We start from the raw sequence: 57671 nt of genomic DNA, 5'->3' as shown, positions 1-57671 counted from the left end.
AGCGAAACGCCCCCCCATTGGCGGACTTGTTCCGCTGAATAAATGGTCAACATGTCCGCAACCATCTGCGCAACGGACGTGTGGGGCGCACTCCCAACTTCAACAGCAGTATGTTTGGTTAGTAAATCGGCAAAACTAGCATATGTTCGTTTGGCAACAAGCGTGGTGCGCACTGACTGACCAGTCTCTAAATCTAAAAAGCAGATGGCGTCGCCGACTTGTAGTGATTGCCGTTTAGGATCATTGAGGCGAATCTCAACGGTCTTCGTGCCTGCTTGAACCAATTGCCACTGTGAATGTTGCAGTTGCATGGTGCTCATGAAGATCATCTCCCAACACTTGCCTTTTATTATACTTGAAAACAAACTAACGTGGTGGGCAAAAGTTAGGTTTATGATGCTCAAGCGAGTTGATTGAGACTGTTACGAAATAAACGTGCGCTTACAATCGCGTTATCCATCATGAGACAACGATGGTGGAACTAACAAGTAGACTACGAGCACGCCAAAAAGGCTGAGGAATCTTATCCTCAGCCTTTTGTCATGACAAATGATTAATATAATGCCCAGGCTTGCATGCCTTGTGCATGGTACAGATTAACAGCTGCGTCGATTTGTTGTTGGACAGAACCGCCGCTGATGTGGATGTTTTGGAATAACCCATATGCACCACTAGCGCCGTTCACCACGTGTGGTTGCCAGTTGGATTCACGATTGATGATGTGGTCCCAAGTGCTGGCAGACACACCCGTCCGTGATTGCATTTGACCTAAAACGTAGCTTTGAAGATTGCCGCCCGTGTAAGTTTCTGGGGCAGGGGTCGTCGCTGCGGGTTCACTGGTTTGAGCAGGTGCCGTTTCAACTGGCGCTACCGGTGCAGTCACAGCTGGTGTTTCAGCAGGTTGTGCCGGCGTCGTTGCTGGTGCTTGTTGAACCGGCGCGGAAGTTACTGGTGCTGCTGGTGTTTGTGTTGCAGTCACTGGAGCAGTTGCGCCCGGAATCCGGAGTTGTTGGCCTGGTAAAATTAAATGGCCGTGAATGTTGTTGGCCGTTTCAATTGACTCGATCGTCGTCTTGTATTCTTGTGAAATTGCCCAGACACAGTCACCCTTCTTAACGGTGTAAGTTGCGTCGGCATTTGCAGAAAGCGTTCCGGCCATCAGTAAGCCAACCGTTGCAGCGGAAGTTGTTAAGATTGTGGTTAATAATTTTTTCAAGTTGTACGCTCCTATTTTTTGAATGTATCAGTATCAAATCAGTCTTTGTTGATCAACAAAAATTAGTATAGCGGCGACTTGTTACTCGTTTGTATCGGGTATTTTAAGAAGCGATTGCGAGATTCTGAGAAAATCATGGCGATAAAATATTTCTGATTGGCATAGAATGCTGTTGCGACGGCTCAAATCATCGTCAATATATCCACGATTAATATAATAAATATGACAAAATTAACGATAAACTAATTTTGAAAACGGGGGATAGTTGCTAGGATCAGCTAATAATGCCGTCAAATCCGTGATAAAGCTGATAGTTTCACGATAATATCATTAATGGCAGTCGCTTAGTCAATGACTGAACCGTAATCGACACGGGGCGAGTGTCTTTGTCCACAGGTCGTGTGACAGCAAGCGCCTTAATTATTGCGGACTGTGGATAACTCGTGCTAGATTTCAATTAAGTTATCCACCTTTGCATGACAGCGTGCGACTGTGATCTGTTTTAGGCCACAAAAAAAGCCGGGAAAAATCCCGACTTGGATGTGTGTTTGATTTAGATTAAAGGGCCCAAGCAGCCATGCCTTGTGCTTCGTATAAAGCAACGGCGGCGTTAACTTGTTCTTCAACAGAACCACTACTAATGTGCATGTTTTGGAATAACCCATAAGCACCACTAGTACTGTTGACAACGTATGGTTGCCAGTTAGATTCACGAGTGATGATGGTGTTCCAAGTTGAAGCGGAAACGCCAGTCCGTGATTCCATTTGGCTCAAGACGTAGCTCTTTAAGTTGCTACCAGTGTAGGTAGAAGTTGATGAGCTAGTTGATGAAGACGTTGAGCTCGTGGTTGCAGTCGTGTTGCTTGATGAACTAGTTGAAGTTGAGCTAGTTGATGATGAACTAGTCGTCGAAGCACTCGTGCTGTTTGAAGATGAGCTGTTCGTGTTTGATGAGGTCGTCTTGATGGTTAATTTTTGACCAGGTAAGATGTAGTGACCCTTGATGTTGTTGGTCGTTTCAACGTTATTAATAGTTGTGTTGAATTTTTGTGCGATGGCCCATACGGAATCACCGCTCTTAACGGTGTAAGTTGAGTCGGCATTAGCATTGACCACACCGGCGAAGAATAAACCAGCGGCTGCGGCTGAGGTAGTTACGATTGTACTTACAAGTTTTTTCAAATTAAGACACTCCTATAAATTTTGTGTTTATCGATTAAATTACTTACTGACAAAAATCTTAATTGCGATGTCTGTCGCAATCAACAGAACCCAGTCTAACCCCGACGTGTTACTTGTCCGTGTCGCGAATTTTAAGAACGCAATGCAAAGATTACAGAAACCACCTATTTTGTAATGTTCGTAACCGAACTGTGACCTGGTGCCAACGGTCAAAAAATGCTGAATCGGGGTCTATGACGAGCACCATCAACTAAGTTTAGGCGTCCCTAAAATGAACAATGTTACGTTAAAATCGCTAAAAATTAGCCCGTAAAAAAACCGATTATTTTCGAAATAATCGGTCATTTGGGGTTGAATTAACGTTTTATCGGTGTTTTTAGGCATTATTCCGTGACTGGAAACGGGTCGGCTAAGCCGGATGCCTGCTTTTCAGATTTAGCTTGGGCGAGTTCTTGATTGACGAGTTCGCTCGCTTGCGGGTCGTTATATAGGTTCAATTTGTAATCGACTTCTTGCAGATTCTTCATGATCTTGGCTTGCTCAGCCAGAATAGCGTTGCGATGAGCTGTCAGTAATGCGCGGCGCTGTGGAATCGAATCGGGGCCGGCCATCACGTAATCGATATATTGGCGGATGTCGCTGATTGCCATACCGGTGTTCTTTAAACAAATAATCGTATGTAACAAGTGTAAGTCGCCGTCAGTGAAGGCCCGATAGCCCGACTGATTGCGACTGACGAACGGTAATAAGCCTTGTTTGTCATAGAATCGAAGCGTATAGGCACTCAATCCGACCTTTTCCGCAACTTCTTTGATGGTGTAAGTCAAAATAATTCCTCCAAGCGCTTGCCTTAGAGTGTTATCTAAGGTTTATTGTAGCTATATTAACAAGAAATCAATCAAAAAACAATCATTAATACGAGGTGGATCAACCATGCAAAATCAATCATTAATTTTAGTTACAGGTGCCAACGGCTTTTTAGCGAGTCACATTATTAAACAATTGTTGACGGCGGGATACGCGGTGCGCGGCACGTTGCGCTCATTAGACAAGGCCGCTGGTGTGCAACAAACTTTGGCTGGAACGCCCAATTTAGATCAACTTTCCTTTGTCGCGCTCGACTTGACCCAGGAGGCTGGCTGGAATGACGTGATGCAAGGGGTCACGACTGTCATGAGTGTGGCGGCACCGGTCTTTGTGAATCAGGGGCAAGCTTCTGCCGCAGTGGCGAACGCAGCCAAGGATGGCACGTTGCGAATCATGAAAGCCGCAACGGCCGCCGGGGTCAAACGAGTCGTAATGACGGCTAATCTAGGTGCAGTCGGGTTTAGTCGTCTAGATCATCAGCGCCCCGTAACCGAAGCCGATTGGACCAAAGTCGACCAGGCTGGGCTCTCATTATACGAGCAATCGAAGTTAGTTGCCGAGCAAGCCGGGTGGGACTACCAGCGGCAACATCCTGAAGGCCCGGAATTTACAACGGTCAATGCAGGCGCGATGCTTGGACCTTCATTAAATGGTCACGTGACCGGGAGTTATAATTTAGTCAACCGACTCTTAACGGGTCAGGCGATGCCCAATTTGGTCGTTAATGTCGTCGACGTCCGCGACGTTGCTGATTTAGAAGTTCGGGTCATGGCTGCACCGGAAGCGGCTAATCAACGCTACTTAGCGGTTGCGCCTAAGCCGGTCTCAATGGCCGCCATTCGCAGCTTGATTCAACAGCAACGGCCCCAATTAGCAGCCAAGCTGACCAAACATTTAGTGCCAGATTGGCTTGTTCACGGCTTGGCCCCATTTAATCGGCAACTCCGCGAAGCCAACTTGATGATGCGGCTCAACCATGACGTCAGCATCCAAAAGGCTGAGCAATTGGGCTGGCAACCACGTTCAGCGGATACGGCCGTCCTGGCAGCGGTGGATACTTTGATGAAGAACGGACTGAAATAGGGTGGCGCGCTCAACGGCTGACGGACAGCGATCCAGTTCGCGGGCACGTTTAAATCATGAGTCATGCAAGGTAATTCTATAATATGTCGTAACTGGTCTAATGGTGAAAATTACTGTTAGATCAGTTTTTTAGTGCGGTCATTCAAATTAGATTGGGCTAATTTTAGCAAAAGTATATATTTTTAAAGTAAAAGTGTTGATTTCTAAACCGAATTAGGCTAGTATTATTTCACGAGGAAAGCGTTTTCCAAACTAAATTGTGATTAGAACAGGAGGAGTTTAATGAATAAGGAGCGACAGATGCCCAAGGATTTTTTCTGGGGCAACTCAGTATCAAGTATGCAGACTGAGGGTGCTTGGGATGTGGATGGCAAGGGCCGCTCAGTCTATGATGTTCGACCAGCAACAGCGACAACTTCAGATTGGCACGATGCGATTGACGAATACCATCGTTACGAAGAAGATTTAGATTTAATGAAGGACTTACACCTGAACATGTACCGAATTCAAATCTCATGGTCGCGGGTCGTTCCGGACGGGGATGGCGCCTTCAATGAAGCTGGGATTGCTTTTTATGACCGGTTAGTTGACGCGATGCTGGCCCGGGGCATCACCCCAATGATTTGCCTGTATCATTTCGATATGCCGTTAGCATTGGCCGAAAATGAAAACGGGTTCATGTCGCGCCACACGGTTGATGCGTTCGTTCGCTTCGGTGAGAAGATGATTGAACACTTCGCAGATCGGGTCAAATATTGGATCGTCTTTAATGAACACAATCTGTATTTTACCGATGAAGTGTTCAACATTTCGGGATACACCAAGGGCGACCAGAGCGTGAACGACCTGTATCGAATCTTCCATCACACGATGTTGGCGCACGCACGCCTGGATGATTTTGTGCATCAAAACTATGACGACGTGAAAATCGGCGGCATGTTGGCATACACACCAGTTTATCCAGAAACGGCTAAACCAATTGACGTGATGGCGGCGCGTAAGAGTGATGAGTTCTTGAACAATAACTTGAACGACGCCTACGTTCATGGCCACTATTCACCAGAAGTCTTGCGTTACATTGACCAACACGGGATTGACTACGACTTGCAACCAGGCGACGAAGCCATCATTGCCAAAATGAAAGCGGATTTTCTAGCTTTTAGTTATTATCGTTCCACGGTCATCAATGGGGATAAGATTCCCACGGATGCCGTCCCGAACCGCTATCTCAATTATTCATTTGAGGCTAACCGCTTTTTGAAGGCGAATGAATGGGGTTGGACCATCGACCCACTTGGCTTCCGGAACCTAATCACCAAGTTGTATGACCAATATGAAGTGCCAGTCTTTCCGATTGAAAACGGCATTGGCCTGCGGGAACACTGGGATGGCCAACATATGATCGAAGATGACGCGCGGATTGCGTACCATGCCGACCATATCACGGCAATGAAGGATGCTATGTTGATTGATGGCGCTAAAGTACTCGGCTATCTTGGCTGGGGATTGATTGATATTCCAAGTTCACACGCTGATATTGAAAAACGCTACGGGGTCGTTTATGTCAACCGAACCAATCATGATCTAAAAGACTTAAAGCGGGTTCCTAAGAAGTCATACTATTGGCTTCAAGGGGTCCTAGCAAAAAATGGAGATGAATTGTAATGGAAAATAGTAGTAATGGTGCTGTTAGCAATTTCATTAACAACAAAGTTCTACCACCGATAATGAAGTTCGTTAACACCAAACCAGTTAAAGCCTTACAAGACGGGATGGTTTACGCGTTACCATTTATTATCATCGGGTCCGTATTCTTAATCTTATCCAATATTCCAATTCCAGCAGTCGCCGCAGTTGTTAAGGCGTCTGGTTGGGCCGCTTTCTTTAACCAAGCTTATACCGTGACGTTCGGAGTACTGTCACTCTGGGCCGCTGTCGGGATTGCTTATGTGTATGTCCGCAATGAAGGTTACGAACCATTACCAGCTGGTTTGACCTCCATGGCCGTATTCTTACTTTTGCAAACGCTTAACATTGCCAATCCACTTGTTGCTGCAATGGGTAAAGCCGGCACTGGGATTACGAATGCTGCCGGAAACGTTGTGATGTCGGGGAGTGCCGTTTCACAAAACATTGATAAGTTGCCAAAAGTCCTACAAGATTTCGTGCAAGCACCAGTTACTGGTGTCATCAACATTACTTGGCTGGGTGGCCAAGGGATGATTGCTGCCATTATCGTTGGGATTTTAGTTGGTTGGGCTTACTCAGCAATGATTCGTAAAGGTTGGAAGATTACCTTGCCAGAACAAGTTCCTGCAAGTGTTGCCAACCAATTCACTGCCATGATTCCTGCCGGCGTAATTTTAATCGTCGCAATGTTGATCTTCGCTGCTTTCAGTGCCCTTGGTAACACTGATATGCTGCAATTCATTTACAAAGTCCTACAAACGCCACTACAAGGGTTATCAGACTCACTTGGTGGGGCCTTAGTCATTGCATTCTTAGTCCCATTCTTCTGGTTCTTTGGGGTCCATGGTGGGTTAATCATGGGTGCCATTACCAGTGGGTTATTGATTCCGAACACGTTCGACAATGCTTCATTATATAAAGCAGGTAAGTTGACCGTTGCGCAAGGTGCCCACATTGTGACGAACGAATTTTACAATAACTTCATTAACTTAACTGGTTCTGGGATTACGATTGGTCTGGTTATCTTTACGTTATTTGCTGCTAAATCAGTCCAATTCAAGACCATTGGTAAAGTTGAATTTGTTCCGGCATTATTCAACATTAACGAACCATTCTTGTTCGGGTTACCAATCGTTATGAACCCATTCTTGGCAATTCCATTCTTCTTGACACCAGTTATTGTCGCCTTATCAACGTACTTGGTGATCTACTTTGGAATCGTACCACCACTGAATGGTTTCGCGGCACCGTGGACGACGCCAGCGATTATTTCTGGCTTCCTGATTGGTGGCTGGAAGATGGCGATTTGGCAAACGATCACGTTGGTTATGTCAACCGCAATCTACTCCCCATTTGCTAAGAAGTACGATGCTATTTTGACGAAACAAGAAGGCGAAAAGGCTGCTGCAGAAGCTGCTGCCGGCAACGCTGAAATCGAAAAGATGTAATATAGAAAGGAATTAAGTGATTATGGCTGAAAAGATTATCATGTTGGCTTGTTCTGCGGGCATGTCAACCTCACTACTGGTTTCCAAGATGGAAGCAGCTGCAAAGAAGGATGGCGTGGATTACAAGATTTTTGCGACATCCGCGGCGGATATTGACCATCAATTGAGTCAAGATCCCCATCCAGACGTCTTGTTGTTAGGACCACAAGTTCGTTATATGGCGAATGATGTGAAGAAGAAGACGGATAATGCTGGGATTCCGATGGACATCATCAATATGTCAGATTATGGCATGATGAATGGTGAAAACGTCTTACAGGCGGCGGAAAAGTTACTCGGCGATCGATAAACGGGTTTCAACCGGGGAAGTCGATGCAATCGTGAATCACCAACGTGTGCGGTGGTTGCTTTAACTCGATTGCGGCTTGTCCGAGTGATAATCAAACACTAACCAAATCCTAGATCGTTTTGGTTGTGGGTATCACATACCTATATGTTACGAGTCCTCACTGGCGGTGCTGGTGGGGATTTTTTTAGAGTGTGAGGGGCCGCGGGTTGAAGTTGAGCATTGCCTAGCTAAAGGACTGATGCGGTTTTGGCATTAGTCCATTAGCGTAGCAAGCGCAGACTTCAGCGGCCCCGAACACGTTTCGACAGTATTGCAGTGGTGGTCTTCCCAGCTGGCATCGTTGCTAGGCTAACCGGAAGTCCCAGTTCGGCTCGAACACGTTTCAGCCATATCGCAGTGGAAATGCGGTTTGTGCATTAGTCCATTAGCGTAGCAAGCGCAGACTTCAGCGGCCCCGAACACGTTTCGACAGTATTGCAGTGGTGGTCTTCCCAGTCGGCATCGTTGCTAGGCTAACCGGAAGTCCCAGTTCGGCTCGAACACGTTTCGGCCATCAATCAAACAGCGATTTAAACCAAATTAATGATAAGAAACAAAACTTTTTTACAACTTTCCCTTGACCTGAAACCCGTTCGAGCAGTTAGGATAAAGGCAATCAAAGATGGTAGCTGGCCAGCACCATAATCAAATTGGGAGGGCTTATCATGAGTTTATTTTCATTTGGTAAAAAAGTTAAATTGTACGCCCCAGTTGATGGGACGCTGGTAGATTTGTCAACGGTCGCAGCGGATGAGACCGGGTTTGCGGTTACGCCTGACCGTCATCATATTTTTAGTCCGATTACCGGGACGGTCAGTGCACTGATCCCTGAACAACGCGCGATTAAGTTGTCGACTGGCAAGCTCGACGTGTTACTCAAAATGGGGACGAATATGAGTGAAACACCTGCGACCTATGTACACGAGGGCGACCAAGTGACACCGGAAACACCATTAGCTTTCGTTGACCAAGAACAGGCTAACGAGAACAATGAGGATACGACGGTGATGGTGATTGTGGATAACGCGGCTGAACATGCTAAAGGGTTGAAATTATCCACAAGTGGACAAGTCAGTCATGATCAGGAAGTCGCAACCGTTGTGGCTAAGTAGCTTGAGCGGGTATTTCAATCGCGCTGGACATGGCCAACCAACCGTGTTTAGACGGCTTGTTCAGTATCGACGAGCCACAGTGAACAAAGCAATATTAAATGAATAAAACCTGATTTGAAGTGACGATGCGCTTCAAATCAGGTTTTATTTGGATTTCGGTTAATTGGCCGCAGATTTCGGGCCGCTTTGTTCCAACGCGGCAAGTTCAGCTTGATACGCGGCGTTGATTTTGTTCAGTTGTTGGTGAAAGTCTGCAATGAGCTTGTTCATCTGAATTTGATATTTTTCATCTAAGGAGAAGCCATTGCTGGTATTCTTCTGCGGTGTCGTCGTCTGATTCAAGTAGCGCTTATAATCATCATCCGGCTGAAGTTTCTCATATAAGTCCACGTTATCGAGTAAGCGGACGATGCGGTTATATTTACCAGTAAACGTCCGCCGCACGATTTGAATCCGATGGCGATAGACGTAGCAGCCGGCTTGAATGACTTCATCTGGTTCCGGATAGGTAGAACTGTCAGATTCAAAATGGCGTACGACAGCCGGAACGATTTGGTTAATCGCGTAGTTGATGGTCGGTGTAATCAGGGCGGTGGCAATTTTCGTTTGTTGCAACTGGTCCTGTTCAGAGTGCGCGGTTGGTGTGAACACATCACTGGATAAAACGTCGGGATTGGTAGTCGTTAGATCGACGAATTCCCACAATAAGACGTTGAATTCAGAGTGGTTGAGTCCCGTTTCTTTGAAGACCGTCGTGACGTAATCGGTCAGACTGCCGTAGCGAATGTAGTTAACCGGTACCTTAAAGAAGACAGCCAACTTTTCCATCCGTTCAGCGTTTGCCAGCGTACGTCCTTTCTCCCAATCATTGATGGTACTTTTTCCGGCTAAACCAACGGCAGATGCTAGTTCAGCCATACTTAAATTCGCGGTTATCCGGAGTTCGTGAATCCGGTGACCGACTTGTTGTTTATTAATTTGCAACGCAAGTGCCCCCCAGTTTTGACTAACTATAGTTTAACATAGGATATGAATCGCTTTCATGATTATTGCCGATTTCGTCACTGCGACTGGGCCGCAAGTGACGAAAAAAATCCCAGTCCAATTCAGACTGGGACGAACACGATTTTAATGATGGATTCGATTATCGATAGTCGACCGTTTGACTATAGATACTTCTGAACGATTGCCATCAAGGCCGCACTATTGTTGACGGGCCAACCATCAAGCTTGATGTCATACGGCTGACTGGTGCCTGGTGAAATGCGGCCAGGAATCGCAAGTTTTTGATGGTGGTCGTGAATGATCAGTAGAAACGAAGCCGTGTCGCAGAGAATCGTCACGTGCGCTGCCAACCAAGTTCCAAGTAATTGCGTCAGTGGCTGATTCACACGGGCCAGTCCAGGCGTTCCCTCATCAATGACAGCAGACCAGTAGCCGTCCAAGTTAAAATCATGTACTAAGGGTGTCAATTGTTGCATGTTGAAAGCCTCCCCCAAGGTTTAGTCGGATATTAAATCGAGTCGTGCACGTAAAGCAGCTGCTTACGACTGATTGCTCGGCAATGGGCCGATTGTGCTTTTTTTAGACTGACATCGTGTTCAGTCTAAAAAAGCTGACGCTGGTAGCTGCAGATGGCTGTCAATCGTTCGTGGCATCGGTGACTGACTAGACGCCAGCTACGACTGGTTGACCTGTCGTCTGTTCATCATTGCAACGCAAACGTGCACTCGTTATAATTGTTACTTTTAGCATACAAGTAAGCGCTTACTAATGCGAACATTAGCACTTATCCCGCTAGATTAATAAGGTCGCTTTACAGCAACGACTTTAGTCTGCACTCGGCGTATACTAGAAGTAACGATTGGTGAGGGAGTGACGAGTAGTGTTACATCGAATTGCAGTTTTGGCAGATATTCACGGAAATTTGACGGCGTTACAGGCGGTGCTAGCGGATGCCCGGCAGCAGGAGGCCACAGATTATTGGTTTTTGGGCGATTTGTTTTTGCCCGGCCCGGGAGCCCAACAGCTTTATCAAACATTAGCGGACGTTGCACCATCCGTCTGGCTACAGGGTAACTGGGAACAGGGGATTAACGCGATCATGACGGGCACCGGCCGTTTAGAAGAACCGTCAACGATTTATTTTGCCCGGCTGACGGAATACCTGGTCACCCATTTACAGTCGGCGCAGTATGAAGAATTGATTCAGCGACCGATTGCGACTCAGTTAACGCTAAACGGTTTGACGTTCCAATTAGCGCATAATCAGCCAGAACGTTCGACGGGCCACGACCTCTATCCAGCTGGTGAACAGACTAGTTTTGATCATTTAGCGGGGGATGCAGACGTTGCCGTTTATGGGCATACGCATCAACAAGTCATGCGCGTGAGTCAGCGGGGGCAATTGATCATCAATCCGGGCGCCACTGGACAACCGTACAGTCCGTACGCGAAGTTCATGGCGGATCAGCGGGCAAACTATGCGCTGTTGACGGTCACGGATGCGGGACAAATCAGTGCGGAATTTCGCAAAGTGACTTATGGCATTGAACAGGAATTGGCGCTGGCGCGAAAACAAGACTTACCTTATCTGAAATTATATGAACATCTGCGGCATACTGGCTATACGAGCACGCATGATGAGAAATTGTTGAAGCGACTGAACGACGAGTACGGCTATCAAGCAGTCGTCCAAAAGTTTTTTGGCCCCCAGCGTGACAATCAGTAGCGAGCGTCTTCGTTAACTTCTATAATAGAAGGGACAGTTGTGACAAAACGAGGAGGAATTTCATGAATTTTGCACCATCCGAGTGGTTTGGATTTAATCGCCGCGTCAAACACGATATGACGTTCACAAAAACGATCAATGGTGAGACGAGTACCAAAAAAGTGTACGCCCGGTTTAATGTGTGGGCACTATTGTTCACTTGGTTCTATGCGCTGTTCAGTGTTCGTTGTCGGACGCCATTTATCGCGCTGAAAACGGCCGTGCCGTTCTTAGGAATGGTCTTACTAAACATGGTTGTTCAGTTATTTTTCACTGAACAAATCGCATTATCAATTAATCTACTAGGCGACATTTGGTATGGGTTTATGTTTGAAACTTGGTTCCGCAACCAATTGATTGCTAATGGTTACCAGGAAGTCGCTCAATAATAACCTGATTAGGCATGGCTCAATTGTCGGGCAAACCTGCCAACTGATAAAACTGAAAAAATCGTTTCAAGAATCCAGACAGCATTTTTGAAACGATTTTTTAGTTGTATCGAAAGGTATCACGAGCTATTTTGCATGACGGTCCACTGAAGTTTCGGATTTTAGTTGCGTCTACACACAAATAATATCGTTTCTTTACAAACCTCTGTCTAAACACTTTACATTAGTTAACTATGCTTAATATTGCAGTTAGTTTTACTATAAAAAATGTGGAGTGATAATTTAGTAATGAAGCCGCGTGTTTTAACGACCTTATTCGTATGTACTGCAATTTTAACGACCACGGTGAGTCCAGCGATTGCCGCTGTGACCCCCGTGGATACGCCAAGTGAGCAAGTCGCTGTTCCGGCTGCGAACGTTACGGTGCCAACCCCGATCGTCGATTTAGGAGTGCAAAATCGGCAACTGGTAGACCATGCTGGTAAGACGCAATGGCAATTGGTGGGCCAACCGTCAGTGACCAAGACGCCAGAATTTGATGATCAAGTCTTGAATTTTGATGGCAAATCCGCGTTTTACACCACTTTCACGGATGACCAATTCCGTCAAATCCAGGGTGGTATGGCGATTGAAGCCTACTTCAAATATGACCCAGCCGCTGATGCCGGGCACGAACATGAGATTTTCTCGAGCCAACAAGGTGGTGGCCTCGGCCTGGGCGTTGAAAATAATCAAGTGATTTTCTATGCCCATGATGGTGCCGGCTACAAAACGCCTAAAGGGCTGCTGCATAAGGGCCAGTGGGTGCATGCGGTCGGTGTGATTGATAAAAATAAGACGGCGAGTCTGTATCTTGATGGCAAATTGGTGCAACAAGTGGCCATGCCGGGTGATTTGAAGCTGGCACAAAATACCAAGGATTTCGTCCTAGGTGGCGATGCCGCACCTGGCTCACACGTGCAGTCGATGATGACGGGGCAAATCAAGCAGGCCCGGTTGTATGACCAAGTACTCACTCCTGAACAAGTCAGCCAATTGAACGATCAAGCGCAACAGGGCAAGCATGCAGTAGCGCCCGTTGAACAGTCTGTAGCGACGCGTTTGGTAGGAGCGAAGCGCATTGCAGCAGGCCATACTTATGGGCTGAATGTACACGCCCGGCAACTAAAGGCAACGCCAGCGCAACCGTTGACCATCGATGTGGTTTATGATGCCAACAAGTTCGATTATGTCGGTGCTGAACGACTATTGCAAGGCAATCAGACGCAGGTACAACTCGTTCAGCCGGGACGGGTCCGCGTGACGACGACCGCTAATTTGTCGACGGCTGATTTCAAGAAATACGCTCAGACTCGACTGGCGCACCTCAATTTAAAGGCCAAAACAGCGGGTGAGACGCAAATTCAATTGGAACAAACCACCAAAAACACGACGGTTCAATTAGGACCCGCACAATCTGTTGAAGTTCAAGGAAAATACGCCCTCGATTACAATGGTGACGGTATTATTGGGGTCGGAGACGTGGCCTTAGCTTCCGCAACTGACCAAGTCGCTGCCGCCAAACAGGCTGAAATCAAGCCGTATAAACACGTGGTCGTTTTGACGACGGACGGTGGTGGTAACCCCTGGGATCCAAAGGGGATGTACTATGCGCAAGGGACCAAAACACCCGCATGGACGACTGACCCGGTCATTATGAAGAAGCGTCGCAACACGTACACGATGGATTTATTCAATAAACAGTTTGCGATGAGCACGTCTGCGCGGGCAGTTTCGCCAGCAATTTCAGCTCAAAACTACATTTCTATGCTGCATGGACGGCCATGGGACACGTTACCTAAGGAATACCAAGGCACTAACGGGTCAATGGGACAAGAATACTTTGCTGATTTTGATAAACCACAAGCGTTGTTCCCGTCCGTCTTCAAGATGCTTCAAGCTGAGAACCCAACTCGTGGCGCCGCGGCCTTTTCAGAGTGGGGCCCAATCGTGAACAGTATTGTTGAACCAGATGCAGCTGTGATGACCAAGCAGTCCGCTTCGTTGAAATCCTTTGACGATGTCGCCAACTACATCGGCTCATCTGAGTTTAAGAACACTGGTCTAGTGTACATGCAAAGTGATTACATGGATGGTCAGGGCCATAGTCGTGGCTGGTATAACGATAATTATTGGGATAAGTACGCGCAATATGACGGCTTATTCAAGCGCGTCATGGACAAGCTAGAAGCAACCGGGCACATCCATGATACGTTAGTGATTGCTAACGCGGACCACGGTGGCGCCGGGACCAACCATGGCGGCTGGGATGAATATAACCGCAGCATCTTCATGGCCCTTGGTGGCGAAACGGTGGATAGTGGTCGCCGACTACACGGCGGTAGCAACGCGGATGTGAGTGCGCTGATTTTAAACGCCTTGCAAGTACCACAAGCCCCACAAATGTTCGACAGTCAGGTCTTTGACACGTCAGCCTTCCTCAAGCAAACGGAGCTGACGAAGAAACACCGCGCGGTTGAAACACTGAAATTGAGTCGCAACGACCACGAAGCACAAGTGCAAGTAATGAATGCTCAAAAGCGGCAACTTACCGCGTTTGATTTGCAATTCGACCTCGCTGGCCGTGACGTTGCGGACGTTCAGGTTCCAACGGGTGTCAAAATTTTACGCCGAACGGTGGCTAACGGACAATTACGTTTGACCGTCAGTGCGAGTCAACCCGTGACGAATCTGGTAACGATCAAGTTAGTGCCAAGCAAGGCCAAAGCAGCCAAGACGATCATGTTAAGCCAAGCGATGGCGGCAACCGCCGATGGAACAGAAGTCTTGGTCGACCTTGACAACGATAATCCGTTAACGACGCCAGTTAAACCGGATGAAAATGGTTCAAGCGCCACTAAACCAGATGGTAACGGCAATACTGTAGTTAAACCGGACGAAAATGGTTCAAGCACCACTAAACCAGATGGTAACGGCAATACTGTAGTTAAACCGGACGAAAATGGTTCAAGCACCACTAAACCAGATGGTAACGACAATACGATAGTAAAGCCGGATGAAAATGGTTCAAGTGACACTAAACCTGATGGTAACGACAATACGATAGTAAAGCCGGATGAAAATGGTTCAAGTGGCACTAAACCTGGTGGCAACGGTAATACTGTAGTTAAACCGGACGAAAATGGTCCAAGTACCACTAAACCTGGTGGTAACGACAATACGACAGTTAAGCCTGACGGAAATGGTTCAAGTGCCACGAAGCCTGGTAACAACGGTAATACCGATGAGAAGCAACATGGCAGTGAGTCAAATACCGAAAAGCCAAATGGCAACGGCAATACCGTTGTTAAGCCAGATGACCACAAGTCAAATGCCGATAAACCCGATGGTAACGCCAATACGCCGGCTAAACCTGGCAAAGGTGGAGATGGCACGTCAACGGCCAGCACTAATAGGACGACCTTACCTGAAACGAATACTGCGACTAACGCAACGCATTCGACCACGAAGCCCCATCATGGTAGCTGGTTACCACAAACCGGTGAAGCGATTCAACGTTGGTTGGCAGTTGCAGGTAGTCTCTTACTAATGATTACCGGTGGCTTAGCCGTTTGGTGGCGGAAGCGTCACGCCTAGCGTAGATTAACAATGCCACAGTGATTTAAATTGTACGATGTCGACAAGGGCAGTTCTGAAAAACGAGAGTTCGTTTCAGAACTGCCCTTTTGTACACAAGCTAGTTAAGTAGTAGGCGGACTAAACGTCTGATTGCTAGCTATCGGAACGGGTCATGTGACTGACTAGGGGGAGACACACTCGCAAGACTAGTTGATGGTGCTTACGTGTCTCGAATTATAAAAATTGTTAGTATTTTAGTTAGATTTCGTTGCAATAAACTAACTAACGTGCTATGCTAAGTTCCAATTAAATTGACGCGTTAGGGTGTTGCCAAAGCGTAATCTCTGGTAAACTTAATGACCAATAGTCACAGTTTAAGTCTTGTTACATCACAAGACTGTTGGTGCACATGACAGTGAAGTAAGGTAGGGTGAATTAGCGTGAGTTACTTAGAATTAAAGGATATTCACAAAGCCTATTATTTAGGTAAACAAGCCTTCCCAGTTTTGAATGGGATTAATTTAACTTTCGAACGTGGCGAGTTCGTGGCAATTTTAGGTGAATCTGGTGGCGGGAAGTCAACGCTGATGAACATCATCGGTGGGCTGGACCGGCAATTTGAAGGCCAAGTCTTGCTTCAAGGGACCGCGTTGGATCATCACCAAGAAAAACAAATGGACCAGTATCGCCGAGAAACCATCGGCTATATTTATCAGTCCTATAATTTGATCAATCACTTGTCGGTTTTAGATAACGTTTTGATTTCATTGGATATGACCAAGCTCAATCGTGCTGCACGTGAACAACGGGCCAAGGAATTGTTGGCGAAGGTCGGATTGACTGATCAAATCAAGAAGTATCCGAACCAGTTGTCTGGTGGGCAGAAACAACGGGTCGCAATTGCCCGGGCACTCGCTAGTGACCCGCAAATCATTATTGCGGATGAACCGACTGGGGCGCTGGATTCTGAAAATACGGCGGATGTGCTGAAATTGTTGGACCAAATTGCAGAAGAGGGCCGGTTAGTGATTTGCGTGACCCACTCTGAGGATGTTGCCAACGCCGGGACGCGCATCGTTCGATTAGCGGATGGCCAGATTACATCGGATGACCGGATCAAAGCCGCCTATCCAGTTGACGAAAATCGGCAACAAATTCCTGCGCGCAAGTTGCCATGGTACGTACCGATGAGTACGGCGTTTAAGCACTTACGCTACACCTGGACTTGGAACCTAATCATTATTATTGGGACGGCCATTGGGCTATTTGCGGTGATGCTATTCAACGGCCTAGGCAACGGGCTCAAAGGCTATATCAACCAAGAAATCAATGATATGGTCAATCCGCGGGTCGTGACGGTCAGTCGGTATCAGAAGACGAGCCAAAACCAACGTGGTGGCGGCGCCCAAGCTAATAATCAGCAGGCCGCCGCAATGGGGGCCAGTTCGACGACCACTAGTCAACCGACCTTTAGTAGCACACAATTAGCACAGTTGAAGAAGGTTAAACACGTTCAGACGGTTCAACCAATTATTAGTGCAAGCAACGCGACGCTGTCAATTGGATCAAAAGACTATACGGCATCTACGCTGACAACTTGGACGGCTTCCAACCGGAAATCCATTATTAAAGCGGGTCATACGGCTGGTAAGAATGAAATTGTCGTTGATAAAGACACGGTTGCCAAGAAGTGGTCGTCTAAGAATTGGAAGGACTTAGTTGGTAAGAAAGTTACCGTCTCCTTCCAGACGACCAATGCCAGTGGCAAGTCAGTAACCGTCAAGCAACAGTTAACCGTTGCGGGAATCACTGAAAGCACGACTGGTGGTGCGGTCAATGCGGTTTCGTACGCTACCATGAAGGCGATGCGTTCGTCGAAAGATTTGAGCACGAAACCGACTTCTGTCGCGGTTAAAGTCGATTCTCGAAACCACAATGACGCGGTCACGAAGCAAATCAACAAGCTCAAAACTGACGGTAAGCGAACTTATCGGGCCACGAGTATTGCCAGCATGCTAGACACCGTCAACACGTACGTCAACTTAGCGACGACCATTTTGGCTGCGATTGCGGGTATCTCATTACTCGTTTCAGCGTTGATGATCATCGTGACGATGTTCATGTCCGTTAGTGCCCGTAAAAAGGAAATTGGGATTTTACGTGCACTCGGTGAAAGTCGGGGCGATATCCGCCACTTGTTCACGAGCGAATCGCTCATTATTGGGGTCATCAGTGCATTGCTCGCCACGGGGATTGCCTATGGTGTCGGAGCCGCGCTGAATAAAGTCCTCTATCAAATCGCCAGTTACAATATGATAGAAATTCATCTCGGCAATGTTGTTTCGACCTTTATCATCGCCCTAGTAATCGCGCTATTAGCGGCAATTCTACCGGCATGGCGCGCTGCTCGCTTGAATCCAATCGATGCGTTAGCCGCAGATTAGTGCTTAATGCTGACTGGGTAAGAATGTGACAAACTTGGTCGCAATATGAAACGATGCTAATGTGTCAGGGCGTATGATTGCTGGTATGGCCTGTCAACCCAGCAAAGTTTCCAAGATGCACCTTGATTAGCTCATTATTTGAAGATAACCATCAAAATTAACGTTGATCTGCTAGTCAGCAGTCAACCAGAAGACGTCCGCCATTGCGGGCTAAGCACCTGCTTAGTCTCATTGGTGGGCGTTTTTTTCGTGGTGCGGGTGTTTGATTGTGGACTGACTAGTAACTATTTACTTTTCAGTTGGGTGCAGTTTTTACTTTACATATGTCGATTTTGACATATAATGAAGTCAACAATAAAAGAGTGGGTGATGGGATGCACTATGGGATTTTAGCGATAACTTTTTTGAGCGTTAATTTGGACTTCTTCTTTATGTTGGTGTTTTTACTCAAAAAATACCGGTTATCGCAGGTTATTTGGGGTTATTTCCTGGGAAATATGATTTTACTGACAGCGAGTTTCTTTATCGGTCGGACGTTAACGTTGTTCTTGCCGGAATGGTTGCTCGGTGTGTTGGGGATTTTGCCAATCTGGCTGGCGTTCCATGACGATGATGACGAGCAAGCGGACCGTTCTGGTCGATCGCCAGTGTTGAACGTGCTGGTAACGTATTTGGCGGTATGTGCGGGCTGTAATTTATCGATTTTCTTGCCGGTCCTCGTTGGCGAGAGCATGGCGCATTTCTTGATGACGTTAGTTTTTATTGGCGTGTTAACGGTGCTAGTGGTGATTATTATTAAACAAGTGGCGACATTGCCAGTCGTTCAACGAGTGATCACGGCACACGGTGAACGGTTGATGAAGATTTGTTATGTGTTGATTGGCTGCTACGTTTTCTGGGATAGTGGCCTAATCAGTCACTTGTTAGCACTGTGGTGATAACTGGGAACGGAGGTCCATGGATGGAAGTTAGCGATCAACTATTAGCCGAAGCCGCTAAAATCTATAAGGTACTCGGCAATGTGAATCGGATCAAAATATTGCGCTTTTTAGAACGGCACGAAGCGGATGTGACGGCCATCGTGAGTCACGTGCAACTGCCACAACCACAAGTTTCTCACCAATTAGCGATTTTATTTCAGTATCAATTGGTGTCTAAGACTAAGCGCGGCAAGCACGTTTACTATTGCTTAGATGACCCCCATATTTTAGAAATGGTGGATGCCATGATTGGGCACGTGGCGCATGAGATCAAGCATGAGCCCCATCACGATTAGCGGAGGATAATGTGAAAGTTAAATTAACGAAACGGCAACTGATTGTCGGCGCTGCGCTACTCGCGCTGCTACTGATTGGGCTATTAGTCTATCGCTATCATGGTACCTGGGAGCTCGTTCAACACCGGGTCTTCAACCAAGATGCGCTAGTCGCACAAGTGCGGCGACATCGCGCCGTAGACATTGGGTTAGTGGTACCCTTATTGATTTGTTTTTCAATTATTCCGGGCGCACCCGTTGCGACGATCAGTGTCGTCGCCGGAATTTGTTTTGGCAAAGGACTCGGTGCTGTCCTGAATATTATCGGGATTACGCTGGGAAATTTGATTGCACAGCGGTTCTTCGGCCGGGTGACTGCTCATCGGACGCAAAAATCGTCAAAAATCGTGACTGCGATCGGTAACATGCGGCATCCGCTACTCGGCGTCATAATTGGCTACACCGTCCCGTTTATTCCGACCTCGTTGGTGAGCTTGGCTGCTGTCGAAACAGCGGTGACACGACGACAATTAGCGTGGGCGACGCTAGTAGGGAGTATGCCGACCGCCATTATTTATGCCTGGGGTGGCGATGAATTAATCAAGGCTCATTTTATTAGTGGGCTTACTATGGCAGATTCACCATGACCGCCGGCGCGCGCCAGTATCGGATGAAGAAGTGTAGTTAAGTGCTGACATCCGGCAGCAATCGCTAATGGCCAGCGGCACCACCAACTGCAGGTGATGGGCCGTTTTGCCAGCTGCAACGGACAAGCAACACCACAATCGAATCGATTCAAATAAGCGTTTCAAGAATGGTAGGTTCATTCCTGAAACGCTTATTTGCGTGCTAATGACAATTATTATGAGGCAACTGGTTGTGATGGCTTGAGTTGACTCATTGTTGTGGTGTTAGTTGAATCGTTTTAAGGGGCTCGAAGTGTTCAGAGAGTTCTGAACTAGGGTCTGCTTGAAAAATGTCGACGGTCGCGTCCGCTAAGTTCAGCCGATAAACGCGCCGGTCGTGCGGACTGTCAACAAAGATGGTGGTAGAAGTGAAGGGCCGCCAAGTAAATTGGGTTGCTGGTAATAGATGCAATTGTTCTAAATCTTCGTAGGTCTCGTTAGGTGTCATGATCAAATACCCCCTTCACCATCTATTATAGTAGGTTAAGGTGAATAGTAAAATAAAGTTATGCTATCCTAAAAAATAAATCTGTAAAATAAAAGCGACCCACACAGATGTGAGTCGCCGCTTTTGTCAGCAAATAATGCTGTATTTTTAAAGAACTGATTCAATGTTCTGAATTAGCAACACTGGTTGGATTAACGAATGACCAGTACCGAAACGGGGGCGTATTTGGCCATGTAAGCGGCTTGGCTCCCAAAGTGCTTGGCAATACCCTTCTTCGCTAATGAACCAATGATGAGTAAATCAGGTTGAACGTGTGGAATGACTTCCTTAACGATCGTCTCACCAGGTTCACCTTCCGCAATCATTGAGCGAACCTTGGTCACACCAGCTTCTTGAGCTTGTTGCTGGTATTTTAAGATGTGTTGCTCTAATTCCTTGCGTTCGCCGTGCACGTAATCTTTGCTTAAGGCTTGGTAGACGTTCATTTCGTCGTTTTCCAGAATCGAAATGATGACTAGTTCAGCATCATCTTGTTTAGCCTGATGAATCGCATAGTCGAAGGCGAGTAGGGCGTCAGCCGAATCATCGACACCGACTAAGATTCGTTTGAATTTGGTTGCCATTATTTGTCAGCCTCCTTAGCCGCTGCGGCGAGTTGTTGTGCGACGTAACGCTTGTTGCCGCGTTGTAAGTCGAAAATCGTCCATGCAAGTAGCGCTAAGATGGCAACGATTAAGACGTAAGCTAAAATCTTAGAGAAGGTTTGTTCGCCGGCAGATGGATTGTCACCGAAGAAGCCCAGAATTGAATCCGGTAACCCTAATAGGTTCAAGAAGGTTAAACCGATAACTGATAACCAGCCAAATCCTTTGATCCAGAGCGAGTTCTTGAAACGTTTGCCCATTTCAGCCGCACTGTCGGTCATCATGAGTAATGGCAGCATGGAGAATGGTAAGGCAAAGGCCAGGAACACTTGCGAATTATTCATCAGATTATTCAGCGCGGTATGTTCATCAATTGCACTCTTGCCGCTAGTCAACAGCACGCAAATCAGCACTGGAATCACAGAAATCAACCGAGTAACTAACCGCCGTAACCAGAGTGGCATCCGCATGTGAACGAAACCTTCCATAATCACTTGCCCAGTCAACGTCCCGGTAATCGTGGAGTTTTGACCTGAAGCAAGCAACGCGATCGCAAACAAGGCTGATAAAGCACCGGATTTAGCGACACTAATCAAAATCCCATTGCTGAGCATTGAGGTGTTCGATAGCGCTTCGTAAAGCCCGAAGAATGAAGGATCCTTAACGGCACCACTCTTGAAAACGGCAACCCCCATGATTAGTAGGAGTGAGTTAACGATGAAAGCGAAGGATAATTGAATGTTGGAATCCCAAGCGGCAAACTTAACAGTCCGAGCAACATCTTCTTCATCATTGTGATCAATCTTCCGCGTTTGTGAAATGGCAGAGTGCAAGTACAGGTTATGCGGCATAACGGTCGCCCCGATAATCCCAAGAGCACCAGATAGTGGCGTCATCCCGTTAACCGTCCGGCCAGTCGAGAAGGTGTCAGCAGTTGGAACTAAGCCCTTGATGACACCGCCCCAGTCTGGGTTGGATAAAGCGACTTGATAGACGAAAACGAATAAAATGACGAGAATCAAGCAAACAACGATGGCTTCGATCTTTCGGAAACCGATTTTGGTCAATAATAGCAAAACTAAAACGTCTAAGACGGTAATAAATACCGCGATAACTAATGGAATATTGAATAATAAATACAGGGCGATAGCAGCACCGATAACTTCCGCAATATCAGTTGCCATAATCGCTAATTCAGTTAAGATCCACAAAACGATTCCGAGTGACCGACTCGTCCGGGCACGAATGGCTTGGGCCAGGTCCATCTGACTCACGATACCAAGTTTAGCTGCCATGTATTGAAGCAACATCGCAATCAAACTTGAAATCAAGATGACAGACATCAACATGTATTGGTAGTTTTGACCACCAGTGATTGAAGTGGACCAATTACCGGGATCCATATAACCAACTGCGACTAAGGCACCAGGCCCAGAGTAGGCAAACAAGGTTTTCCAGAAACTCAGATTCTTAGGAACCTCGATTGTCCCGTTGATTTCCTCTAGTGAGGGGCCGTTCGCATATTCAATCAGTTTATGCTTCCGGTTTGGGGTGTTCGTCTTTTCGCTCAATTAAAAGACCACCTTTCTATTTGTATAAATCTTTGAGCCGTTGTCATTGTACAATAAATAAAAGTAAATGGAAATACTTTTTTAGGTGCACCTACAAAAATATCAAACCGTTTTAATTCGAATGGTAACAACAGTTAACTATTATTTTAATGGCATCAAAGGCTGACTAATTGGCGATGAAAACGGTTCACATTTCGGCCCCGATTTAGTGCCATATTCGGCCACAGAAAAATTTTAGCGGAAGACGAGATTGAAAAATCCGCTATGGAAACGCTATGGTCCGTTTGTTAAGTGGCGATTCACCTCTTCAAGTCGGGCAGTTACGGCCGATATTAATTTAAACGTGACTGGTCATAAAGCCCGGCCTTATCAGGATGCTAAGAAGCTTAGCTTGTCTTTTGACGGGTGACTGGTACGATATCAACATGGGAGGTACGGGGATGAGTTTTGGCGAGAATTTTAAGTTTGTTCGGCAACAGAAGCACTTAACGCAAGCAGCGGTTGCTGAAGAATTACACGTGGCACGACAGACGATTTCCAGCTGGGAAAATGGCCGTTCATATCCGGATATTGGCATGTTAGTTCAGATTAGTACGGTCTACGATTTGTCACTCGATTATTTATTGAAGGAAGATTTGAGTATGTTAAAACATTATGAAGTACAAACGACTACGAGTCGGCGGCAACAACGACTGTTGTCAGTGGGTTATGGGATTAATCTGGGATTGTTGGTTGTGAGTTACTGTTTACATTTTTTACAAATCGATAGTTCATTTAGCGAGTTAATCTCAGTTGCGCTAATCGTCATGACCTTTACGCTATTACTGAATTATCCGCACTTTGATGAGTGGACGACGACTAAGCGCGAAGGGTGGACCTTGTTTGGCTTAATTATGATGTTATTCGCATTGAATCTTGCACTGGAATGGCCAGATATCGCCACGGCACTACCATCGGCCAGCGCTGTCGCACACACGCCATCAGCGGCCTTGGCTGGAGAGGCTAGTGGCTTTTTGTTTGGCGTAGTATGGCACCAATTTGTTTGGACGATGGCGGCCTTAATGGCGATTGAAATTCCGTTTCAGCGTCTAAAGCGCGCGTGATATATCAAACAGCCTGACATCCGGGTAGGAGATGTTAGGCTGTTTTTAACTTGGACTGCTATTCAAAACGACAGTGGGTGTGGTGTCGAGATTGACAAGTCACTGATAGATGACATTTAGGTGAACATTGTTCGATCGTTTAGTTACGGTGATGCGTACGCGTTCTGAAGACCGCTTGACGGACGGCAGGTGACCGGTGCGCAAGCCAGAGTGTGTATGCCAAACTGGTTGCGCCGGTCAATGCCCAAAGGGTCCAACTCGTGTGGCGGCCGCTTTCAGAAAAACGATAAATTGAGCTGAGGTCTGCGAAGACTTCTTTCAAGAATTCATTATTGATGGTTGCCCAGGAGAGTTCCTCATGAAGATAGGCCCATTCGATCACCAACTGCGCGCCTAACGTCAATACCCAGCCAAGCAGGTAGGACCGACCGCCTTGTGCACTGACCGTTGTGGCCCGATTCGTGGTTGGCTGACCGGTGGCTGCTTTTTGGTGTGAGGACGTTTTCACAACGGTTGTAGATTGGGCGTCAGCAGAATGATGCTGGATAGTCGGCTCAATTTTCAATTGCGTGTGACTGGCTTGAAAATAACCAACGACCGTTGCAAACACCAGAATGCCAGCTAGCACGAGGCCGTTGGTGATTGACCACGTGAAAGTCCGGATAAATTGATACAGCATGATGACTGGAATAATCCAGTAGTTCAACCGCGTGATCCGACTGAATTCGAACTGTTCGTGAATGAAATGATAAATGATAAAAATAATCAGTAGTGCAAGCATTGTTAAGCTCCTTACATTTAGTTTCAGCTAACGATGAGAGTAGCATGTGTTCTTTCTGGCAGATTGCCCGACATTGCGGGATAATTATCTTGATAGAAATTGGATAGTTGTCATCGCCAATAGTTAACTGCTGTGATAAGATTAAGATGTGTTGAATTTTACTCATTGAATGATAATGATGCAACTTAAAACAAATTATTTCATGATAATGGGGTTTAAGTGAAGAAAGCCAGGTGTGATAATCATGAGTAAATCGAATCAGAATGAAGAAACGGTGACGGATATCCTAGAACCAACGGCAGAATTGGATAAGCAAATTCTATCGCCAGTGAAAGAGACCCGTAATCAAGCGATTCGCTATATTTTATGGGGCTTAATTAGTGTGGCGGTCAATTTTGCCACCTTCTATACAACCTACCATTTAATTGGTTTGGAATATCAGGTCGCTAACGTGATTTCCTGGGTGATCGCCGTGCAAGTCGCCTTTTGGGTCGACCGGCTGAAGGTGTTTGATCACCATTCCAAGTACGTCTTTCGTGAAATGGGCAAGTTTTATGCCACGCGGATCGTGACTTACTTGATTGAAGCCGCAATCTTATGGTTGCTAATGTCTGTCATTGGTAGCTCGGCAGTCCTTGCCAAGATTCTTGGCCAAGCTGGGGCAATTATCGGGAATTTCTTATTCTCGAAATTATATGTTTTCCGAAATAAATAGCAGTCTGGAGGTCACGAAGCACAACTTCGGGCCTTTTTTATTACTGAGACATCCTGGGGCAATAGCTGGAGGTGCATTAGGGATATTTCGTGTCGGAAAGCAGGTACGGATTGTGTTAGTTAATTTGTCATGAATCATGATTAAAGCGTGCTAAGTTGGATTCCTGTTAGTCAGCCGATGCGCGCCCTATTCCGACCTCCGGGGCTGGCTGACAACGCTGGAACAGGGCGGACATCGATTTGAACTCACGCAGCAGCCCACTGCGCAATTTCAAATACGAGTCTTCTTCTAGCCCGGGAAACCCGCCCGGACAAGAAGAATTTCGCCCTTGAGCATTGTCAGCCAGCCCCTCCGGTCGGGGAGCCGCTCGAATGGCGGATGAACGACCACCTAGCTTGGTACAATTGGCCACTGGATATTAGGAGAGTGGTCCTTCATGTGAACTATGGATCAGCATCGATGATAATTCGTCGTATATAACTACTAACGAGACGTCCAGAGATTACTGACCAGTTTTAATGTCTGCCAGTCATAAGCTTATATGATAAAATTGCCAGTCATATCTCATTTGAAACCTTGTTATATCAGCCGATTTAGATAAAATATGAAAACATTTAAGGATGTTGGTGGTTCGTAGAATTAATACACAAGTCTGACAGCTGAAAGACATCATTACGTTTCATTCAGAAACAAAGACCATCTAAGTTCAAGGTTGAGCCGCACATGTCAGCCTTTCGAATACCATCCCGGCTGGAAGGTATTCTGGGCAAGGCCAAGTGGTGAAATTCCACTTAGCAAGCGTTTTTGGCTTGGTTAGTGGAAGACCAGTATTTAAGACGTGGGTTGTCGGCTTAAATCTGTGTCCACCACGTCACGGCCATTGCCCAGAATGCCTGGAAGCCAGCGTAGGACGTCGCCGCAACAGCAGGTTTACGCGAACTCGCACTGCTTCCAGCGGGCTTCAGCTGGCCGCTTTTGACTTAAAAGTTGATACGTCAAAAACGCCAGTCCATCAAGGGATGAACGAATACCTTGGTTAGCCCAACTAATGAGGAAAGCGGATTAAGATTACAACTAGATTGCGGTATTCCTAAATATTCTTAATGATTCGCTAAAACCTGTGTCTAAGGGTGGTGACATGTGGTTTAATTAAGCAATAAATGTCCCCGTCCCATTTTAGAATATTAAGAGGAGCGCGCATAATGCTAAAAAATCTGATTCGTGGGTTGAAAGCACTTTGTTTGATTGGACTGGTCATTTTTGGCTGGCGCCACTATGATACGTTGGCGCCCCGCGCCGTTGCCTTATATCAGACTAGTCAGAAGAACTTGGCAGCAGCCTTATCTGGGGACTTATCAAGCCATCTGTTAGATGCGGATGAGACCAGTGAGACGGCTGACTCGACAACGACTCAGTCATCAGGCGACAGTACGAATAACTCGTCAGCAAGTAGCACGACAAGTACGAGCAGTGCCAGTGAATCCAGTTCAGTGGCGGCTTCGTCATCGACGAGTACCACTGACGCGACACCAATCGAATCAATCGTGCAGAACACGACCCTGAAAAAGACTTATTATTACACATTTTCAAGTAACTTACCGAAAGCGGCTCGCCTAGTCTTTAAAGAAGCGGTCGCCACTTATAACCAGACCGGACTTGTCCACTTAGTTGCGGGCAAGGCGAGCGGCACCCAGAATTCCGTCACTTTTTCAATGTACCACAAGAAGATGTCAGCCGGTTCTACCAGTGTTGAACTTGGTCATGGGGGCCCAGACATCACCAAACAGATCAGTTGGCGTGGCACCCAGTATTGGAATAATGCGACGGCTAGTCTGAATGGCTCGTACTCGTCAGCGTTCAGCAAGTCCGTTGCGGTCCATGAACTCGGACACGCACTGGGATTGGACCACAGTACGTCTAAAGAATCGGTGATGCATCCAATCTCGCAAGGCAAGAGCAGTTTATCGTCAGCTGATATTGCGGCCTTACGAACAATTTACCAAAAGAACGCCTAAGTGAAAAAAGTCAGACAAAATTTAACCATTTTTAAAATGATGACCTATAATTGAGGTGTACCGAAAATTAGAAAGGAAGTTGTTTTAGTATGGCTGCAGCAGTTGAAATGAACAGTATGTTAGACGAACGGATGACGGACGTGTTTGATTGGAGCGATTCCAAGTTACCTGTACGGGATGCAATCTGGAATCACTTTATGGACGCGGATAGTCATGATACTGACAAGACGGCTGACGAAGTAGCGCCTTATATGAGTATGGACGAAGCTAAGCTCAAGAGCGAAGTTGAAAAACTCCTAAAGGCTTAACTAAAATAACGACCATGACGGCCTAATTTTTCGAAGAGAACGGTGACATAATTGTCAGCCGTTCTTTTTTTTCGCATTTTTTTAGCCTTCAAGAAGACCGGCCATGGCGAGGCTGATTTTTAATTAATATAAAAATAATTAAAAAATTCGCTTGACTTATCACCGAAAATTAATTAACCTAAGAAACATCAACCAAACAAAAAAACTTTTTGAAAGCGAGGTGCGTCAACAATGAAAATTCAATCTAACCTAACCAATTTGTTGACGACCCTTGCTGTTCAAAACTTAGCCTTATTATTAACGAAGAAGGACCCGGTCACTTGACCTTGAGTTAAAACTCAAAATTCAAGTGAACTGAGCCCTTCTTTCCCATTGTGGTAATGAGGCTCAGTTCCATGAAAAGGCCTCATTCACTACGGTGGATGAGGCCTTTTTGTGACATAAGGAGGATTGGGGTTTCAACTAGTTTCAATCAAAAAAAGAAAGTGGGAATTGAAAATGAAAACATGGGAAAAACGAACGATGCAGATTGCGGCAGTGGGTGCGATGGCAATGACGTTGGCAGGTTGTGCGACCGCTAAGTCGAATTCTAGTCAAGGAAATAATCCGGGCAAGACGATCAAGATCGGGGTCAACATGGAACTATCAGGCTCCGCTGCCGGTTATGGTGAACAACAGAAGCAAGGAATTCAGTTGGCCGTCAAACAAATCAATAAGCAGGGTGGTATCAAGGTCGGCGGAACCAAGAAGAAGATTCAATTGGTCATTCGCGACAATAAGGCTTCGAACACCACGGCGGCATCAGTGGCTGCGCAATTGGTCAATAACGATAAGGTCGTGGCCGTCGTTGGACCAGCCACCACGAGCGCTGGGACCGCAGCCATTCCGAACATGACTAAGGCTGCCGTGCCGTCCGTGAGTCCTTCAGCGACCGACCCCGATTACACGTTGCAAAAGAGTGGCAAGGTTCAAAAGTACATATTCCGGGCTTGCTATCAGAATAATTTCCAAGGTTCCACTGCCGCCAATTTTGTGACCAAGCAGCTGAAGGCCAAACGCGTCGCAATTTTGACCGATAACTCCAGTGACTACGGGACGGGGTTGACCAAAGCGTTCAAGAAGCAATATAGCGGTACGGTTGTCAGCAGCCAGACCTTCCAGGAAGGCGATAAGGACTTCAACGCCGTTTTGACTTCCCTGAAACATAAGAAAATCGATGCGATTTATGCGCCTGGCTATTATTCCGAAATTGGTCTGATTGTTAAACAAGCACGTCAAGCGGGCATCAAGGTTCCAATCGTCGGTAGTGACGGGATGGCGGATGCGAAGTTGGCCCAAATCGCCGGTAAGTCGAACGCCACCAACGTTTATTACACGACGCCGTTCTCGACTAAGGCGAGTGCAACGAACAAGGTCGCATCGAAGTTCATGAGCGCCTACAAAGCCAAGTATGGTAGCACGGCACCAACCTTCTCCGCGTTGGCTTACGATTCAGTTTACATGATCAAGTCCGCAATCGAAAAAGAGGGTTCAGCGAACTCCGTCAAAATTGCGGATGGCTTGGCCAAACTCAAGAACTTTAAGGGTGTGACTGGGACGACCACGATCGACAAGCAACATAATCCTGAAAAGACGATTTCAATCGAACAGTTGACGAATGGCACGGTCAGCAAGGTTTATAACGTCAAATAGCTTAAGTAAGCGCATGGGGGAACACATATGCAGACATTTGGACAACAACTCATTAACGGCTTATCGCTCGGCAGCATCTATGCGCTGCTAGCGTTGGGCTACACGATGGTCTATGGCATTATCAAATTAATTAACTTCGCGCATGGCGATATTTATATGTTGGGCGCCTTTTGGGGCTATTACAGCCTCAGGTCACTGCACTTTAATTTCTTAGAAGCACTCTGCTCGGCAATGATTATCTGCGCGGTGAGTGGTGTCATCATTGAGTATTTCGCTTATCGACCGCTGCGCCATTCACCGCGAATTACCGCTTTGATTACGGCGATTGGGGTCTCATTCTTACTTGAAAATGGCATGTCCTATTTCGTGGGTGCGAGCGCGCGGTCGTTCCCCCAAGCCATTAAAGTGGTCACCTATCATTGGGGTGGACTGCGAGTCTCTAACGTTCAGTTATTGATTTTAGGAACGGCCTGCTTGCTGATGGTTTTGTTGGAGTTGATTATCAAACGTACCAAGATGGGCATGGCGATGCGGGCCGTGTCAGTTGATCCAGAAGCGGCCCAGTTGGTCGGGATTGATTTGAACCATACGATTTCGTTTACGTTTGCCCTCGGGTCAGCGATGGCCGGTGCGGCGGGCGTGTTGATTGGTCTTTACTACAATTCGATTGACCCTCTGATGGGCATGACATCCGGTATTAAAGCCTTTGTTGCCGCGGTCATTGGTGGCATTGGTTCGGTTCCAGGTGCGTCGATTGGCGGCTTCATCATTGGCATTTTGGAGACGGGCGTTCAAGCAATCGGCTTGTTCGCTTACAAGGATGCGGTCGTCTACTTCGTCCTGATCGTGATTTTGCTCGTTATGCCAGCCGGGATTTTTGGCAAACGAACCAAGGAAAAAGTATAGGAGGCGGCACAACATGAAAGCAAATCTGAAAGCGAATCTCGCTTGGTTAGGCGTGATGGTCGTCGGCTTCGTGGCGATTGACGGCTTCGAATTGATGGGGCTAATTAATTCGTTTATTGAAAACATGCTCGTCACGATTGGCATTAACGTGATTTTGGCAGTTGGACTTAATTTAATTATTGGCTTTGCGGGCCAATTTTCACTTGGTCACGCCGGCTTTATGGCGATTGGTGCCTATGCGACCGGGATTATGACCCAGACGATGGCGACACCCGCAGGCTTCTTCCTGTCGATGGTCGTCGGGGTGGTGATCGCGATTATTGCTGCGATTATTGTCGGTATTCCAACGTTGCGGTTGCGCGGTGATTATCTCGCAATTGCCACGATGGGCGCCGCCGAAATCATTCGCATCTTGATCAACAACTTAAAAATCACGAACGGAGCGGCTGGACTGTTCAATATTCCACCGTTGGCTTCGTGGGCAACGGTTTACGTCATGATGTGTGTGACGACGATCGTAACGGTCAACTTTATTCACAGTCGTGGTGGCCGGGCAGTCATGGCGGTCCGCGACGATGAGTTGGCAGCCGGTGCGATGGGCATTAATACGACCCGTTGGAAGCTCGCGGCCTTCGTCTTTGGCGCCGCCACCGCAGCAATTGGCGGTTCCTTACACGCCGCTTACATTCAAACGATTGCCCCCGGTGACTTCAATATCATGGCATCGATTGCGATTTTGATTATCGTGGTGCTTGGTGGCGTCGGCAGTATTACCGGGACGTTTGTGGCCGCCATCGTCTTGGGAGCCCTGGATACGGTGCTCCAGAACTTTGGGACGATTCGGATGATTATCTATTCACTGGCGCTTATTCTAATAATGATTTTTAAACCAGCAGGCTTGTTAGGCACGTGGGAATTCTCGTTTGACCGCTTGTTTAACCGTCGGCGGAGCAAGGAGGCCATCAATCATGAGTAGTCGATTATTAGATGCACAGGGCTTAGTCAAAAATTTCGGTGGCCTGACCGCGGTCTCGGACGTCTCACTGCATTTTGACCAGGACGAATTGATTGGACTGATCGGGCCAAACGGGGCTGGTAAAACGACGTTGTTCAACTTATTGACTGGTGAAACAAGCGTCAGTGCCGGCAACATCAGCTTTTATACGGATAACGGTGTGGTGGCGTTGACCGGTAAACAACCGGCCGCGATTGCTCGGATTGGGATTTCTCGGACTTTTCAAAATATCCGGGTCTTCAAAGCGATGAGTGTGCTCGATAACGTTCGCATTGCGATGACAAACCATTATCGGGAAGGCTTTACGACCAGTATTCTGCGGTTGCCACACTACTACCGCACTGAACACGCGATGACGGTGGCCGCCCAAGAACTACTCGCGATGTTTGATTTGACCGCCGTAGCCGACCAACCGGCGAAGAACTTGCCTTATGGGATTCAACGCCGTCTTGAAATCGTGCGGGCCTTGGCGACTAAGCCAAAGTTGCTCTTTTTGGATGAACCGGCCGCGGGCATAAATCCCGAAGAAACGGCTGATTTGACCCGCTTGATTCGCCGGATTCAACAGGAATTTCACATCACCGTCGTCTTGATCGAACACGATATGTCACTCGTGATGAACGTCGTCGAACGGCTATACGTGTTGGAACACGGCGCATTACTCGCTACCGGGACGCCGGAAGAGATTCAGCACGATCCAGCAGTCATCAAGGCCTACTTGGGAGGGATGTAAATGCTTGAAGTACAAGATTTAGTCGTGAACTACGGTGCGATTCAGGCGGTCAAGGGCGTTAGTTTTGAAGTCAAACAGGGTGAGATCGTGACCTTAATTGGCGCAAATGGTGCTGGTAAGTCGACGTTGCTGCACACGATTTCGGGATTGATGCGACCAACTAGTGGCACCATCCGGTATTTAGACCAACCCATTCAAAAGACCGCCGCGCCTAAAATCGTGCGGGCCGGCATTTCACAAGTTCCTGAAGGCCGCCACGTGTTCCCTGGATTATCCGTACAAGAAAATCTGCAGATGGGCGCTTTTCTACGTCGTGACCGCCAACAATTAGCGGATGCTTATCAACGGGTCTATGATTATTTCCCCATTTTAAAGAAACGGCGACACCAGGATGCCGCGACGTTATCCGGTGGCGAGCAGCAGATGCTAGCGATGGGTCGCGCGTTAATGGCAGCGCCCAAATTAATGTTGCTCGATGAACCATCAATGGGGTTGGCCCCCATTTTCATTAACGAAATTTTTGAAATTATCAAAGCAATCAATCAGGCTGGTACGACCGTTTTACTGATTGAGCAAAATGCCAATCAGGCGCTAAAAATTGCTGACCGCGGCTACGTCCTGGCTAGTGGACAAGTTAAATTGAGCGGTAAAGGCTCGGAGTTGTTGGCGAATGCGGATGTACAAAAAGCTTATCTAGGGGGTTAAGTATGAGTGTTGCAGATTATATGACCGCCCACTTAGTCGTTGTCAATCCGAAAACGACCATCAGTGTAGCGGTAGATTTAATGAAGAAAAATTCAATTCACCGGTTACCGGTCATGGATGGCAATCAAATGGTCGGGTTAATTACGCACGGTATCATCCAACGTGCGTTACCTTCGCAAGCGACGAGCTTGTCGGTCTACGAATTAAACTACTTATTAAATAAAACGACCGTCGATCAAATCATGACGACTGAGGTCCAGACCGTTGCGGCGGATGCCCAGTTAGAGGCCGCCATTGCGACCATGCGCCGGCACAAAATTGGTGTCTTACCGGTCATGAATGATCACCAAGTTGTTGGTATTATTACTAACAACGATATTCTCGATGCGTTTTTGAACATTACCGGCTACGGTGAACCCGGTATCGTGACGCGGGTCGTCATCCATCACGACCAAGTCGGTGTCATCTTCGCAATCAGCAAGGTGCTGGCAGCCAATGACCTCAGTATTCAAACGTTGATGGTCGTCAACCACCAAGCCACTAAAATCATTGAGCTTCACGTTAACAGCGAGCTTGCGGAACCGGTGAATCAGGCCTTGATTGCTGCGGGCTTCGATGTGCAGCCAGTTAGTCAGCACTAACGATTTGTCATGAATCGTGACTAAATCATGCCAATTTTTAAGTTCAAAAGCGGCCAGCTGAGACCCGCTGGAAACAGTGCGAGTTAGCGTAAACCTGCTATTGTAGCAACGTCCTACGCCAGCTTCCAGGCATTCGAATGGCGGACATTTGCGGACCCAACCTTTGTTGGATTAGTCGTCGGTTCTTAGCACACGGTCATTTTGATAGTCAACTGTGAGACTGGCTCTAACAATAGCCTAACTTTCTTACCCGTGCTTTAATGCTTCGGACACTTGGCTTCACAGAACTTGTCAGAATTTTCTCTGATCGTTTGAGCTAGCAAAGTCTCAAATCATTTCACCAGTATTTAGATGCTATAAATCATCATAGATGCGAATTCAACGCTTGAATGAAGGACCGGTCACTAATATTCAGTGACCAATTGCACCCAGATAGGTGGCCGTTTATTCGCCATTCGAGTGGCTTCCCGACTGGAGGAGTCGGCTGACAATGCTCAGTAGCCAAATTATTCTTAGCTGGGAGTGGGTTGCTTCCGGCTTAGAATAAGACTCGTATTTGAAATTGCGCAGTGACTTTCTGCGTGAGTTCAAATCGACGTCGGCTTACGTTCCAGCAATTGTCAGCCGGCCCCGGAAGTCGGACTAAGGCGCGCATCGGCTGACGGACAGTAAGCCTAACAATTGGCATGATTTAATCATGATTCATGTCGGCAAATCGTGAGTACTACTAGACAAGTAAAGACCTTAATTAAGACGCCCCAAGCCAATCTGCTTGGGGCGTTTTTAAGCGCTGTTCATAAATCCCGTTATCGTTAACCAAGCGATACGAGGTATAAACTTTTTTATATTTAATCGTGACAGTTTCCACGGACCTAATAGTTGTGAGGAATAAACGAAAACAGTTCCGTGCCAGGACTTATACGCCATTATCAATCAGATGAACATAAGTTACTGGTCGAACAATAAAATGACTATTTAAGCATAATTAGTTATCGATATATAAATAAAATGGTGATTAGCTGAAGCCTATCCGTTGACATAATGACAGCGGTTAAATTTTGTGACATTAAATTGCGCACTTAACAAAAATTTAATAATTATTATGAAACGTCCTATAAATGTTGACCCTATTGACTTTTAACGCTTAATCGAGAAGTGATGCAAAGATTAAGGGGTTGTAATTGTTTGCGGATGTGGTAAATTATTAATGCAGTTAATGAATTAGGTCAAACAAAGGGGATGTCACATTATGAAAAAAGTAGTAGGCAGTCTACTAATGACGAGTACGATGTTATTAGGTGCGTTGGCACCGATTGTTGCAAACGCCGCAGATGGGGAGAACCGTAGTGGGACGACTGATACAACGGCAACGTTTACAGCCAACACCACCAATCCAGTTGATCCGGTAGATCCAACTGATCCAACGAAGCCATTAAATCCTGGTGACGGGGACAACGGTGCCAGTGCTGGTGCGGGCTTATCATTGATTTATGCACCAAGTAAGTTAGGTTTCGGTTCTAACCAAATTGACGTCATCAATAATCAAAGCTACGCGGCTGATGCTTCTAGCACTGTGATGATGGGGACGACTAATAAGGTTGGGTTACAAGTCTCTGACCAACGTGGGACCAACGCCGGCTGGACGCTGAGTGTTGCGGCCGCTGATGGGACGGATGGTAACTTGAGCAGCTTGAAGGGCGCTACACTTAGCTTGCCTGCTGGAACGGTTACTTCGACTGGTGCCACTGCTGGTTCTGGTAGTACCGCTGGTAACGGCGCAACTGGTCAAGCCGTTGACTTGGACTTAGGTAGCCAAGCGTCAACTAGTGCTGGTGCGACCTTTACGGGTGCGACTTCTGGAGTTGTCCTGACCGCCGCAGATAAGAACGGTGCCGGGATTACTTCTGACTTGCTGGACCCAACGGCAATCAAGTTGAACGTTGTCGCGAACACGGCTTCCGCAACCACGTACAAAGGTGTTTTGAACTGGACATTAACGTCATCCGCAGATAATTAAAATAACGAACACATGAGATGACCATTGCCAAGCAGTGGGCGTCTCTTTTACATAAAATGACGGTGGGGGGACGTAAATCATGAAAAAATTAATGCAAAGCATCGCTGCAATTTTATTTATCGTCGGAGGCTTGGCAGCAGCCATTCCGGCACAGGCAGCCAATAGTAGTACCAATAATATCGGTTTCAGCGTATCGGCCCAAACACCTGATAATCAGATTGATAAGCAAGCAACCTTTTTTGATTTGAAAATGAAGTCTGGACAAACGCAAACGTTACGGACGCGTATCTATAACACGACTAATCGTTATATTCGCGTGAAGATGGGCATTCATACCGCCTATACCAATTCGGCGGGAGCCATCGAATACGTGACACCGGCGAAAAAGTATGACGCGTCACTGCGATATCGAGTGGACCAATTGACTAAGATTCAGGGCCCAACTACCGTAACGGTACCGGCTAACGGTTCCAAAGTCGTGAGTGCTAAAACCACGATGCCGACGAGTGATTTCAATGGGGCGTTACTTGGTGGCTGGTATTTCAAACGAGTTGATCAAAAAGTGACCGGTGAAGTCAAAGGTGCGACCAACGTTAGTAGCGTCTATTCCTATGTGATTGGCATCAAGTACAGTTTGGGGACCGCGCCATCACCAGTTTTAAAATTGAGTGACGTTTCGGCTGGGATGGTCAACTACCACCGTAGTATTGTCGCGACGTTACGCAACACAACGGCGGTCATGATTCCGCGGGTCACCATGAAGACGGTGGTCACGGCCAAGGATAGCGATAAGACTGTCGTTAAAGCGACTAAAAAGGGCGTGATGTTAGCCCCGAATACGACGTTTAATTATCCAATGTTGTTGAATAAGCAGAAATTACAGGCGGGGACTTACCACTTGCACATGGTCGCAACCAATAGTGATCATAAGTGGACTTTTGACCGCGATTTCAAAATCAGTGCGGCGACGGCCAAGACGTATAACGATGACACGGTCGACGATAACGGGATCAGTATTTGGTGGCTGATTGGCCTTGGGGCGTTCGGCATGCTGATCATCGTGTTACTAGTATTATGGCTGGTACTCTGGCTCAAAAAACGGCGCCAAACGCAAAAATAAGTTATAAATTAGCAAGTTGATAAGCGGTGACCATGGAGACTCAGGAAAAAGGGGGGACTGACCGATGTGGAGACGACGATTGATGGGAATCGGATTGGGGCTACTTGTCTGGTTATGGTTAGGACCAGCTGTGCTGGCAACGGCGCAACCGCTGGGAACCACTGAGACTCAGATTAGTTTTTATGCGGGGCCCAAATCAACCACGCCAACAGCGACGGGCCAAATTCCACAAGGCGATACGATTTATCAGACACGGCGAGTATTGACGCGTGAGGCTGACTTTGCTGGCCAATTACAGCGTACTTTGACGACGGGTCAGTTACCACAAACCGGGGAGTCGCTGCGCCGCTATCAGCAATTGTTCGGGGTGCTCACATTAGTAGCGCTCGGATTAATCTGGCAAATCAGCCGGACACTAAGGGGAGGGGACACGCGTGCGACGTTATCAAAAAATCATTAGTCTAAGCTTATTGCTGGTCAGTGGCCTGTGCCTCTTATGGGGATTGCGATTGACTGGGCATGCGGCTACTGGATTGACTTCGGCGATGACAACGATGCCGACGAGCAGTACCTCGTACTATTCGATTTATGAGACTGGGAATGTCGTCGGTTATAACATTTCTGGTGGGATTGGGTCGTATCCTAAGCTGACTAAGGTCACGGCCAACTATGCCAATGAGGGGCGGCTCTCCACCAAAACGACTAGTATGGCGTTGACTTTTAGTGGGACGTTAACGGCTAATTCAGCTGAGATCAAATCGCTGTATTATGACGTTTTCTACAAGTCTGCGGATGCTGATTCCGGTACATCTCTAGTGACGACCACGCCGTCAAATATGGCTTATGGGACGAGTTCAGTTACGATGAACTCGACCAAAACACTTTCGGTCAATATGAGTAAACTGAAAGATGATTTGCCCGTATATGTCGGCTTCCGGCTCACAACAACTAGTGGTGTGACGGCAACCTACCGTTTAGCTGTTTTTAACAAGGTTAGTCTGAAGACAACACTGGATACACCAACCTCGACGGATAGTAAATTGACGGGGAGCGGAATTGCCGGTAATACCGTCAGCACGACCATCAATGGGACGACCTATACGGCGACGATCGGCAGTGATGGCAAGTATGAAATCAAACTCAATAATACGTTGAATGGCGTCAGTTCCGTCACGGTCACGCAGACTGGTGACGCCGATTACGGTGAATCCGAATCAGTTACCAAAGACGTGACGGTCGCACCATTGACGATTAAGAGTACGACGACTAGCGTCAACTTGTCGGTCACTGATTTGGAAGGCCTGACGAGTGATGCGGATGTTGTGAGTTGGCTGGTCAAACAAGCCGGGGTCGTTGCGACTAATCCTAGCAATGCCAGTGACACAATGACCTATTATGCTAGCGAGTCGGATCTACTCACAACGTTCAAAGGTCTAGCTGATAATGGGAGCACCACGGTTCACGTTTATGCGAAGAGTGCTAGTGGTTTGAAGTCAGAAGAATTGGCCCTGCAAGTCACTAAGTTAGCGGGGACCTTATCCTTTAGTGAATTGAGTAGTAGCCTCGGATTTGGTAACTTAACGGTGCCAGTCAATCCGACCGTCTATCAACCGACTAGCACGATGAACGTGACGGTCGCGGACACCCGCTCGACCGGGTCTAAGTGGTACTTATACGTGAGTGCGACACCGCTGACATCCACGACGGTAACAGGGCGGACGCTAAAAGGTGATCTGATTTATCGCGATGGTTCCACCGATACGGTACTGACAAATCAATCCATGTTGGTCCAGCAAGGCCAAAAAGTCGCCGGTACTACCGACACCAAGGTGACGAGCGACTGGTCCAATACGAAGGGCATTGGCCTTTCTGTACAGCCCGGAATCTACGCTGACACCTATCAAGGGACTTTGAAGTGGACCCTGACTGATACGCCGGATAACTAGGATAATCAAGAATAGAGACGTTCCCACAACAGCAAGTTTACGGCAACCTAGCACTGTTTCCAGTGGTTCTCAACTGGCCGCATTTGAACTTAAGAATTGCTCTGTTTCAGCCACAGTGAATAAATAGTTAAGTTCAGACTTGACAAGTAAGTCACCGCCATGGTTTACTATAAGCTATAAATTGAAACGGAGGATGACAACCATGTCATTAACAACTAACCTTCAACTAAATATTCAATTTGCCTTTAGCTTTTTCTTTAGATAGCGTTTGTATTCGTTTGATGGATACAAGCGCACGCAACGCGTTTGTATCTATCGAGAGCTAAAGTTATTCAACATGACTTAAACGCCAGATAGATGCAGGGACAATCTATCTGGAAAAATATCGGGCCCGATAAAACACCAGGTGGATTCTTCCGAGAATCTAGCTGGTGTTTTTTTATTTTCAGTCCGGTTCATCAAGACGTTGATGGTATTGGGGCAAATCACACAACGATTAAGGGGAATTTCAAGATGAAAAAGACAATTTTAACAGGTGTTATTTTAGGTGCCGGCTTACTGCTCGCCGGTTGTGGCCAACAAGCAACGGCTAATAAGAAGACCGTTTCAATCGGGATTTTACAAGTGGTGCAACACGGGTCATTGGACCAGGCACGCAAAGGCTTCAAAGCCGGATTACAAAAAGAATTGAAGGCGCATGGTAGCAAGCTCAAGGTCAAGTATCGCTACTTGAATGCGCAGGGCGACCAAAGCAACTTGAACACGATGAGCCAGCAGTTAGTTCAGCAAAAGAATGATCTGTTAGTGGGAATTGCGACGCCTGCAGCTCAGGCGCTGGCAAAAAAGACGACCAGTATACCGACCTTAGTCACAGCGGTCACGGATTTAAAGGCTGCCGGATTGGTCAAGAGTGATACCAAACCGCAAACTAATGTCAGTGGGACGAGCGATTTGATGCCGGTCGGGAAGCAATTACAACTGCTGAAAAATATGGCGACTGGCAACAAGCCGTTGGGGATGATGTATAACTCATCGGAAGAAAACTCCGTGTTACAAGTCAAGATCGCCAAGGCATATGCCAAGAAGCATCACATTGATTTAAAGGTCGTCAGCGCCACCAGTACCAATGATGTCGCGAGTGTCTTAGCCGGTTTGACAGGTAAGATTTCTGGGCTGTACTTGCCGACGGATAACTTGATGGCGAGTGCGATGAAGACGATCGGTCAGAAAGCGACCGCTGCCAAATTACCAGTTGTGACTGGTTCGATTGAAATGGCTGAAGATGGCGGCACGGCGACCTATGGGCTGAACTACTATGAATTAGGCGAACAGACTGGGAAGATGGCCTACCAAGTGTTAGTTAAAAAGCAGAAGCCACAGACGATGGCGGTGCAAACGGCTGATAAGTTACACCTGTATGTCAATAAGTCAAATGCCAACGCGATTGGAATCAAACCAAGTAGTATCAAACAACCTTAGGCACGTCACGAAAGGAGTCGAAATAAGATGTTAACGACAAGTATTGGTCAGGGATTATTATGGGCGCCACTCGTGATTGGGGTCTTCTTAACTTTCAGAATTCTGAACATTCCAGATTTGACGACGGAAGGTAGCTTCCCGCTCGGGGCGGCGGTGACGATTAGTGCGATGTTGGCCGGCCAATCAGCGGTGACTGCCAGCCTACTTGGTTTCATCAGTGGCTGTGCCGCCGGATGGGTGACGGGGATGCTCGATACCAAGTTGAAAATGCCGTCATTACTGGCCGGAATTTTAACGATGACCGGGTTGTATTCAATCAATATGCACATTATGGGTAAGGCGAACATCCCGCTACTCGCGCAAAAAACGTTGATGATGGGTTTACCAGCCAGCTGGTCACCGGACTTGCAAACAATCGTTGTGGGTGCCAGCGTCACGCTAATGGTCGTGATCGTACTGATCTGGCTATTTGCGACTCGGTTGGGCTTGTCGTTAATGGCGACGGGGAACAACCCGGCAATGAGTGCCGCCAACGGTATTTATACTGATCGAATGGTGATTATTGGCTACATGCTATCCAACGGGCTGATTGCCTTATCAGGTGGGCTGATTGCTCAGAGCAACGGTTATGCGGATATCGGGATGGGCATCGGAACGATTGTGATTGGCCTAGCGTCAGTCCTCGTCGGTGAAATCTTCTTACACGGCCGCCAAATGTGGGTCCGTTTGACTGGGATGGTCGTTGGGGCCATCGTTTATCGTTACCTATTAACGTTAGCGATGGGCCTAGGATTTCCAGTCAACGACCTTAAGATTTTATCCGCAGTGATTCTCGTTATCGTGATTTGTTTGCCACTATTACAAAATAAATACCGGACCAAACGACAATTGCGCCGGTACCTCAAAGAGATTGGAGTCGATCAATATGCCACAACCAGCCATTCTGAACGTACAACACTTACAAAAGGTCTTCTTTCCGGGAACCAGCAACGAGCGGCACGTCTTAACGGACGTGAATCTAACGATTGAACCCGGCGAATTCGTGGCCGTGATTGGCAATAATGGGGCTGGTAAGTCGACACTGCTCAACACGATTGCCGGTACGCTCAGCACCGATGCCGGGGAAATCGAGCTAGCCGGGCACCAGGTAACCAATCGGCCCGTTGCGTACCGCTCACGGTGGGTCGCCCGCGTCTTTCAGGATCCCAAATTAGGGACAGCGGGTGACTTGAGCGTTGCCCAGAACTTAACGTTAGCGGCGCGGCATACCGGAAGCTTGAGTCTGCGTCGGTATTGGCGTCGTGACCAAGAAGCGCAGTATTTGAACTTATTGGCCAGCCTCAACATGGGCTTGGAACAGCGTTTGAATACCCAGGTGAAATACTTGTCGGGTGGGCAGCGACAGGCCTTATCCTTATTGATGGCCACGCTCAGCCACCCTGAATTGTTACTGTTAGACGAGCACACCGCCGCCCTTGACCCACAAACGAGCGCCGAGGTGATGGCGTTGACGCAAAAAATTGTGACGGCTAATCAGCTGACGACCATGATGATTACCCACAAGATGAGTGATGCGCTTGCGTACGGCGACCGTTTGGTGATGGTCCAAGATGGCCAGATCAAGTTAGATGTCCGTGGGGCAGCCAAACGAGCGTTGCAGGCGGATGAGTTGTTGACGATGTTTGCAGGGTAACTAAAAAAGGCGCAGCAGGTCGATTTCGAGACCGCTGCGCCTTTGTGATTAGTCGGGACCGCACCGATTAATGTAATCGGCGGGCGATTAACCAGATGATGCCGCCGACGATGAGAAAAAAGGCGACGACGGATATGATGAAGATGTAATCTCCGGTGTATACGGACATGGTGGGCCTCCTCGATTTTATCGCACTGATGCAGTATGCGTTCATTTGGGGCGATGACCGCGGTTATTGCAGGGCAACTGCTAAGTTCAGTGCAAGTAGTGTTAACTTAGTTTGATGGTAACATTTATATTTATAGACGTAAATATTTACAGGGTGTACATTGCTGGCGATCAACCTCATGGATTCGCTGGTTACACTAAGTCTTGAATGTGCACTAAAACGCTGATTTTAAGCGGATTGACACTGAAGGAATAAAAATAATTGTCTGAAAATTATTAGCCCAAGTGTTTCCATATTAAAAGCCGGTTCCGCCAGTGGGTTTCAACCACCTTTTGGAACCGGCTTTTGGATTGGTGACGCCAGCATAACGTTTATTTTATTAACGAACAATCTGCAGTCTATCTGACCAAACGATCCGATGTGATGAATGAAACGCCACCAAACCGTGTCCCTTACTTGGTAGTGACCAGCATGATTTCATCGCTGACGTTGACTTGGCTGCTGAGCATTTTGAACTTCATCAAGTTGACGGCGGCCATGTTGGTGATGATGACCATCATCGTGGCGTCCTTGCCAGCGGCGTTAATTGCGGCTAAATCAACCTTGGCCACGACTTCACCATGTTGAACGGGTTGGTCGGCCTGAACGAGAATCTCGAAGGGGCCGCCGTTTAATTCGACCGTGTCGATTCCCATGTGGAGCAGAATTTCGAGGCCGGATGCGGTCTTGAAACCAATCGCGTGTTTGGTGGGGAAGACGGTGCTGACGGTACCATCGATGGGCGCACAAATCGTCCCGTCACTTGGATTGATGGCGAATCCATCGCCCAGCATTTTATCCGAAAAGGTCTTGTCTGCTACTGCCTCAATGTCGACATATTGGCCGTTCGCCACGCTGTAAAAATCAGTCGTCACACCACTCGTGATATCCGGCATTTCAGTAGTTGTGGGGCCTTCTTCATTTGAAGTTAACGTGGTCGAAATCGGTGCATTGGCGGCTTTCAGCTTAGTGAGCGCGTCGGCGACGAATTGGACTTCAGTTCCGATAATAATTTGTAAGTTGTGTTCATCCAACTTATTGATGCCGGCAGCGCCACTGTGTTTGATAGCGGCTTCGTTGATGGTGCCTGTGTCTTTGAGTTGGAGCCGCAAACGCGTCGTACAATTGTCGATGACCGTCAAGTTGTCGGCACCGCCCAATGCGGCATAAATTTGCTTGGCTTGGCGGGTGTAGTTGTCATCATCAGCATCCGTGGCGACCAAAGCTAATGCCAAATCATCGGCATCGTCGGCAGTGATTGGGTTCGCGACCAGGTGTCATCAGATGGAACTTCTTGATGGCAAAATTAAAGCCGAAGTAGTAAATCACGGCTAGAACTAAGCCTTGTGGAATCAGCATCAGTGGATGATTGGCAATCGGGTTGCTCAGACTGAGCACGTAATCAACGAAGCCGGCTGAGAATGAAAATCCAGCGGTCCAGTGCATGAAGGCGGCAAAGGCTAGAGACAAGCCAGTGAAAACGGCGTGCAACACGTAGAGCGGCCAGGCGACGAACATGAACGAGAATTCCAAGGGTTCCGTCACCCCGGTGAAGAAGGAAGCGAAGGCGCCGGCCATCATCAATGAGGCTGTTTCAACTTTGCGTTCGGGACGTGCATTGCGGTAGATCGCGTATGCTCCGGCTGGAAGGCCAAACATCATGACGGGGAAGAAGCCACCTTGATACATCCCGGTAATCCCCTTGACCCCTTTGTGGGCGATAAATTTCCCAACATCATTGATGCCAGCGACGTCGAACCAGAAAACGGAGTTCAGGGCTTGATGTAGTCCAGTGGGAATCAATAGGCGATTGAAGAAGCCGTAGAGTCCGGCACCAACCGCGCCAAAGCCAATAATAAGTTTACCAAAGGCGACTAGTACATCGTAAACTGGTGGCCAAACGATCAGCAGGACGACACTGACGAGCAGCATCGTCACTGCGGCTAAAATTGGGACTAAGCGCTTGCCACTAAAGAAGGACAACGCCATTGGCAACTTAGTTTCGTGAAAACGATTATACAGTGCAGCTGCGATCAGACCAGAAAGAATCCCGATGAGAACGTTTCCAATTTGATTAAAAGCTGGATTGACGGTCGCAATCTTAATATTGAGCAGCGTTGCCACTGACTCAGGCTTCAAAACGTTGGTCGGTAATTCGAAGGCAACGAGGCCGGCTAGGGCTGCAGCGCCATCCTTGTCCTTGGACATCCCTAAGGCTAATCCGACGGCGAACAGTAGTGGTAACTGCCCCAAAACAGCGTTACCGCCAGCTTGTAAGAAGTGCGCGACGATATCGTTACTGGCGGCTGCCCACCAGTTCCCAATCCCAACCAGTAGCGCGGCGGCTGGTAGGACGGCGACGGGCAATTGCAGTGAACGACCCATGCGTTGTAAGTAATTCTTCATGTACAAAATCCCCCTAAAAGTGATTACTTAATAAGTGCAATCATTATTGTACGGCCTTGTAAGCGCTTTTTCAATCGCGTTATATTGGTATAGTCCATTGGTTTATTTTAGCTGACTTAATCGGGATAACTGGTCTAATTACCCAAGTAGGTTAGGGGGGGAACAGCCAGCATTTAATAATACTGGTATGAATAATGACGGGTGGTAATTAGTGCGAAAATAAATATTGGTCGTAACTGAGTGCAGCAGTTTTTAATATAACTGGCATCGCCGGGATTGTGGCAGTTGCTGATAGATACTGATGACGTTTCTCATTACAGAAGTAGACGTGGCGTAATTGACGATTGTAATTTGACATGAGTTGCGGTTATCCAAATCCGGGTGTGCGTTTCGAGCCAATAACTAATCAATGGCAACGCTGCCAAAATAATTGTGAAGTTAGACACAAAATCGGTTATAATGGAAATGTAAACGGATTCAATATCTAGAAAAATACACAGATTAAACGAACGAGGAGTGTTTAATATGACTGCAACAATGACGACTAATATTAAGAATAATGATTTTAAAGACGTTGTGTTTAACCGGCAATCAGTTCGCCAATTTGATCCAGCCGTTAAGATTGACCGGACTGAATTACAGACGATTATCGATGAGACCATCAGCGCCCCATCAGCTTGCAACTTGCAATCCTGGCATTTTGTAGTTGCAGATACGGCGGAAGGTAAGGCGAAGGCTAAGTCCGTCCTGATGAAATTCAACTATCCACAAATTGATTCCTGTTCCGCAATGATCTTCGTTTTAGGCGATACTCAGTCACACTTGGTTTATCGCGATGTTTGGAACAAGGCTTGTGAAGAAGGGCGCATCACCCCTGAAAAACGGGACGAAATCTTCAAGACGTTCCTACCAATGTATGAGAACGCGACGCCCGAATTTCTGCAAGCCGATGCGATGATCGACAGCAGTATGGCTGCGATGCAACTCTTACTGATTGCCCGGGCTCACGGTTATGACACCAACCCGATTGCCGGCTATGCCGCAGATAAAGTTGCGACGACGTTTGGCCTTGATCCTAAACGGTACGTGCCAGTCATGGCGATTGCCATTGGTAAAGCGGCCAGTCAACCGATTACGACGACCCGGTATGATGGCAGTCAAGTGACGGAATTCTGTTAAGAGACTAATTCTGTTAAAACGTGAATTTTAAATTTAGTTATCGTGGGTGTTTGCAATCAAATATTAGACGTGATGACTAATTTCTATGATTTTTTTAAACAGCTTGAACCTTGTTATGACAGGGCCCAAGCTGTTTTTTACGCTAAACGTTAGAAAATTAGTTAGTTTTTGTTGTATTAATCTAACTAACGTGCTAACATAATGTCATTCAAATTCGTAGGAGGATGATTTCATGACAGATCATAATCGAGATTTATTCAATAGTTTTGGTCAATTATTTCAGAATCGGGCGTTCATGATGGCAATGGCCCAACAATTTCATTTTGGTGACCGTGGTAATGATCGGGGTGGTCGCGGCCAGATGGGGATTTTGCGGGTATTAGCGGATGCGCCAGCGGGCTTGACGAATGCTGAGATTGCCGAAATTTTAGACATCCGGCCCAGTTCAGTCAGCGCGACCTTGAGTCGGTTGGAAGATGCGGAACTGATTACACGTGAGCCAAGTCCGCGTGACAAACGGGTCGTGATTATCAAACTGAGTGCCCGTGGACAGGAAATGGCCGCACATCGCGTCCAAGGTACCAATGATTTAGCTGACCAGTTATTCGGCAATCTAACGGACGAAGAATGCGAACAATTGCAGCGCTTATTGGCAAAATTACGCGCAAATGCGGATGGTATTGATATTCGGGAATTGATGCACTTTGGCCAGCAACATGGTTTTGGTCCTCATCCAGGGTGGGGACGGGGCCCACGGTGGTTCAACTAAATAATCGAAATACGAGGCATAAGTGAAATGGAACGATCACAAACGGCATACTCGCGTCAGTCGGGTCAGAAGTTTGATTTAAAACAGTTTTTACAATTAATTCGGCATACCAGTCCTCGTTACTGGCAACTATGGCTAGGCCTCGGATTGGGACTATTGGCGACGGGTGCGCAATTGATGGTGCCCAAGTTTGCCCAGACGCTCATCAACGGGTTTAGTCATGGTGTCAATCAGTCACTGCTAATCGGTGTGATTGCACTATTCCTCATCAGTGCCGTCATCAGTGCGTTATCAGGCACACTGCTCGGTGTCTTTGGTGAAAATGTCATGGCGAATTTGCGTGGCACGCTGTGGCATAAATTAGTGCGACTACCAGTCCGCTACTTTGATAACGTCAAGACGGGCGAGATGACCTCGCGGCTCGTAAACGATTCGACGCAGATCAAGGACTTGCTCGCCAATGCCTTCCCACAGATGGTGACGTCCTTGATGCAGTTAGTCGGCGCCATCGCCATCATGGTTCTGATGGACTGGAAGATGACTGTGATCATGGTCTTGGCGATTCCAATCGTTTTATTAGTGATGTTTCCGATTATGCGCCAAACTGGCAAGATTGGGCATGAGCGGCAAGACGCACTCGCGGGATTTAGTGGCACGGCGGAAGAAACGTTGAGTGAAATTCGACTGGTCAAATCATCGAATGCGGAACCAGTGGAAACGACGACCGGCGCGGGTCAAATCAAAACCCTTTATCGGATTGGATTACGTGAAGCAGTGTATGATTCGATTTCTGGTCCAGTCATGACGGCGACGATGATGGCACTATTTGTGGGCGTGCTGCTGTATGCATCGGCGCGCGTCGCCAGTGGCACGATGACGATGGGAACCTTAGTGTCCTTTCTAATGTACCTGTTTCAAATTATCGGCCCCGCTGGTACGCTCGGACAATTCTTCACGACCTTAGCCAAGGCGAGTGGGTCAACTGCCCGTATTCGGGAACTACTCGCTGAACCTGAAGAACAATTGACTACTGGTGACACCCATTCAGTTGCCAACGAAACGTTAGCGATGGACCATGTTGATTTTGCTTATGATGAAGATAAGCAAATCTTGCATGACGTGAGCTTTGAAGCGCAACCCAATACCGTCGTGGCGTTTGCCGGGCCTTCTGGTGGCGGTAAGTCAACGATTTTCAGCTTACTTGAACGTTATTATCAACCAACTGCTGGGCAGATTCGGATTGGCAATCAAGATATTGAGGACCTCAGCATTAATAGCTGGCGGTCACAGATTGGCTACGTCAGTCAGGATTCGGCCATTATGGCTGGTACGATTCGTCAAAACCTGACGTATGGCGCGGATCGTGACTATTCTGACGCTGAACTCTGGCGAGTCTTGACGTTGGCTTCAGCGGCAGATTTCGTCAGCGCAATGGCGGATGGGCTTGATACACAAGTCGGTGAACGCGGCGTTAAAGTCAGCGGCGGACAACGGCAACGACTGGCAATTGCACGGGCGTTCTTACGGGACCCCAAGATTTTGATGTTGGATGAAGCGACGGCGAGCTTGGATTCAGAGTCAGAAGCGATGGTGCAACAAGCACTGGGTGAATTGATGAAGGGTCGTACCACGCTGGTGATTGCCCACCGGTTGAGTACGATTGTTGACGCCGACCAGATTTACTTCATCGAAGACGGCCACGTCAGCGGTTCCGGGACTCATCAGGAATTAATGGCCAACGTCCCGTTATATCGTGATTACGTCAAGATTCAGTTCAAAGAATAATTTTGATAACCGTGATCCATTTGGCGTGAAACGCTAAGTGGGCCACGGTTTTTAGGTTACAACGGTTACTGGTTAGCCTTGCGATTGTTGTCGCGACGACATAAAATTACTGATAATTAGCGTGGCGCTGCTATGCTGACTTAGCGATAACGATCTGCTGTGCAAGTTATTATGGCGCAATAAATATGACAAATTAACGAGCAGCATGCATCGTGATAAATACATATACATTTAACCGGTGAAGCGCTATCATTAAGATAACAAGATTATTTGAAAAGGAATGATGAACGGATGCGAGCATTAGGTGTTATTGATATTGGTGGAACGACCATTAAGTTTGCGGTATGGCAGAATCGGCAGTTAGTGGCGAAAAACAAGGTGGCCACGCCAACCACGTTAGCTGAATTTTATGAAGTGCTCACCAGCCAGGTCGCTCAGATGAAGGCGGATTATCAAATCGGCGGGGTGGGCATCAGTTCGCCCGGGGCCGTCAACAAGGCTACGGGTGTGATTGAAGGCGCAAGCGCCCTCCCTTATATTCACAATTTTGAGATTCAGCCGGAATTACAACGGCGCTTTGGCTTACCGGTCAGTATGGAAAACGACGCCAACTGTGCGGCTCTAGCAGAACTCGCAGACGGTGCGGGCAAGGACGTCGCCAGTCTCTGCTTTTTAATTGTTGGGACCGGGGTCGGTGGATCCGTCATCGTTAATCATCAGATTTGGCATGGCGCCCATTTATTTGGTGGCGAATTTGGATTTACCTTATTGAACGACCATCAGATTTTGAGCGAAGTGGGGACTGCCGTTTCTGTCGCGAACCGCTACAACGCCGCACATCCGAACCAGTCTCAATTAGACGGGCAGGCGGTCTTTGAACTCGCAGCCCAGGGTGATGCCGCCGCCCAAGCAGAAGTTCAGGTCATGATCAAAGCGTTAGCCCGGGCAATCTATAATTTGCAGTATAGTTTTGACCCAGAGTTAATCGTCATGGGCGGGGCAGTCTCGAATAATCCGCATTTATTGCCAGCGATTGATGCTGAAATCGAAAAATTGCGGGCTACGGTTAAGATTGCTTCCATTAAACCTAAGGTCGTTGCGTGCCAGTATACGGATGCGGCTAATTTGCGGGGAGCGGCTGTTGATTTTGAGCAGACGTATCCGGATATTTGACAATAGCAGTTGGAATATGTAAATAGAGCGTCTAAGAAAACCATGAAATAGTTTGTTATACGCTGGAGCCGAGTGGTAAACAATCAATCAAACATTGACCCAAATTTTTGAAGAACTCTTTCATTTATGGTCAATGGTCGATTGATTTTTTTATTAAATCAATATAGATATCGAATACACCATCTTTTATTTCAAGGTTGGTGTAACTAAAAGTTAAAGAAAGTTCATAATTCAATCGTACAATCATCACTTTATTAAATTATTATGAGAATATGTGAGGAGCCTATCTTTATTGCTTGCTGTTTGGTACGTGGTCGATATGGCGGATTCGCTTTCAATGGAAATTTAGCGGATTGTTTAAGAATTTTTGTAAAAGGAGTACTTATGTTTTGGTTATTGTGTTTACAATATATTGCGGTTTTACTGTTCGGGAAGATAATCATTGAACAGTTTACATTACATATTTGGGATTTGCTGTACATTATCGTTTGCTCGATCCTCGGACTGCTGTTAAAAAGGCCAAATGTCATTTTTTTGATTGCGTGTGTTGTGATGACAAGTTTAACTTTGCTAGCGGATAGCCATCAGATTAAGCAGGCGGTCGTAGCAGCGATTGAGAGCATACTAATTCTTATTGTAATTGAGCACATTGCCAATATAATTGTCCGTTTATTGCATATATCAGACTTTTATATGTATCTCTTTATTGCTTTAGAAATTTGTTCTGGAACGATACTATTTTTTATATATAACAGGCAATCAGAGGCGGCACTTAAAAATAGTATTGGTATAAGGGAACTGATACTTTCAATTCTGACTTTAGTGATCGTATATGGTTATGTTCTCTTTATCGAGCAGAATACGACGGATTTTTATGACGTTATCTGTGATCTGGTCTTCTTTGCTTTCTTTGGTATTACAAATGTGTTGTTACAATTCGAACATCAGCGAGGTGTCAATCGTGCTGTTGAGTTAAAACATCAGTCTGCACTTTTGGATAATCATCGGCGTTATATTGCAGAAATGGAAAAACATTACACTGAAATGCGGAAATTTAGACATGATTATCAGAATGTTATTTTGGCTTTAAACGAATACTTGAAGACGAACGATGTTGAAGGCTTAAACGACTACTACCAGAATGTGTTAAAGCCAACGAGTGTTGCGTTAAGTGAGCAGAAATATGAACTTGAAGACATTAGTCATATTGAAGATAAGGCGATTAAAGGGCTATTATTTAGCAAGTTAAGTGTTGCTCAGAATGAAGGCATAATTGTAAGCTTTGAATGCCCCACTGTATTCGAATGTTTTTGTATGAAACGAATTGACTTGATTATTGCACTCGGAATCATTATTGACAATGCAATAGAAGCAACGCATAAGAGCGAAAATGGAAGCGTAAGAGTTGCATTATTTCGGGCTGATAAAGAGCAAATAATTATTGTAGAAAATACAATTGATGAAAAATTACCACCGTTGTGGCAACTTAAGAAGACTGGCTGTTCAACAAAGGGAAATAATCGTGGGTTAGGGTTAACAAATCTGCAGGAAATCATTGATAAATATCCGCGAGTTTATTTGGAAACAACGTATACCGATACTGTATTCGTACAAAAGATTATTATTGGAAAGGATCAGTTGAATGATTGAGGTCTATATCTGTGAGGATAATGTAAAACAACTGAATGCATTGGTGGAATATGTGAATAAGTATCTATTGATTCACAATGCTGATATGATGCTGGCCCGAGCAACAACAGAGCCTAACCTTTTGCTGAAGAATATTAGTAATAAACATCGAAGAATTTATTTACTGGATATTAGTTTAAATAGTCAAATTAATGGTATTGAACTTGCCAGTAAGATTCGCGAGCATGATATGAATAGTAAAATTATTTTTGTAACAACACATGTTGAGCTTGCAATGACCACTTTTTGCTACCATCTTGAAGTTTTAGATTTTATTTTGAAGGATAATCCAGAAGAGATGCAACTCAGAATTAACCAGGTATTACAATTGGCGGAAGAAAGAATTAATCAGGACATTCATATAAGTCCAGAATATATTCGAGTGAAAAGCGGAGAATTGGAGCGCGCATTAAGGATTAAAGATATTTTGTTTATAGAAAGTTCTGCAACGCCCCATAAATTAACGGTGCATTTATTTAATTCGCAAGTTTCATATTATGGGACTATTAAAGACGCTGAAGACCTGGCACCAAATTTTTTTAGATGTCATAAATCTTTTGTGGTTAATAAAGATCATATTCAGAGCATCAATAAAAAGACACGAGAATTGCACTTAACTGATGGAGAAACAATAATGTGTTCAATTTTGGCAGCTCGGATTCTAAGTAAAACTTGATTTTTGAATATGAGAATTGCTGTCAGCCTATATTTTCAATTCCTTTTATGAAGTCATAATTGATCAATTTAGCTTCTGTGAAAGATATTTTGATGTAAAAAAGCCTTTTTATGAAGAAAGTCTGCTCTTCTCGTGAACGTTGTTATGATAGGACTGTATCAAATATATGTTCAGGAGGAGTAAATATGAATTTCAAAAGAGTAGCAATGGCAGTAGGGCTGAGTGGCGCGTTATTATTATCATCTGTTCCAGTGAATGCTTCGAATGATAATCATAACTATTCATTCAGAATTTATGGTCTTAAGCAGAACTCACAATCCGCAGGGCGATATCGCCAAACTAAAAATTATAAAAATAATTGGAAAGTTAAGCTTGTTAGTTCGGGTGAGGGTGTTCACACAAAGTCAATTTTTTGGTTAGAAAAAGCGGGTGGAAAGAATATTAGCGAATCCGTCAAGAAGCAACAAGGTAAGGGAGCCAGTTATCGACGAGTCAAGTCTAGCTTTCCGGGAGGCCGTACAGTAATGCTAACGGCTCAAAATAATAATTTTAACGGTAGCGAATTTAATGTTTCTGGATATTGGGATGAAGAAACAGGTCGTATCCAATAAAGATTAGTTGGTGGATCAGTATGCTTGCTGATTCACCATTTTTGAAGGTGAAAGAATGGTGGAAGAATGCTGAAAAGCGAACTGAACAGATACGTACATGATCGACGAATACGTATCTTTGCAATTTTAATTATTGCGATTCCAATATTTGATTTTATACAGGTCCTATTTTCTCAAGATTTTATTGCTTTTGGTGACCCGAAGTACCGTTTTAATCCAATTGTGGCGAGTTTTCTTTCTGGCAGTCAGGCTGAACACTACGGACAAATCATTTTTGTTTGGTTTATGCCAATTCTGTTGTTGGGATTGTGTGCAGATCGGGTCATTCGAGATCACAAGGAGCAGTATGATGTGACTCAAATCATGCGATTAGGGAAGAAACGATATTATTTGGTTGGTTTAATGGTCAATGGGATTTTTGCTTTTGTGATAACAGGAATTGGGCTAGTTTTGAATTATTTACTAGCTTTGTTAGTTTTTCATGGCGGCAAGGACTTTTTAACAGATGATTTGGAAAATACAAATATGCTGACTTCTGAGTTGAGCTGGCAGTATGACCACACGGTATTAACGATGTTGATTGTGACCATAATGACAGTCTTATTAGCAACTGCTTTTTCGTTAGTATGCTATGTTTTAAGTTTAATGTTTGTAAACTATTATGTTGTGTACACAGTGGCTTTTGTCATTTGGTTTGCACAGATTATTTCCAAATACAGTACCACTTATTTGATGCAGCCGCTCATTGAGTATGGACTTAAATACCAAGTTCCAAGTGCGGTGATATTTGTCGCAATTAGTGGTGCAATCATCGGTTTCGGATACTGGAGGATGGTGATACGGCATGACGATTGGTTATAAAAAAGTACTAATAGTTAGCCTCCTCGCTGGCGGAAGTGTTTTATTAGTCCTTTTTTGGCTAAGATTCGTCAATGTTTCAAAGCTGTCTTTAGCCAATTTTACACAGCTTTATGATATTGAAAATCAAAATGCCGGTTATCATAGTGTCAAGCTGACGGCCACTTTTTTTACACTGTTATTGGGAATTTTAAATGTGAATCGATTTACACATGTTCGTGTTGAAAGATTGATTCGGCAGCGTCCTTTTCAATATTTCAGGTCAGATCTGATGCGGATAGTATTAGTCACACTTGCTTTTTGTATCTGGTTTTATGGTATTGATGCGTTGCTATTATTGGTGTTCATTCCGAAAAAGCTTTTGTTGACACCACTAGTTATTGCTACACTTGTACTGCGTTTTATATTAGCCATTGGTTATTATGTTTTAGCATGTGAATTTATCTATTGGGTTAATCTAGTTACTAAGCAGTTTGTCCTTGCTCTTTTTTTGGCACCAGTAGTGATGATTTTCAGTCTGCAACTTTGCACAAGAATGAATTGGTCACATCCGTTAACGACTCTTGACACGTTTGGTGATATTAGTCTCCACGGATTGGATTTAGTGCCAATTGCTCAGGGTGGAATTCAGCTCGTGTGTTTATTATTACTATTATTTTATTTGAATGTGTGGTAGCTAGGTAAGCGTGATTTCTTATGAGAAAAGTAATTGGTGAAGATGCCATTTTGATTCTATGCTTGGTTGCATTCTTGCTTTTTATGTTTATGGGGCTTAAGTTTCCCTTAACATGGTCGTCGATATGGCAAATACCTAGTTACCAAATGAACACCTTTAAAATGATTGCGCTGAACTTGCCTTGGTTAGGCGTTTCTTTTTATCATTTTGTCAAGATGCGGGCTAGTTTTGAGGAATCATTTATCTTAACAATCTTGCGATTAGGTGTCATCAAACGAATTTGTTGGCGATACAATGTTCGTTTGATGAGGGCCTCGGTGATGGTCGTTATCGGCTATGTCGGTTTGGCTGAGTTCATTGCTGTTGTACTGAAGGGGAAATGGCTAGTTATGGACCAATGGAACATTTGGGCGCCCGTTCTAATGCTAACTTTGGCTTTTAGTATTGGTCTCTCTCAATTAGTTATTAGTATTTTTGTGGACACGAGGGTTGGCTTACTAGTTCAGTCATGTTACTCACTTTTTTCAATTATAGTTGCGCGCTTGCTGGTACTAGACAGTCATGCGCAACTAGGAGTGCAGATTTTCTTTTGGCCGCAGTGGCTGACAACGGTGAGACTAGTAAATCTTCATTATTCAGGTGTCATGATGGCCATGGGCATGGTTATTATTATTTTGGTTTTAGAACTTGCACTGTATATCGCCGTTAGACGGAAAGATTGGTTGGGTTAATTATGGAAATAAAAGTAAATGATATCGTCAAAAAAATTCGCGGACAGCTCATTCTTGATCATATCAGTTATCAGTTTCGTAGTGGTCATATCTATGGATTAACTGGAATTAACGGCTCTGGAAAAACGATGCTTTTGCGTGCGTTGGCAGGGCTGATTCACTTGAATTCAGGTGAAATCTGTTTTGATGATCAAGTCTTGCATCGTGACATGGATTTTGCCCCTAATACAGGTATTATTATTGAAAATATGCGTTTATTACCACAATTTAATGCATTCGATAATCTGAAGCAATTGAGCAAAATTCATGGCGTCGCAACAGATGCAGACATACGCTGGGCGTTAGAGGCGGTCGGAATGAAAAAACAGATCAATGCACCCAAGCTAAAGGACTATTCGTTAGGGATGCGACAAAAACTGAATATTGCTCAGGCTATTTTTGAACATCAACAAGTCATTTTGTTAGATGAACCAACAAATGGATTAGATACTGAAAGTGTCAAAATATGCATTCAAACGCTGAAAGAATTACGTGAGCAGGGCTGTTTGATTATCTTAGCAAGTCATATTAGTGATGATATGAGCCAATTAGCAGATGTTCGACTGACATTAGATGCCGGAAAACTAGTGCAGAATGCCTAGCAGGTCGTGCTCGTTAATTTGTCATGAATCATGATTAACTCGTGCCAGTTGGTGGATTCCTGTTCGTCAGCTGATGTGCGCCTTATTCCGACCTCCGGGGCCGGCTGACAACGCTGGAACAGGGCGGACATCGATTTGAACTCACGCAGAAACCCACTGCGCAATTTCAATTACGAGTCTTCTTCTAGCCCGGGAACCCCACCCGGACAAAAAGAACTTCGCTCTTGAGCATTGTCCGGCAGTCCGGCCAGTCGGGAAACCGCTCGAATGGCGGATAAACGGCCACCTATCTGGGTGTAATTGACCACTGAATATTAGGTGACTGGTCCTTCAGATAAACTCATAATCAGCAATGACGCTGATTTGTGGCATGTAAGTCCTGTGAAGATGGTCTAGAGATCATTGATAAGTATTACTGGTAACTAGCTTTAAAATTCACCGATAGTATTGCCTTGCATCTAGGAATCAAGGTTTGTAATCTTGGTCGTCTAGAAAATCAGATGACTGCTGGACAGTCCTCAAAATCAAAATCCCAGTACGCTGATGAGAATCGTTAGCGTACTGGGATTTTGCTGGTGTAAGTGGATAGCAATCGTCCGGAACGATGATGTGAATCATGACGAACACTTAACCTTAATTAAGAATGGAAAACGGGTTAAGGTTCCGCAGTCTTAGCCATCGTCTGACCGACCGTAGCGGTGTATTCACGTTCACCGAGGCTATTAGGATGTAGATTGTCTTTGACGAACCAGTTGTCGTTATCTTGAGCGACGTATAGCCAGTCGACCAGGTGGACATTGCTGTACTTTTTGGCAGCTGCCGCGATTAACTGGTTGTTGTCATCTTGCCAATCTTTGCCAGGAACCCGGGTATTGACCCAGTAGATCTGGTGATTGGAACCGATTTGTTCGATGATGCTGTCAATTTCTTCAGCGCTAGTCGGGCCATTAGTTCCAAGGTTGATCAGCACGTTCTTATGAATCGCGTTGTCTGACTTGAGTTGGCTGATGACAGCCGGTGCTGCGGAGACTTGGCGCCCAACTTTGGCGTTGACGTTAAAACTACCGAAGATTTGTTTCAAATCTGAAGTGGTTCGCACCATGATCGAATCACCGATACCCGTCACTTTAAGTTTGCGTAATGCATGAATTTCACTAGTTGAGAGTTGATATTTTTCACCAAGTGCACTGTCGGAAACGGCATGCGTGGCACCCTTAGTTTTGGTGTTCCCCGTAATCGCGTTACCGATGCTGACGACTTGTTGTTTGATCGTTGGTGTTGGAATAATTAACGCGCCACCAATAAAGACGACGGCGAAGATTCCAACTAACCAGTAGACTAATTTTTGATGTTTCATTCGACACCTCCATACCCCGTTATTAGATTAGCTTACCACTAATAGGCTGTCAATTACGAAATTAATATTTACGCGCCAATCCCAGTGCTGCCTTTAGTTAAGTGAGCAATCAAACGTATCTCAAAATGGTCATTGGCAAGTTCAAAGGCAGTTGTTAGACTGTAGGTAAGGTAGTTGGAGGAGCGAATTTTGATGCAGAAGAAAACAGTAGGGTTGATTTTAGCCAGTGCCGGGCCATTCCTGTGGGGCAGTTCGGGGACGGTCGCGCAACATTTATTTGATACGACCGCGATTTCGCCATTGTGGTTGGTGGCTGTGCGGATGCTGGTGTCCGGCGCGTTACTGATTGGGTATGGTGTGAGTCGCCATTTGCCGGTAATGGCCGTTTTTCACCATCCACAGGCGACGCTCAAGCTGATTTTATTTAGTCTATTTGGGATGGCTGGGGTGCAACTGACCTATTTTATGGCGATTAGCACGGGAAACGCCGCGATGGCCGCAATTTTACAATTTCTGTCGCCGGTCATGATCATCGTGTATGTGACCGTCACGACCTGGCAAGCGCCCAGCAAGGTCGATGTGATCTCCGTGATTTCAGCAATAATCGGGACGTTTCTAATCGTGACGGAGGGACAATTACATTCGTTAGCCTTGCCAGTCGTCGCAATCGTCTGGGGCGTGCTGGCAGCGGTTGGCGCGACTGTGTATACGTTGATGCCACAACGCTTACTGACTGGCTACGGGGCGACGCCGATCGTCGGCTGGTCGATGTTGATTGGTGGGGCCTTCGTGCTCATTGGGACGGGTGCATGGCGGCACGCACCGGAGCTGACGTGGACCGCGTGGGGACAAGTCGCCTTTGTCGTGATTTTCGGGACGATGCTCGCCTACTTGTTCTTCCTGCAAAGTCTCGAGTTTATTTTACCCACGACTGCGAGCGTCCTCGGAGCAATCGAACCACTTTCCGCAACCATTTTAAGCGTCTTATTCTTACATGTCAGCTTTAATTGGGTTGGGCTTATCGGGGCATTATTGATCGTGGGCGTCACCTTCTTGCAATTTGCCGCATCCCGCACCAATCCGTTTGTACCGAAGTGAAATTGCTCTGGAAATTAGGCCACTTAAGACAAATGAACGAATTAATCGTTTTATTCACAAATTCTATTGAAAATCCCCCTTGCTAGCGTATACTTTTCGTTGTAGAAAAATATGGGAATAGGGGGATTTTTTAGT

52 protein-coding genes and 1 pseudogene (1 of these 53 running past the window's edge) are annotated in these 57671 nt (G+C 46.3%); 41 read left to right on the top strand and 12 right to left on the bottom strand.

The window, feature by feature from the left end; genetic code table 11:
* From KGF65_RS07600 to KGF65_RS07585, 4 genes are all read right to left on the bottom strand, one after another.
* A protein-coding gene (locus KGF65_RS07600) for an ASCH domain-containing protein (protein ID WP_105923665.1) crosses the window boundary here: on the bottom strand, positions 1-320 show its 5' portion. The gene continues 25 nt to the left of window position 1, outside the view; only the first 320 of its 345 coding nucleotides appear in the window; it begins with the start codon at positions 318-320; its stop codon lies beyond the left edge, outside the window.
* Between the two features lie 233 nt (positions 321-553).
* On the bottom strand, positions 554-1216 hold the full coding sequence (locus KGF65_RS07595) for a LysM peptidoglycan-binding domain-containing protein (protein WP_088770743.1): 663 nt from the start codon (positions 1214-1216) through the stop codon (positions 554-556).
* Between the two features lie 558 nt (positions 1217-1774).
* On the bottom strand, positions 1775-2398 hold the full coding sequence (locus KGF65_RS07590) for a LysM peptidoglycan-binding domain-containing protein (protein WP_101872890.1): 624 nt from the start codon (positions 2396-2398) through the stop codon (positions 1775-1777).
* 383 nt (positions 2399-2781) lie between these two features.
* A complete protein-coding gene (locus KGF65_RS07585; protein WP_088770745.1) occupies positions 2782-3225 on the bottom strand; it encodes a MerR family transcriptional regulator in 444 nt (147 codons plus the stop codon).
* Between the two features lie 106 nt (positions 3226-3331).
* On the opposite strand from KGF65_RS07585, the gene KGF65_RS07580 reads away from it, so the two are divergent.
* From KGF65_RS07580 to KGF65_RS07560, 5 genes are all read left to right on the top strand, one after another.
* Positions 3332-4348, top strand: a complete 1017-nt coding sequence (locus tag KGF65_RS07580) for an NAD-dependent epimerase/dehydratase family protein (RefSeq protein ID WP_101872891.1) — start codon at positions 3332-3334, stop codon at positions 4346-4348.
* 282 nt (positions 4349-4630) lie between these two features.
* Entirely contained in the window at positions 4631-6013 is a 1383-nt protein-coding gene (locus tag KGF65_RS07575) for a glycoside hydrolase family 1 protein (RefSeq protein WP_216748220.1), read from the top strand.
* Positions 6013-7485, top strand: a complete 1473-nt coding sequence (locus tag KGF65_RS07570) for a PTS sugar transporter subunit IIC (protein WP_216748221.1) — start codon at positions 6013-6015, stop codon at positions 7483-7485. Before KGF65_RS07575 ends, KGF65_RS07570 begins: the two co-directional genes overlap by 1 nt.
* 22 nt (positions 7486-7507) lie before the next feature.
* Positions 7508-7834, top strand: a complete 327-nt coding sequence (locus KGF65_RS07565; RefSeq protein WP_003639677.1) for a PTS sugar transporter subunit IIB — start codon at positions 7508-7510, stop codon at positions 7832-7834.
* A 704-nt stretch (positions 7835-8538) separates the two neighbouring features.
* Positions 8539-8985 carry a PTS glucose transporter subunit IIA gene (locus KGF65_RS07560; protein ID WP_088770748.1) on the top strand — a complete coding sequence of 149 codons (447 nt, stop codon included), beginning with the start codon at positions 8539-8541 and terminating at the stop codon, positions 8983-8985.
* A gap of 159 nt (positions 8986-9144) precedes the next feature.
* Here the strand turns inward: KGF65_RS07560 and KGF65_RS07555 are convergent, their stop codons facing one another.
* Complete coding sequence (locus tag KGF65_RS07555; protein ID WP_216748222.1) at positions 9145-9969, bottom strand: helix-turn-helix domain-containing protein; 825 nt, start codon at positions 9967-9969, stop codon at positions 9145-9147.
* 182 nt (positions 9970-10151) lie between these two features.
* Positions 10152-10466: a hypothetical protein gene (locus tag KGF65_RS07550; protein ID WP_050340138.1), complete on the bottom strand. Its 315-nt coding sequence runs from the start codon at positions 10464-10466 to the stop codon at positions 10152-10154.
* A gap of 404 nt (positions 10467-10870) precedes the next feature.
* Here KGF65_RS07550 and KGF65_RS07545 point away from each other — a divergent pair, with 404 nt between their 5' ends.
* The 7 genes from KGF65_RS07545 (at position 10871) to KGF65_RS17025 (ending at position 20108) form a co-directional block, all read left to right on the top strand.
* Entirely contained in the window at positions 10871-11716 is an 846-nt protein-coding gene (locus KGF65_RS07545; protein ID WP_101872896.1) for a metallophosphoesterase, read from the top strand.
* 62 nt (positions 11717-11778) lie between these two features.
* Positions 11779-12144, top strand: coding sequence for a hypothetical protein (locus KGF65_RS07540; protein ID WP_101872897.1), 366 nt, complete (start codon positions 11779-11781; stop codon positions 12142-12144).
* Positions 12145-12432: 288 nt separating this feature from the next.
* On the top strand, positions 12433-15780 hold the full coding sequence (locus KGF65_RS07535; RefSeq protein WP_216748905.1) for a LamG-like jellyroll fold domain-containing protein: 3348 nt from the start codon (positions 12433-12435) through the stop codon (positions 15778-15780).
* Positions 15781-16202: 422 nt separating this feature from the next.
* Complete coding sequence (locus KGF65_RS07530) at positions 16203-18206, top strand: ATP-binding cassette domain-containing protein (protein ID WP_216748224.1); 2004 nt, start codon at positions 16203-16205, stop codon at positions 18204-18206.
* Positions 18207-18580: 374 nt separating this feature from the next.
* Positions 18581-19144 (top strand): cadmium resistance transporter, encoded by a 564-nt coding sequence (locus KGF65_RS07525; protein ID WP_050340143.1) that lies wholly within the window; start codon positions 18581-18583, stop codon positions 19142-19144.
* A gap of 23 nt (positions 19145-19167) precedes the next feature.
* The gene (locus KGF65_RS07520) at positions 19168-19482 is read left to right on the top strand and encodes a helix-turn-helix transcriptional regulator (RefSeq protein ID WP_088770753.1); all 315 of its coding nucleotides are present in this window, start codon (positions 19168-19170) and stop codon (positions 19480-19482) included.
* An 11-nt stretch (positions 19483-19493) separates the two neighbouring features.
* Positions 19494-20108, top strand: a complete 615-nt coding sequence (locus KGF65_RS17025; RefSeq protein WP_313819540.1) for a VTT domain-containing protein — start codon at positions 19494-19496, stop codon at positions 20106-20108.
* A gap of 250 nt (positions 20109-20358) precedes the next feature.
* On the opposite strand, the gene KGF65_RS07510 is transcribed toward KGF65_RS17025, so the two are convergent.
* The 3 genes from KGF65_RS07510 to KGF65_RS07500 form a co-directional block, all read right to left on the bottom strand.
* The gene (locus KGF65_RS07510) at positions 20359-20595 is read right to left on the bottom strand and encodes a hypothetical protein (protein WP_253954392.1); all 237 of its coding nucleotides are present in this window, start codon (positions 20593-20595) and stop codon (positions 20359-20361) included.
* 191 nt (positions 20596-20786) lie between these two features.
* Positions 20787-21218 carry a universal stress protein gene (locus KGF65_RS07505; RefSeq protein ID WP_050340147.1) on the bottom strand — a complete coding sequence of 144 codons (432 nt, stop codon included), beginning with the start codon at positions 21216-21218 and terminating at the stop codon, positions 20787-20789.
* The gene (locus tag KGF65_RS07500) at positions 21218-22810 is read right to left on the bottom strand and encodes an Nramp family divalent metal transporter (RefSeq protein ID WP_003639664.1); all 1593 of its coding nucleotides are present in this window, start codon (positions 22808-22810) and stop codon (positions 21218-21220) included. Before KGF65_RS07500 ends, KGF65_RS07505 begins: the two co-directional genes overlap by 1 nt.
* Positions 22811-23250: 440 nt before the next feature.
* On the opposite strand from KGF65_RS07500, the gene KGF65_RS07495 reads away from it, so the two are divergent.
* Positions 23251-23913 (top strand): helix-turn-helix domain-containing protein, encoded by a 663-nt coding sequence (locus KGF65_RS07495; RefSeq protein WP_101872901.1) that lies wholly within the window; start codon positions 23251-23253, stop codon positions 23911-23913.
* 139 nt (positions 23914-24052) lie between these two features.
* Here the strand turns inward: KGF65_RS07495 and KGF65_RS07490 are convergent, their stop codons facing one another.
* Complete coding sequence (locus KGF65_RS07490; protein ID WP_105923423.1) at positions 24053-24694, bottom strand: hypothetical protein; 642 nt, start codon at positions 24692-24694, stop codon at positions 24053-24055.
* Between the two features lie 244 nt (positions 24695-24938).
* On the opposite strand from KGF65_RS07490, the gene KGF65_RS07485 reads away from it, so the two are divergent.
* The 16 genes from KGF65_RS07485 (at position 24939) to KGF65_RS07410 (ending at position 41679) form a co-directional block, all read left to right on the top strand.
* Positions 24939-25409, top strand: a complete 471-nt coding sequence (locus tag KGF65_RS07485; protein ID WP_105919638.1) for a GtrA family protein — start codon at positions 24939-24941, stop codon at positions 25407-25409.
* A 1202-nt stretch (positions 25410-26611) separates the two neighbouring features.
* On the top strand, positions 26612-27424 hold the full coding sequence (locus KGF65_RS07480) for a matrixin family metalloprotease (protein ID WP_216748225.1): 813 nt from the start codon (positions 26612-26614) through the stop codon (positions 27422-27424).
* Between the two features lie 89 nt (positions 27425-27513).
* Positions 27514-27732 carry a hypothetical protein gene (locus KGF65_RS07475; protein WP_003639659.1) on the top strand — a complete coding sequence of 73 codons (219 nt, stop codon included), beginning with the start codon at positions 27514-27516 and terminating at the stop codon, positions 27730-27732.
* A gap of 498 nt (positions 27733-28230) precedes the next feature.
* A complete protein-coding gene (locus KGF65_RS07470; protein WP_101874285.1) occupies positions 28231-29424 on the top strand; it encodes an ABC transporter substrate-binding protein in 1194 nt (397 codons plus the stop codon).
* A gap of 27 nt (positions 29425-29451) precedes the next feature.
* Complete coding sequence (locus KGF65_RS07465; RefSeq protein ID WP_216748226.1) at positions 29452-30330, top strand: branched-chain amino acid ABC transporter permease; 879 nt, start codon at positions 29452-29454, stop codon at positions 30328-30330.
* 13 nt (positions 30331-30343) lie between these two features.
* Positions 30344-31306 carry a branched-chain amino acid ABC transporter permease gene (locus KGF65_RS07460; protein ID WP_056952787.1) on the top strand — a complete coding sequence of 321 codons (963 nt, stop codon included), beginning with the start codon at positions 30344-30346 and terminating at the stop codon, positions 31304-31306.
* Positions 31299-32078, top strand: coding sequence for an ABC transporter ATP-binding protein (locus tag KGF65_RS07455; RefSeq protein WP_216748227.1), 780 nt, complete (start codon positions 31299-31301; stop codon positions 32076-32078). Before KGF65_RS07460 ends, KGF65_RS07455 begins: the two co-directional genes overlap by 8 nt.
* Positions 32079-32783 (top strand): ABC transporter ATP-binding protein, encoded by a 705-nt coding sequence (locus KGF65_RS07450; RefSeq protein WP_003639654.1) that lies wholly within the window; start codon positions 32079-32081, stop codon positions 32781-32783. It begins immediately after the preceding gene.
* 2 nt (positions 32784-32785) lie between these two features.
* Positions 32786-33424: a CBS and ACT domain-containing protein gene (locus KGF65_RS07445; protein ID WP_088770760.1), complete on the top strand. Its 639-nt coding sequence runs from the start codon at positions 32786-32788 to the stop codon at positions 33422-33424.
* Positions 33425-34673: 1249 nt separating this feature from the next.
* Positions 34674-35441, top strand: a complete 768-nt coding sequence (locus KGF65_RS07440; RefSeq protein ID WP_050340157.1) for a WxL domain-containing protein — start codon at positions 34674-34676, stop codon at positions 35439-35441.
* 79 nt (positions 35442-35520) lie between these two features.
* A complete protein-coding gene (locus KGF65_RS07435) occupies positions 35521-36561 on the top strand; it encodes a DUF916 and DUF3324 domain-containing protein (protein ID WP_216748228.1) in 1041 nt (346 codons plus the stop codon).
* 64 nt (positions 36562-36625) lie between these two features.
* Positions 36626-37021, top strand: coding sequence for a cell surface protein (locus KGF65_RS07430; protein ID WP_146127398.1), 396 nt, complete (start codon positions 36626-36628; stop codon positions 37019-37021).
* The gene (locus KGF65_RS07425; protein WP_216748229.1) at positions 36996-38507 is read left to right on the top strand and encodes a cell surface protein; all 1512 of its coding nucleotides are present in this window, start codon (positions 36996-36998) and stop codon (positions 38505-38507) included. The genes KGF65_RS07430 and KGF65_RS07425 overlap by 26 nt, the downstream gene beginning before the upstream one ends.
* 513 nt (positions 38508-39020) lie before the next feature.
* Positions 39021-39986, top strand: a complete 966-nt coding sequence (locus KGF65_RS07420; RefSeq protein ID WP_101872910.1) for an ABC transporter substrate-binding protein — start codon at positions 39021-39023, stop codon at positions 39984-39986.
* A 27-nt stretch (positions 39987-40013) separates the two neighbouring features.
* On the top strand, positions 40014-41015 hold the full coding sequence (locus KGF65_RS07415; protein ID WP_216748230.1) for an ABC transporter permease: 1002 nt from the start codon (positions 40014-40016) through the stop codon (positions 41013-41015).
* Positions 40912-41679: an ABC transporter ATP-binding protein gene (locus KGF65_RS07410; protein ID WP_216748231.1), complete on the top strand. Its 768-nt coding sequence runs from the start codon at positions 40912-40914 to the stop codon at positions 41677-41679. The genes KGF65_RS07415 and KGF65_RS07410 overlap by 104 nt, the downstream gene beginning before the upstream one ends.
* A 621-nt stretch (positions 41680-42300) precedes the next feature.
* Here KGF65_RS07410 and nagE read toward each other — a convergent pair.
* Positions 42301-44293, bottom strand: a pseudogene (nagE, locus tag KGF65_RS07405) (N-acetylglucosamine-specific PTS transporter subunit IIBC).
* 525 nt (positions 44294-44818) lie between these two features.
* Between nagE and KGF65_RS07400 the strand changes: the two are divergent.
* The 11 genes from KGF65_RS07400 to KGF65_RS07350 all read left to right on the top strand — a co-directional run bounded on the left by KGF65_RS07400 (position 44819) and on the right by KGF65_RS07350 (position 55081).
* The gene (locus tag KGF65_RS07400) at positions 44819-45472 is read left to right on the top strand and encodes a nitroreductase family protein (RefSeq protein ID WP_101872914.1); all 654 of its coding nucleotides are present in this window, start codon (positions 44819-44821) and stop codon (positions 45470-45472) included.
* Between the two features lie 232 nt (positions 45473-45704).
* Entirely contained in the window at positions 45705-46241 is a 537-nt protein-coding gene (locus tag KGF65_RS07395) for a MarR family winged helix-turn-helix transcriptional regulator (protein WP_050340166.1), read from the top strand.
* Between the two features lie 27 nt (positions 46242-46268).
* Complete coding sequence (locus KGF65_RS07390) at positions 46269-48026, top strand: ABC transporter ATP-binding protein (protein ID WP_105924170.1); 1758 nt, start codon at positions 46269-46271, stop codon at positions 48024-48026.
* 291 nt (positions 48027-48317) lie between these two features.
* Positions 48318-49199, top strand: coding sequence for an ROK family protein (locus tag KGF65_RS07385; RefSeq protein ID WP_101872915.1), 882 nt, complete (start codon positions 48318-48320; stop codon positions 49197-49199).
* Between the two features lie 384 nt (positions 49200-49583).
* Positions 49584-50849 (top strand): sensor histidine kinase, encoded by a 1266-nt coding sequence (locus tag KGF65_RS07380; protein ID WP_181185384.1) that lies wholly within the window; start codon positions 49584-49586, stop codon positions 50847-50849.
* On the top strand, positions 50842-51564 hold the full coding sequence (locus tag KGF65_RS07375) for a LytTR family DNA-binding domain-containing protein (RefSeq protein WP_216748232.1): 723 nt from the start codon (positions 50842-50844) through the stop codon (positions 51562-51564). The genes KGF65_RS07380 and KGF65_RS07375 overlap by 8 nt, the downstream gene beginning before the upstream one ends.
* A gap of 185 nt (positions 51565-51749) precedes the next feature.
* Positions 51750-52175: a DUF2712 domain-containing protein gene (locus tag KGF65_RS07370; protein WP_158296965.1), complete on the top strand. Its 426-nt coding sequence runs from the start codon at positions 51750-51752 to the stop codon at positions 52173-52175.
* Positions 52176-52241: 66 nt separating this feature from the next.
* Entirely contained in the window at positions 52242-53036 is a 795-nt protein-coding gene (locus KGF65_RS07365) for a hypothetical protein (RefSeq protein WP_216748233.1), read from the top strand.
* Positions 53020-53709 (top strand): hypothetical protein, encoded by a 690-nt coding sequence (locus KGF65_RS07360; protein WP_216748234.1) that lies wholly within the window; start codon positions 53020-53022, stop codon positions 53707-53709. Before KGF65_RS07365 ends, KGF65_RS07360 begins: the two co-directional genes overlap by 17 nt.
* Positions 53710-53729: 20 nt before the next feature.
* Positions 53730-54440 (top strand): hypothetical protein, encoded by a 711-nt coding sequence (locus tag KGF65_RS07355; RefSeq protein ID WP_105924166.1) that lies wholly within the window; start codon positions 53730-53732, stop codon positions 54438-54440.
* A gap of 2 nt (positions 54441-54442) precedes the next feature.
* The gene (locus tag KGF65_RS07350; RefSeq protein WP_105924165.1) at positions 54443-55081 is read left to right on the top strand and encodes an ATP-binding cassette domain-containing protein; all 639 of its coding nucleotides are present in this window, start codon (positions 54443-54445) and stop codon (positions 55079-55081) included.
* Positions 55082-55736: 655 nt separating this feature from the next.
* Here KGF65_RS07350 and KGF65_RS07345 read toward each other — a convergent pair.
* Complete coding sequence (locus tag KGF65_RS07345; protein WP_101872926.1) at positions 55737-56438, bottom strand: esterase; 702 nt, start codon at positions 56436-56438, stop codon at positions 55737-55739.
* A gap of 192 nt (positions 56439-56630) precedes the next feature.
* Between KGF65_RS07345 and KGF65_RS07340 the strand changes: the two genes are divergently transcribed.
* Positions 56631-57536 carry a DMT family transporter gene (locus tag KGF65_RS07340; protein WP_101872927.1) on the top strand — a complete coding sequence of 302 codons (906 nt, stop codon included), beginning with the start codon at positions 56631-56633 and terminating at the stop codon, positions 57534-57536.
* Positions 57537-57671: the final 135 nt, after the last annotated feature.

The organism is Lactiplantibacillus sp. 30.2.29 (genome assembly GCF_018991255.1).
Taxonomy (GTDB): Bacteria; Bacillota; Bacilli; order Lactobacillales; family Lactobacillaceae; genus Lactiplantibacillus; species Lactiplantibacillus pentosus.
The sequence above is the reverse complement of the archived record's forward strand: the minus strand, read 5'-3'. Positions and strand labels throughout refer to the sequence as shown.

Bases quoted from the DNA above. Each gene is read 5' to 3' on its own strand.
- KGF65_RS07580 (WP_101872891.1), top strand. From the start codon at position 3,332: ATGCAAAATCAATCATTAATTTTAGTTACAGGTGCCAACGGCTTTTTA.
- KGF65_RS07575 (WP_216748220.1), top strand. From the start codon at position 4,631: ATGAATAAGGAGCGACAGATGCCCAAGGATTTTTTCTGGGGCAACTCA.
- KGF65_RS07570 (WP_216748221.1), top strand. From the start codon at position 6,013: ATGGAAAATAGTAGTAATGGTGCTGTTAGCAATTTCATTAACAACAAA.
- KGF65_RS07565 (WP_003639677.1), top strand. From the start codon at position 7,508: ATGGCTGAAAAGATTATCATGTTGGCTTGTTCTGCGGGCATGTCAACC.
- KGF65_RS07560 (WP_088770748.1), top strand. From the start codon at position 8,539: ATGAGTTTATTTTCATTTGGTAAAAAAGTTAAATTGTACGCCCCAGTT.
- KGF65_RS07550 (WP_050340138.1), bottom strand. From the start codon at position 10,466: ATGCAACAATTGACACCCTTAGTACATGATTTTAACTTGGACGGCTAC.
- KGF65_RS07540 (WP_101872897.1), top strand. From the start codon at position 11,779: ATGAATTTTGCACCATCCGAGTGGTTTGGATTTAATCGCCGCGTCAAA.
- KGF65_RS07535 (WP_216748905.1), top strand. From the start codon at position 12,433: ATGAAGCCGCGTGTTTTAACGACCTTATTCGTATGTACTGCAATTTTA.
- KGF65_RS07525 (WP_050340143.1), top strand. From the start codon at position 18,581: ATGCACTATGGGATTTTAGCGATAACTTTTTTGAGCGTTAATTTGGAC.
- KGF65_RS07520 (WP_088770753.1), top strand. From the start codon at position 19,168: ATGGAAGTTAGCGATCAACTATTAGCCGAAGCCGCTAAAATCTATAAG.
- KGF65_RS07510 (WP_253954392.1), bottom strand. From the start codon at position 20,595: ATGACACCTAACGAGACCTACGAAGATTTAGAACAATTGCATCTATTA.
- KGF65_RS07505 (WP_050340147.1), bottom strand. From the start codon at position 21,218: ATGGCAACCAAATTCAAACGAATCTTAGTCGGTGTCGATGATTCGGCT.
- KGF65_RS07495 (WP_101872901.1), top strand. From the start codon at position 23,251: ATGAGTTTTGGCGAGAATTTTAAGTTTGTTCGGCAACAGAAGCACTTA.
- KGF65_RS07490 (WP_105923423.1), bottom strand. From the start codon at position 24,694: ATGCTTGCACTACTGATTATTTTTATCATTTATCATTTCATTCACGAA.
- KGF65_RS07485 (WP_105919638.1), top strand. From the start codon at position 24,939: ATGAGTAAATCGAATCAGAATGAAGAAACGGTGACGGATATCCTAGAA.
- KGF65_RS07480 (WP_216748225.1), top strand. From the start codon at position 26,612: ATGCTAAAAAATCTGATTCGTGGGTTGAAAGCACTTTGTTTGATTGGA.
- KGF65_RS07475 (WP_003639659.1), top strand. From the start codon at position 27,514: ATGGCTGCAGCAGTTGAAATGAACAGTATGTTAGACGAACGGATGACG.
- KGF65_RS07470 (WP_101874285.1), top strand. From the start codon at position 28,231: ATGAAAACATGGGAAAAACGAACGATGCAGATTGCGGCAGTGGGTGCG.
- KGF65_RS07465 (WP_216748226.1), top strand. From the start codon at position 29,452: ATGCAGACATTTGGACAACAACTCATTAACGGCTTATCGCTCGGCAGC.
- KGF65_RS07460 (WP_056952787.1), top strand. From the start codon at position 30,344: ATGAAAGCAAATCTGAAAGCGAATCTCGCTTGGTTAGGCGTGATGGTC.
- KGF65_RS07455 (WP_216748227.1), top strand. From the start codon at position 31,299: ATGAGTAGTCGATTATTAGATGCACAGGGCTTAGTCAAAAATTTCGGT.
- KGF65_RS07450 (WP_003639654.1), top strand. From the start codon at position 32,079: ATGCTTGAAGTACAAGATTTAGTCGTGAACTACGGTGCGATTCAGGCG.
- KGF65_RS07445 (WP_088770760.1), top strand. From the start codon at position 32,786: ATGAGTGTTGCAGATTATATGACCGCCCACTTAGTCGTTGTCAATCCG.
- KGF65_RS07440 (WP_050340157.1), top strand. From the start codon at position 34,674: ATGAAAAAAGTAGTAGGCAGTCTACTAATGACGAGTACGATGTTATTA.
- KGF65_RS07435 (WP_216748228.1), top strand. From the start codon at position 35,521: ATGAAAAAATTAATGCAAAGCATCGCTGCAATTTTATTTATCGTCGGA.
- KGF65_RS07430 (WP_146127398.1), top strand. From the start codon at position 36,626: ATGTGGAGACGACGATTGATGGGAATCGGATTGGGGCTACTTGTCTGG.
- KGF65_RS07420 (WP_101872910.1), top strand. From the start codon at position 39,021: ATGAAAAAGACAATTTTAACAGGTGTTATTTTAGGTGCCGGCTTACTG.
- KGF65_RS07415 (WP_216748230.1), top strand. From the start codon at position 40,014: ATGTTAACGACAAGTATTGGTCAGGGATTATTATGGGCGCCACTCGTG.
- KGF65_RS07410 (WP_216748231.1), top strand. From the start codon at position 40,912: ATGCCACAACCAGCCATTCTGAACGTACAACACTTACAAAAGGTCTTC.
- KGF65_RS07400 (WP_101872914.1), top strand. From the start codon at position 44,819: ATGACTGCAACAATGACGACTAATATTAAGAATAATGATTTTAAAGAC.
- KGF65_RS07395 (WP_050340166.1), top strand. From the start codon at position 45,705: ATGACAGATCATAATCGAGATTTATTCAATAGTTTTGGTCAATTATTT.
- KGF65_RS07390 (WP_105924170.1), top strand. From the start codon at position 46,269: ATGGAACGATCACAAACGGCATACTCGCGTCAGTCGGGTCAGAAGTTT.
- KGF65_RS07385 (WP_101872915.1), top strand. From the start codon at position 48,318: ATGCGAGCATTAGGTGTTATTGATATTGGTGGAACGACCATTAAGTTT.
- KGF65_RS07380 (WP_181185384.1), top strand. From the start codon at position 49,584: ATGTTTTGGTTATTGTGTTTACAATATATTGCGGTTTTACTGTTCGGG.
- KGF65_RS07375 (WP_216748232.1), top strand. From the start codon at position 50,842: ATGATTGAGGTCTATATCTGTGAGGATAATGTAAAACAACTGAATGCA.
- KGF65_RS07370 (WP_158296965.1), top strand. From the start codon at position 51,750: ATGAATTTCAAAAGAGTAGCAATGGCAGTAGGGCTGAGTGGCGCGTTA.
- KGF65_RS07365 (WP_216748233.1), top strand. From the start codon at position 52,242: ATGCTGAAAAGCGAACTGAACAGATACGTACATGATCGACGAATACGT.
- KGF65_RS07360 (WP_216748234.1), top strand. From the start codon at position 53,020: ATGACGATTGGTTATAAAAAAGTACTAATAGTTAGCCTCCTCGCTGGC.
- KGF65_RS07355 (WP_105924166.1), top strand. From the start codon at position 53,730: ATGAGAAAAGTAATTGGTGAAGATGCCATTTTGATTCTATGCTTGGTT.
- KGF65_RS07350 (WP_105924165.1), top strand. From the start codon at position 54,443: ATGGAAATAAAAGTAAATGATATCGTCAAAAAAATTCGCGGACAGCTC.
- KGF65_RS07345 (WP_101872926.1), bottom strand. From the start codon at position 56,438: ATGAAACATCAAAAATTAGTCTACTGGTTAGTTGGAATCTTCGCCGTC.
- KGF65_RS07340 (WP_101872927.1), top strand. From the start codon at position 56,631: ATGCAGAAGAAAACAGTAGGGTTGATTTTAGCCAGTGCCGGGCCATTC.